The following is a 55,107-nucleotide window of genomic DNA, read 5'->3' as shown; positions in this document are numbered from 1 at the left end:
GGTCGCCGTCACCGGCCAGCGGGTCTCGAACATGAAGGCCAGGCCGTCGTCGATCTTCTGCGGCTTCAGCTCGGCGGCGCTCGCCCTGTCGAAGGTCTCCCGGTCGGGGCCGTGCGCGGACATCATGTTGTGCAGCGAGCCGCCGCCGGGCACGAAGCCCTCGGCCTTGGCGTCGTACGCGCCCTCGATGAGGCCCATGTACTCGCTCATCACGTTCCGGTGGAAGTACGGCGGCCGGAAGGTGTCCTCGCCGACCAGCCAGCGCGGGGCGAAGACCACGAAGTCGACGCCGGCCAGGCCGGGGGTGTCGGACGGCGAGGTGAGGACGGTGAAGATCGACGGGTCGGGGTGGTCGTAGGAGATCGTCCCGATGACGTTGAAGCGCCGCAGGTCGTAGACGTACGGGGTGTGGTTGCCGTGCCAGGCGACGACGTCCAGCGGCGAGTGACCGTACGTCGCCGTCCAGAGGTTGCCGCAGAACTTGTTGACCACCTCGACCGGGCCCTCGACGTCCTCGTAGGCGGCGACGGGGGCGCGGAAGTCCCGGGCGTTGGCCAGGCCGTTGGCGCCGATCGGGCCGAGGTCGGGGAGCTGGAAGGGGGCGCCGTAGTTCTCGCAGACGTATCCGCGCGCGGTCTCGTCGAGCAGCTCGACGCGGAAGCGGACGCCGCGCGGGACGAGCGCGACCTCGCCGGGCCGGGCGGCGAGCAGGCCCAGCTCGGTGCGGAGGAGGAGCCCGCCGCGCTCGGGGACGATCAGCAGCTCGCCGTCGGAGTCGCCGAAGACCCGCTCCATGGAGGCGTTGGCGTGGTAGAGGTGCACGGCCATGCCGGTCCGCTGGCTCGCGTCGCCGTTGCCGCCGAGGGTCCACAGGCCGGCCAGCCAGTCGGTGCCGGGTGCCGGCTCCGGCAGCGGGTTCCAGCGCAGCCGGTTGGGGTCGGCGACCGTCTCGGCGAAGGGCGCGGTGCGCACCGCGCCGTTGTCGGTCCGGGCGAACGGCGGGTGGGCCGCCGAGGGGCGGATCCGGTACAGCCACGAGCGGCGGTTGTGCGCCCGCGGCTCGGTGAACGCGCTGCCGCTGAGCTGCTCGGCGTAGAGCCCGAGCGGGGCGCGCTGCGGCGAGTTGCGGCCCTCCGGCAGGGCGCCGGGGAGCGCCTCCGAACCGTGCTCGTTGCCGAATCCGGTGCTGTAGGTGAGCGCCTCGGCCGTCTTCCTGGCCTGCTCGGTCGTCATCGCCCGCTCCTGTCCTGAAAGAAATCCTATGGATGACCGTAGGATTCCGCGCCGCTCCCGTCAACGGGGCGGGGGGAACGGCGTGCGGCCCCCGGCCGGGGAATCCCCGTGAGCCGGCCGGGGAATCCGCCGGAATCGAGTCGGGGAACCCTCCGGAACCAAGCCGGGGAGCCCTCCGGAACCCGGGCCGTGCACGGTGGGGTCAAAAAGATGAACAATGCTCTACTCTCGCGGCCATGTCGTGGACCAGAAGGCTCGTCTCCGTGCTCTCGGTCGTGCTCGCGGTGGTCGCCGCGGCCCTGTTCACCGCCCCCGTCGCCCAGGCGCACGAGGAGCGGCCCGTCACCTTCCCCGACGGCTCCGGCAGCGTGCCGAAGCTCCGCACCGGCGAGCCCGACCTCCTCGTCTGCAAGACGGACCGGGCCGACTTCGAACGCCGGATCGCCGCCTTCCCCGCCGACCTCAAGGCCCGCAACCTGGAGCTCTTCGCCCGCTGCGGCCGCTCCGGTCACCGCCACCTCCAGCAGGCCGTCGACGCCGTCGACCGGCCCGGCATGAACATCGCGATCCTGCCCGGCCTGTACGAGGAGGAGCCCTCGCTCCCCGCGCCGACCGGCGCCTGCGCCGCCCTGGACGCCCCGAAGTCCTCCTTCGGCTACCAGATCCTGTCCTACGAGCAGCAGGCCCGCTGCCCGCACAACCAGAACCTGGTCGCGATCCTCGGCAAGAAGGACCTCCAGATCGAGGGCACCGGGGCCTCCCGCCTCGACGTCGTCATCGACGCCAAGTACACCAAGCTCAACGCGATCCGCGCCGACGGGTCCGACGGCGTCTACTTCCGCAACTTCACCGCCCAGCGCACCACCTTCAACTCCCTGTACGTGCTGGCCGCCGACGGCTTCGTCATCGACGACGTCCTCACCCGCTGGAACGACGAGTACGGCTTCCTCACCTTCGCGTCCGACCACGGCCTCTACAAGGACTGCGAGTCCTACGGCAACGGCGACTCCGGCATCTACCCCGGTTCGGCCTCGAACATCAACGACGGCCGCGGCTACGACGTCCCCCGCTACTCCATCGAGATCACCGGCTGCCGCAGCCACCACAACATGGTCGGCTACTCCGGCACCGCCGGGGACTCCGTCTGGGTCCACGACAACGAGTTCGACCACAACATGGGCGGCGCCTCCATGGACTCCGCCTTCCCCGGCCACCCCGGACTCCCGCAGAACCACGCGAAGTTCGAGCGGAACCTGATCCACGACAACAACGAGGACTACTACCCGTACGTCGCCGACGGCACCTGCGCCAGGCCGCCCGCCGAGCGCGGCTACGAGAACGGCGTCGTCTGCCCCCAGATCTCCATGCCGCCCGGCTCCGGCATCATCACCGCCGGCGGCAACTGGAACCTCTACGAGGACAACTGGATCTACGGCCACGACCGCACCGCCTTCTACCTCAACGCCGTCCCCGCCTTCATCCGCGGCGAATCCGCCTGGTCCAAGCAGACCGACACCTCCCACCACAACCGCTACGCGAACAACCGCCTCGGCACCGACAAGGCCGGCAACCCCCGCCCCAACCGCACCGACGTCTGGTGGGACGGCCAGGGCCGGGAGAACTGCTGGCAGGACGACACCGGCGCCTCCAGCCCCCGCACCCTGCCCGGCTGCGGCGCCGCCCGCGGCGAGGTCTCCGGCGCCACCGCCCGGCTCGTCGGCGAACCCGTCAAGCTCGCCCAGCTCCTCGTCTGCGCCGACTACAACGTCCAGGCCCGCCGCCTCCCCGCCGGCTGCGACTGGTACGGCGCCCGCGGCCTGGAACGCGTCGAGGTCCAGCTCGCCCTCGCCGCCTCCCTCCTCCTCGCCCTCGTCGGCACCGCCCTGTGGTGGCGCCGTCTGCGCCGCCGCCGCCTCGCCGCCGCCGCCCTCGTCACCGGCCTCGCCGGACTCGCCCTCGACGTCGCCGGCTCCACCCTCACCCTCACCTCCACGTACGTCCCCGCCCTCGCCCTCCTCCTCACCGGCGCCTGGTGGACCGCCACCGGCCTCCTGCTGCGCCCCACCCGCCCCGTCTTCGCCTGGACGACGGTCGCCCTCGGCCTCCTCACCCTCCTGGACGCCTTCGACAAGGCCGTCCTGATGATCCCCGGCATCCCCCTCAGCCCCGCCTGGCTCCGCCTCCTCCTCGGCGCCGTCTGGGTCCTCTGGGCCGTCATCGCCGCCGGCACCCGCCCCGCCCCCACCGCCCCCACGCCCCCGGCCGGGGAACGGGAGGCCGGGGAACGCGAGGCCGGGGAGCCCACCGAGGAGGCCGCCGCATGACCCGCCGCCGTACCGCTCCGCTCGCGGCCGCCGGGCTCGCCGCCGTCCTGCTCCTGGCCGCCGGCTGCGGCGGGCGGCCCACCACGCACCACAAGCCCGGCACCGGCCACGAGCAGGCCACCGGTGCCACCGGCACCCTGCTCGCCGTCCGCGACGCCTCCGGCCACCGCCTGCGCGACCTGCCCGCCGCCGACGCGCCCGCCGTCCGCGCCGAGGCCCACCCGGACACCGAGGGCGGCTGGAACGTCCACCTCACCGTGGAGAGGTTCCGCTTCACCCCCGAGTCCACCGGCGGCGCCGCCCTCACCGGCCGCGGCCACGCCCGCCTCCTCGTCGACGGCCGGGAGACCGCCCGCGCCTACGGCCCCTGGCTCCACGTCCCGCCCGGCGCCCGCACCCTCACCGTCCGTCTGCACGCGGACGACCACACCGTCTGGTCCGTCTCCGGCACCCCCGTCCAGACCACCCTCACCCTCGCCACCCCCGCTCCTGCCTCCCCGTCGCCCTCCACGCGCCCGGCCACCCCTTCCCCTTCCCCCGAAGGCCGCACCCTCGACATCCGCGTCACCGGCTCGACCGTCGCGCCGGCCCCCTCCCGGGTCGAGCTGAGGAAGGGGGAGCGGATCACCCTGCGCGTCACCTCCGACCGCGCCGACACCGTGCACGTCCACGGCTACGACCGCGAGGCCGCCCTCGCGCCCGGCACGCCTGCCACCCTCACCCTGACCGCCGACCGCACCGGCCTCTTCGAGGTGGAGACGCACGAGTCCGGACTCGTGCTCACCCAACTGGTGGTCCGATGACGGGAGTCCCGGCCGCCCCGCCCCTTCCGCTCGCCCACGGCGTCGGCGCCCAGCACGACCTGCCCCTCTCTCCCTTCTACGCCTACGCCGGCGCCTTCACCGCCCTCCTCGTCTCCTTCCTCGGCCTGGCCCTCCTCTGGTCCTCCTCCCGCTTCCGGGGCGACCGCGCCGGTCGCCCCCTGCCCGCCTTCCTCCAGCGCCTCGCCGACGCCCCCGCCACCCGCACCGCCCTCCGCCTCCTCGGCGCCGCGCTCGCCCTGTTCTTCCTCGCCCACCTCCTCCTCGGCCCCGACGACCCCGACCGCAACCCCGCCCCCGGCGCCCTCTACGTCCTCCTCTGGGTCGGACTCGTCCCCGCCTCCCTCCTCCTCGGCCCCGTCTGGCGCCTCCTCAACCCGCTGCGCGCCCTCCTCTCCCTCCGGCCGCCGCGCACCCCCCGGCCCGTCCCCGCCGCCGTCGGCATCCGCCCCGCCGCCGCCGGACTCCTCCTCTTCGCCTGGCTCGAACTCGTCGCCCCCGACAACACCTCCCGTCCCGTCCTCCTCGCCGCCCTCACCGTCCACCTCGCCGTCCAGCTCCTCGGCGCCGCCCGCCACGGCGCCGACTGGTTCTCCCACGCCGACCCCTTCGAGGCCTACTCCTCCCTCCTCGCCCGCCTCTCCCCGCTCGGCCGCCGCGCCGACGGCCGGCTCGTCCTCCGCTCACCCTTCGACGGCCTCGACTCCACCCCCGAGACCCCCGGGCTCGTCGCCACCGTCTGCGTCCTCCTCGGCACCACCGCCTACGACGGGCTCTCCGACAACCCCCGCTGGATCACCACCCTCCAGACCTCCTCACTCGGCCCGACCGCCACCGCCACCCTCGGCCTCCTCTCCGCCGTCGCCCTCGCCGCCGCCTGCTACGGACTCTGCGCCGGCACCCTCCGCCTCCTGAACCGCGCCCTCACCACGCCCCTCACCTCCTTCGCCCACTCGCTGCTCCCCATCGCCCTCGGCTACCTCACCGCCCACTACTTCTCACTGCTCGCAGTCGAAGGACCACGTACCGTCATGATGGCAGCGGGCACTGACAACGCCCCCTCGCCCGCTCCACCGCTGGGCTCCGCGGGCCTCGCGGTCCTCCAGGTCACCGCGATCGTCACCGGCCACGTCCTCGGCGTCGTCGCCGCCCACGACCGGTCCGTCCGCCTCTTCCCGCCCGCCAGGGCCGTCGCCGGCCAACTCCCGCTGTTCGCGCTGATGATCGCGTACACCCTCGGCGGCATCGGGCTGCTCATCGCCTGAACAGGATCGGAGCGGCATCATGGACCCCGTGCCCCAGACCCGCCCGCACGACGCGCCCCCCGCGCTCCGCCGCACCCCCGTCCAGCAGCGCAGCGCCGAGCGGCTCGCCCGCATCCTCGACGCCTGCGCCGGACTCCTCGACGAGACCGGATACGAGCAGCTGAGCACCCGCGCCGTCGCCGTCCGCGCCGGCGTCCCGATCGGCTCCGTCTACCGCTTCTTCGGCAACAAGCGGGCCATGGTCGCCGCCCTCGCCCACCGCAACCTCGACCGGTACGCCGCGCGGATCTCCGCCCGCTTCGAGCGGACGCCCGTCCTCGACGAGCACTCCGCCATCGACGGCGTCCTCGACGAGTTCATCGCGATGAAGCGGAGCGTCCCCGGCTTCGCCCTCGTCGACTTCGGCGTGCCCGCCGCCGAGGAGGCTGGCGAAGGCGCCGCGGAGGACCCCAACGGCATGGTCGCCGAGCGGATCTGCGGCCTCCTCGCCGCCCACCTCGGCCGCACCGCCGACGAGACGCTGCGGCGCAAGGTCCTCGTCGGCGTCGAGACCGCCGACACCCTGGTCCGCCTCGCCTTCCGCGCCGACCCCGCCGGCGACCCGGCGCTCATCGGGGAGACCCGTCAGCTCCTCCACGCCTACCTCGCGCCCTCCCTCGCCGGCTGACCGCGGGCGGTGCGCGCCACGACACCCCTCCCGCGCGTCCCAACCGGTCGGTATGCTCGCCGCGAGCCGCTGCCCCGCCGCCGCCCACGGGAGACGCCATGTCCACCGCCCCACGCATCTGCCCCCTCTGCGAAGCGACCTGCGGACTCGTCCTGACCCTCGACGGCAGCCGGGTCACCGGCGCCCGCGGGGACCGGGACGACGTCTTCAGCCGGGGCTTCGTCTGCCCGAAGGGCGCCGCCTTCCCCCAGATCGACGCCGACCCCGACCGGCTGCGCACCCCGCTCGTCCGCGAGAACGGCCGACTGAGGGAAGCGAGCTGGGACGAGGCCTTCGACACGATCGCGGCGAGAATCCGCCCGCTGATCGAGGATTACGGCCCCGACACTTTGGGCATCGTCCTGGGCAACCCCAACGTCCACACGATGGCCGGAGCGCTCTACCCGCCCCTCCTCCTCCGCGCCACGGGCACGGGCAACCTCTTCACCGCCTCCACGCTCGACCAGATGCCCAAGCACGTCTCCAGCGGCCTCCTCTTCGGCGACCCCTTCGCCGTCCCCGTGCCCGACCTGGACCGCACCGACCACCTCCTGGTCATCGGCGCCAACCCGCTGGACTCCAACGGAAGTCTGTGCACCGCCCCCGACTTCCCCGGGCGGCTCGCCGCGCTCCGCCGGCGCGGTGGCACCCTCACCGTCGTCGACCCCCGGCGCACCCGCACCGCCCGCCTCGCCGACCGCCACCTCGCCCCGCGGCCCGGCACCGACGCCCTCCTCCTCGCCGCCCTCGTCCACACCCTCTTCGCCGAGGACCTCGCCGACCCCGGCCCGCTCGCCGACCGCACCGAGGGCGTCGACCAGGTCCGGGACGCCGTGCGGGAGTTCACCCCCGAGGCCGTCGCCCCCGTCTGCGAGCTCGACCCCGGCACCCTCCGCGCCGTCGCCCGGGAGCTCGCCGCCGCGCCCACCGCCGCCGTCTACGGGCGGATGGGCAGCTCCACCGTGTCCCACGGCACCCTCGCCAACTGGCTCGTCGACGTCCTCAACATCCTCACCGGCAACCTCGACCGGCCCGGCGGCGTCCTCTTCCCCCGCTCCGCCACCGCCCCGGCGCCCCGCCCCGCCGGGCCCGGCCGCGGCTTCGTCCTCGGCCGCCGCCACAGCCGCGTCTCCGGGCACCCCGAGGTCAAGGGGGAGTTCCCGCTCGCCGCGCTCGCCGAGGAGATCGACACCCCGGGGGAGGGCCGCATCCGGGCCCTGATCACCATCGCCGCCAACCCCGTCCTCTCCGCCCCCGACGGCCTCCGGCTCGACGCCGCCCTCGACGGCCTCGACCTGATGGTCTGCGTCGACCCCTACCTCAACGAGACGACCCGCCACGCCGACGTCCTGCTGCCCCCGCCGCCGCCCTCCCAGAGCGCCCACTTCGACTTCGCCTTCAACGGGTTCGCCGTCCGCGACCAGGCCCGCTACACCCCGGCCGCCGTGCCCTTGGAGGCCGGCCGGATGGACGAGTGCGAGATCCACGCCCGGCTGATCCTCGCCGTGTCCGATCGGGGTCTCCCCCGGTCGAGCGAAGCCGAGAGCTCGGGGAGGCACGGGGCGCCGCCGTCCGCCGTCGACGACCTCGCCGTCGACGCCATCCTCGCCAAGGCCGTCACCCAGCCGCACTCGCCCGCGTACGGCGCCGATCCCAAGGAGTTCGCCGCCGGGCTCACCGGGACGGGCGGAGCCGAGCGGCGCCTGGACCTGATGCTGCGCCTCGGCCCGTACGGGCTCACCCTCGACGAGCTGAAGGCCCACCCGCACGGCATCGACCTCGGCCCGCTCAAGCCCCGCCTGGGCGAGGTCCTGAGGACCCGCACCGGCCGGATCGAGCTGCTCCCCGACCCGATCGCAGCCGACCTGCCCCGGCTGCGGGCTGCCCTCACCGCCGTACCGGAGCGGGGGAGCCTCCTGCTGGTGGGCCGCCGCCACCTGCGGTCCAACAACAGCTGGCTCCACAACACCCCCGCCCTCAACGGCGGTTCCAACCGCTGCACCCTCCAGGTGCACCCGGAGGACGCCGAGCGGCTGGGGCTCGCCGACGGAGGCCCCGCCAGGATCACGGGCGCGGGCGGCGAGCTGACGGCGGAGGTCGAGGTCACCGACGCGGTACGGGCCGGGGTCGTCAGCCTGCCGCACGGCTGGGGCCACGACCGCCCGGGCACCCGTATGGCCGTGGCCGCCGCCCGGCCCGGGGTCAACGTCAACCAGCTGCTCGACGGCACCCTCCTCGACCCGCTCTCCGGCACCGCCGTCCTCAACGGCTTCCCCGTCGAGGTGGCCCCACTCGCACCGGCACCCCTGCTTTGACCTGGGGTTTTGCTCGTATTGCTCACGAGCCGACCCCTTGTTGAGGCCGGAAGGGGGCACCTACGGTCATCCGGACCGCCGCTCGGCGGCTGTTCAACGGTGAACGTGAGGTGCCTCCATGCTGACCGTCCTCGGCTTCGCCATGATCGCGACCTTCCTGGTCCTGATCATGACGAAGAAGATGTCGCCGATCGCGGCGCTCGTCCTGATCCCCGCCCTGTTCTGCGTCGCCGTCGGGCAGGGCGCGCAGCTCGGCGACTACGTCATCGACGGCGTGGGCAAGCTGGCCCCCACCGCGGCCATGCTCATGTTCGCGATCGTCTACTTCGGCGTGATGATCGACGTCGGCCTCTTCGACCCGATCGTCCGGGCCATCCTGCGCTTCTGCAAGGCCGACCCGGTCCGCGTGGTCGTCGGCACGGCGGTGCTCGCCGCGATCGTCTCGCTCGACGGCGACGGCTCCACTACCTTCATGATCACCGTTTCGGCGATGTACCCGCTCTACAAGCGGCTCGGCATGAGCCTCGTCGTCCTCACCGGCGTGGCGGCCACGGCCAACGGCGTGATGAACACCCTGCCCTGGGGCGGTCCCACCGCCCGCGCCGCGACCGCGCTCAAGCTCGACGCCGGCGACATCTTCGTGCCGATGATCCCGGCCCTGGCGGTCGGTCTGCTCTTCGTGATCGCCCTCGCGTACGTCCTCGGCCGCCGGGAGCGGAAGCGGATCGGCTACCTCACCCTCGACGAGGCGCTCGCCCCCGGGACCGACACGGAGACCGTCCTCGTGGGCGCCGGTGCCGACGCGGCCGAGGCCAAGGGCGAGGGGCACGCGGCCCGGCGCGCGGGCGGCGGCACCGGCGCGTCCGGCGACGCCCCCGCCGAGGAGGGCGCCGAGCCCGCGGGCTTCCAGGGCCTCGACCCGAACCGCGCCACCCTCCGCCCCCGGCTGTACTGGTTCAACGCGGCGCTCACCGTCGGTCTGCTCACCGCGATGATCCTCGAAGTGCTGCCGATCCCGGTGCTCTTCCTCATCGGCGCCGCCCTCGCGCTCACCGTGAACTTCCCGCGCCCCGCCGACCAGAAGGCGCGGCTCGCCGCCCACGCGGACAACGTCCTCAACGTCTCCGGCATGGTCTTCGCCGCCGCCGTCTTCACCGGCGTCCTGACCGGCACCGGCATGGTCAAGCACATGGCCGACTGGCTGGTCGGCGCCATCCCGGACGCGATGGGCCCGCACATGGCGCTGGTCACCGGGGTGCTGAGCCTGCCGCTCACCTACTTCATGTCGAACGACGGCTTCTACTTCGGGGTCCTGCCCGTCCTCGCCGAGGCCGGCGCCGCCCACGGCGTCTCCCCGCTGGAGATCGCCCGCGCCTCGCTCGTCGGCCAGGCGCTGCACATGTCGAGCCCGCTCGTCCCGGCGGTGTACGTGCTGGTCGGCATGGCGAAGGTGGAGTTCGGCGACCACACCCGCTTCACCGTGAAGTGGGCCGCCCTCACCTCGCTGGTCGTCCTCGGGGCGGCGGTCCTCTTCGGCCTCGTCTGACGGGCCGGGCTCGTCCGACGGGCCGGGCTCGGCTGACCGGCCGGGCTCGTCCGACGGGCCGGGCTCGTCCGGCGAACCACCCTGGGCCGGAAGGGGGAGAAGGGGCAGGGCCCGCGCATGTCGCGACCGTGCGTGTCCATGACGTGACGGATAGTCGGATTATCGGCTGAAATGCCCGACGACATCCTCAGGGAGGAACCCGCATGCTCGCTCGTACCGCCCGCCCCCTCGCCGCCGCCTCCGGCCTCGCCCTCGCCGGACTCGCCGTCTTCGGCGGCGGTCAGGCCGCGTACGCCGCGCCCGGTGACAACGGCGACGTCAAGATCCACAAGTCGACCACCCCGGTCACCGACCAGCGGAACGAACCGAAGGTCTGCCTGTTCTACCTCGCCGCCTTCAACTTCGACGAGGGTCAGGAGATCACGTGGAAGATCGAGCACCAGCCAGGCGGCGGTGCCGTCGACGACGGCGGTCTCACCCTCCCCACGGGCGCCGGCCGTGCCAGCAGTGACCTGAGTTTGCCCGACGGCATGTACAAGCTCACCTGGAACTTCACCGGCGAGCAGGGCGCCGGCAAGCACAAGGTCTTCCAGGTCGACTGCGAGAACGGCAACGGCGGGAACGGGAACGGCGGGAACGGCAACGGCGGCCACGGCCACCACAAGCCGCCGCACGGGCCGGTCGGCGCCGGCGGCGGCGGCAGTGCCGAGATCGCGGCGGAGGAGGACGCCTCGGCCTTCGGAGTCGGCGCGGCCGTCGCCGCCGGTCTCGCGGGCACCGCCGGCCTGGTGCTGATCCGCCGCTCGCGCCGCCGCAACAATGGCGCGGCGTAAGGCCCGCCTCTCGCGCCGGCGGCGACGGCTCCTCCGGCTCACCAGGACCGTGGCGGTGACCACGGTCCTGGTGACCGGGGGCGTGTGGTGGAGCGGGGACGGGGACCCCGCCGACCGGCACGCCGTCGCCGGGGCCGACGCCAAACCCGACGCCGAATCCGACGCGGAATCCGACGCAGAACCCGACACGGCGGCGCCGGACACGAAGGCCCGTCCCGCCGCCGGTCCCGGGGACGCGCCCCGGGGCCGTACCGCCGCCTCCGCGGGGCGGGCCGGCGCGCGCGCCGCCCCGACGAAGCCCCCGGCCCCGCCCGCTCCGCCCGCCCCGCTCGGCCGCTCCCGCCCGACCCTGCTCGCCGTCCCCGCGATCACCATCGAGGCGCCCGCCCTGGACATCGGGCTCGACCGGGAGGGCCGGCTCGGCGTGCCGCCGGTCGACGACCCGCAGAAGGTCGGCTGGTACGCCAACGGCCCCGCGCCCGGCGAGCGGGGCACCGCCGTGGTGGTCGGCCACCGGGACACCCGCACCGGACCCGCCGTCTTCCTCGACCTCGACTCCCTCGGCCCCGGCAACACCGTCCGGGTCGCCCGCGCCGACGGACGCGTCGCCGTCTTCACCGTGGACAAGGTGCGCACCTATCCGAAGTCCGCCTTCCCCGACAAGGAGGTGTACGGCTCCACCGGCCGCCCCGAACTGCGCCTGCTGACCTGCGGGGGCGCCTACGACCGGGGTTCCGGCTACGACGCGAACATCGTCGTCTTCGCCCACCTCACCGGTGTCGACAAGACGATCTGAACGACCGGGACCGCCGCCGGCCCCGGGTCCGGTACCGTCGGCCCCCGTGGGCCCCGGCCCGGCCCGGGGCCGTTCCGCGTGCCCGCCCGGCGCCGTCGGGGGCGGTCCGCGGCGCGATGAGATCCGCCCCACTCCGGCTGCCCCTGGCGCCCTAAAACTAACGTCGCTAGTTTAGGGGTGGTGGAGCCGAGCCGATCGGCCCCGCCGCCGCAGGCGAGCGGTCGAGTGCAGAGGGAATGGGGAAGCTGATGAAGGCCCACGACGCGATGTACATCGGTGGGGAGTGGCGGCCCGCGGCCGGCTCCGGGACGATCCCCGTCGTCGACCCCGCCACCGAGCAGGTCATCGCCCACGTCCCGGCCGGCACGGCCGAGGACGTCGACGCCGCCGTGACCGCCGCCCGCGCGGCGCTGCCCGGCTGGTCCGCCACCCCGCCCGCCGAGCGGGCCGCCCGGATCGCCGCCCTGCGCGACGCGCTCGCCGCCCGCGCCGAGGAGATCGCCGCCACCGTCACCGCCGAACTCGGCGCCCCGGCGAAGATCGCCGCCGCCGTGCACGCCGGCCTGCCGGTCGCGGTGGCGGGCACGTACGCCGAACTCGCCGCCGACCACCCCTTCGTGGAGAAGGTCGGCAACTCCACCGTCTACGCGGAGCCGGTCGGCGTCGTCGCCGCCATCACCCCCTGGAACTACCCGCTCCACCAGATCGTCGCCAAGGTCGCCCCGGCCCTCGCCGCCGGCTGCACCACCGTCCTCAAGCCCGCCGAGGACACCCCGCTCACCGCCCAGCTCTTCGCCGAGGCGGTCCACGAGGCGGGCATCCCGGCCGGGGTCTTCAACCTGGTCACCGGCCTCGGCACGGTCGCGGGCCAGGCCCTCGTCGAGCACCCCGGCGTCGACCTGGTCTCCTTCACCGGCTCCACCGCCGTCGGCGCCCGCATCGGCGCCCTCGCCGGCGCCGCGGTCAAGCGCGTCGCCCTCGAACTCGGCGGCAAGTCGGCCAACGTGATCCTGCCCGGCGCCGACCTCGCCAAGGCCGTAGCCGTCGGCGTCGCCAACGTCATGGCCAACTCCGGCCAGACGTGCAGCGCCTGGACCCGGATGCTGGTCCCCGCCGACCGGTACGAGGAGGCCGTGGCCCTCGCCGCCGAGGCCGCCGCGAAGTACACGCCCGGCGAGCGCCTCGGCCCCCTGGTCTCCGCCCGCCAGCGCGACCGCGTCCGCGGCTACATCGAGAAGGGGATCGAGGAGGGCGCCCGGCTCGTCACCGGCGGCGCCGAGGCCCCGCTGGAGACCGGCTACTACGTCGCCCCGACCGTCTTCGCCGACGTCACCCCCGGGATGACCATCGCCCAGGAGGAGATCTTCGGCCCGGTCCTCTCCCTCCTGCGGTACGAGGACGAGGACGAGGCCCTCGCGATCGCCAACGGCACCGAGTACGGCCTCGGCGGCGCCGTCTGGGGCGAGGAGACCGAGGCCGTCGCCTTCGCCCGCCGCATGGAGACCGGCCAGGTCGACATCAACGGCGGCCGGTTCAACCCGCTCGCCCCCTTCGGCGGCTGGAAGCGCTCCGGCATCGGCCGGGAGCTCGGCGCGCACGGCCTCGCCGAGTACCTCCAGACCCGGTCCCTGCAGTTCTGAGTCCCGGCCCGCGCCCCGTCCCGAACCCGCAGAAAGGGAGCCTCCCGTGATCCGTGCCGCCGTCCTGCCCGCCGTCGGTGCCCCGCTGGAGATCACCGGCATCGAGCTGCCCGAACCCGGCCCCGGCCAGGTCCGGATCCGGCTCGCCGCGGCCGGCGTCTGCCATTCCGACCTGTCGCTCTCCAACGGCACCATGCGCGTGCCGGTCCCGGCCGTCCTCGGCCACGAGGGCGCGGGCACCGTCGTCTCCGTCGGCGAGGGCGTCACGCACGTCGCCCCCGGCGACGGTGTGGTCCTCAACTGGGCGCCGTCCTGCGGCACCTGCCACCCCTGCTCGCTCGGCGAGGTCTGGCTCTGCGTCAACGCCCTGAACGGCGCGGCGAACGTGCACGCCCGCACCGCCGACGGCCGCGAGCTGCACCCGGGCCTCAACGTGGCCGCCTTCGCCGAGGAGACGGTCGTCGCCGCGAACTGCGTCCTGCCCGTCCCGGACGGCGTACCGCTCGCCGACGCCGCCCTGCTCGGCTGCGCCGTCCTCACCGGCTGGGGGGCCGTGCACCACGCGTCCCGCGTCCGGGAGGGCGAGACCGTCGCCGTCTTCGGCGTCGGCGGCGTCGGCCTCGCCACCCTCCAGGCCGCCCGGATCGCCGGGGCCTCCACGATCGTCGCCGTGGACATCTCCCCGGAGAAGGAGGAGCTGGCGCGGGCCGCCGGGGCCACCGAGTACGTCGTGGCCTCGGAGACCACCGCCCGCGAGATCCGGAAGCTGACCGGCGGGCACGGCGTCGACGTGGCCGTGGAGTGCGTGGGCCGCGCCGTCACCATCCGCACCGCCTGGGAGTCCACCCGGCGCGGCGGCCGCGCCACCGTCGTCGGCATCGGCGGCAAGGACCAGCAGGTCTCCTTCAACGCCCTGGAGATCTTCCACTGGGGCCGCACCCTCGCCGGCTGCGTGTACGGCAACTCGGACCCGGCCGCCGACCTGCCCGTGATCGCCGCGCACATCCGGGACGGCCGCTTCGACCTGGGCGCGCTCGTCACCGAGCGGATCACCCTCGACGGCATCCCCGGCGCCTTCGACGCCATGCTCGCGGGCAAGGGCGGCCGCGCCCTCGTCGTCTTCTGAGCCCCGCCCCGACGGTTCCGGCGGCGCGGAAGGCCCGGACGTCACGCGGCGTCCGCGGCCTCCTCCACACGGGAGGCCGCGGACGCGCGCGGGCGGGACCGGGACACCGCCACCCCGGCCAGGCACAGCACGCCGCCCACCAGCGTCAGGGCCCCCGGCAGCTCGCCGAGCAGCGCCCACGCCATCAGGACCACCAGGGCGGGCACGGCGTACGTCGTCGCGCCCATCCGCCCCGCGGTCGTCCGCGCCAGCGCGTACGCCCAGGTCGTGAAGGCGAGCGCGGTCGGGAACACCCCGAGGTAGACCATGTTCGCGGTCGCCGACAGCGGCGCCCGCGCCGCCTCCGTCACCAGCTGCCCGGCGAAGGGGAGGCAGGCCGCCGCGCCGATCGCGCAGCCGAAGGTCGTCACCTGGAGCGGGCTCGCGTGCGCCAGGGCCGGCTTCTGGGCCACGACCCCGCCCGCGTACGCCACCGCCGCCAGCAGGCAGAGCACGACCCCGAGGACCGAGGCGTGGCCGTCCTCGCCGGACATCGACAGGCCCACGGCCACCGCGCCCGCGAAGGACACCGCCATGCCGGCGAGCAGCCGGGGCGGCAGCCGTTCGCCCAGGAAGCGGGCGCCGAGCAGGGCGATCAGGATCGGGCCGACGTTCACGAGCATCGCCGCGGTACCGGCGTCCACCTCCCGCTCGCCCCAGTTCAGGACCACCATGTACGCCCCGAACCAGAGCAGCCCGGAGACGAGGATCCCCGGCCACGCGCCCCGGGCCGGCAGCCCCTCGCGCCGGATCAGGAGGACGGCCCCGAGGACCAGCACCCCGGCGAGGAGCCGCCCGAGCGCGAGCGCGCCGGGGGAGTAGGCGGCCCCGGCGCTGCGGATGGAGACGAAGGCGGACGCCCACAGGACGACGGTCACCCCGGCGGCGGCGAGCGCGAGCCGGGCGGAGGAGGCGGTTTTCGGCATGCCCCGACGGTAGGACGTCCACCCTTCGGCCCACACCGCAATATCCGGGGCACCCGCCCGCCCCGACGCGCCCCGGCCCCGACGCGCCCCGCGCTCCGAGGTGCCCCGGCTCCGGCCCCGGCCCCGTCGCCGTCCCCGCTCACCGCACCGAGGCCGCCTCGATCCCGAGTTCGCGTCGCAGGGCGCGTTCTCCGGCCGGGGTGACCTTCACGGCGCGACCGGAGCCGATGCGTACGCACCAGCCGCTGTCCAGGGCGTGCGCGCAGAGCGCGGCGCCCGCGAGGCCGGCGAGGTGGGGGCGCCGTTCGGTCCAGTCCAGGCAGGCGCGCGCCAGGGGCCGCCGGCCCTTCGGCACGAGGGGGACGCCGAGGCCCGCGAACCACTCCAGGCCCTGGTCCGTGAGCGCGAACCCGGTGTCCTGGCGCAGCAGTCCGCGCGCGGTCAGGGCGTCGGTGACGGCGATCCCGAGCCTCCCGGCGAGATGGTCGTAGCAGGTGCGGCCCCGGGCCATCGCCCGTCCCGCGCTCGCCGCCGCCAGCGAGCGGGGCGCCGGATCCGCGCCGTGCCCGGCGTGCCCGGCGAGCTCCTCCACCAGCTGCGCCATCCCGGGGCCGGCGAGCCGTACGTACCGGTGCCGGCCCTGGCGTTCCTCGGTGAGCACCCCGCCCGCGACGAGCTTCCCGAGGTGTTCGGTGGCGGTGGACGGCGCCACGCGCGCGTGGCGGGCGAGTTCCCCGGCCGTCCAGGCGCGTCCGTCGAGCAGGGCGAGCACCATGGCGGCCCGGCTCTCCTCCGCGAAGAGCGCCGCGAAGGCGGCGAGTTCACTGGCTCCCATGGATCCAGGATCCCCCGCTCACGCTTCGGCCGCGCCCGAAACGTCACCCCCGCGCCCGTCCTCCGGTCCCGGCCCGCCGCTCCCCGGTCCCGGCCCGCCGCTCCCCGTGCCCTTCCCGCCGTCCCCTGCGCCCTTCCCGCCGTCCCCCGCGCCTGGCCCGCCGCTCCCCGCGCCCAGCGCCTCGTACTGGGCGCCCAGGCCGTCGAGCAGGGCGCGCAGGCCCGTCGAGAAGGCGCCCTCGTCGACCTTCTCGCGGTGCTCCGCGAGCAGGTGTGCCCGGCCGAGGTGCGGGTAGTCGGCGGGGTCGTACGCCGTCTCGTCGTCGACGAAGCCGCGGGCGAAGGAGCCGAGGGCCGAGCCGGTGACGAAGTACCGCATCAGGGCGCCGATGTGGGTGGCCTGGGCGGGCGGCCAGCCGGCCCTGACCATGGCGCCGAAGACCGCGTCGGCGACCTTGAGGCCCGCCGGGCGGCGGCCGGGGCCCTGGGCGAGGACCGGCACGATGTGCGGGTGGTCGGCGAGGGCGGCCCGGTAGGAGAGCGCCCAGTCGTGCAGGGCGGTGCGCCAGTCGCGCGGGTCGTCCGGCGCGAACATCGACAGGTCGATCTTGGCGCTCACCGCGTCCGCGACCGCGTCCAGGATCTCGTCCTTGGTGCGGAAGTGGTTGTAGAGCGAGGGCCCGCTCACGCCGAGCTCCGCCGCGAGCCGCCGGGTCGAGAGGGCGGCCAGGCCCTCCGCGTCCACGAGCCCGCCCGCCTTCTCCACGATGCGGTCTCGGCTGAGCAGGGGCTTGCGCGGTCGGGCCATGGCGCACATAGTAGGCCGCACCAATAAAACTAGCAGTGGTAATTAAACGGATGGGTGAGGTGGCACCGTGGATCTGGCGCTGAGCGAGGAGCAGCAGGACGTACGCCGGCTCGCCGAGGACTTCGTCGCCCGCGAGGTCACCCCGCACGCCGTCGCGTGGGACCGTGCGGAGGAGGTGGACCGGGGCATCGTGAAGAAGCTCGGTGCCGTCGGCTTCCTCGGGCTCACCCTCCCCGAGGAGTACGGCGGCTCGGGCGGCGACCACCTCGCGTACTGCCTCGTCACCGAGGAGCTGGGGCGCGGCGACTCCTCCGTGCGCGGGATCGTCTCCGTCTCCCTCGGCCTGGTGGCCAAGACCCTCGCCTCCTGGGGCACCGAGGAGCAGAAGCGCGCCTGGCTGCCCCGGCTCGCCTCCGGCGAGGCCCTCGGCTGCTTCGGCCTCACCGAGCCCGGCACCGGCTCCGACGCGGGGAACCTGACCACCCGGGCCGTGCGCGACGGCGGCGACTACGTCATCGACGGCACCAAGATGTTCATCACCAACGGCACCTGGGCCGACGTCGTCCTGCTCTTCGCGCGGACGAACGACACTCCCGGCCACCGGGGCGTCTCCGCCTTCCTCGTCCCCGCCGACGCGCCCGGCCTCACCCGCCGCGCCGTCCACGGCAAGCTCGGGCTGCGCGGCCAGGCCACCGCCGAACTCGTCCTGGAGGGCGTGCGCGTCCCGGCCTCCGCCATGCTCGGCCCGGAGGGGAAGGGCTTCGCCGTCGCCATGTCCGCCCTCGCCAAGGGCCGGATGTCCGTCGCCGCCGGCTGCGTCGGCATCGCCCAGGCCGCCCTCGACGCCGCCGTCCGCTACGCGGGGGAGCGCGCGCAGTTCGGCCGGCCCATCGCCTCGTACCAGCTCGTCCAGGAACTCCTCAGCGACATCTCCGTCGACGTGGACGCGGCCCGGCTGCTGACCTGGCGGGTCGCCGACCTCGTCGACCGCGGCGAGGACTTCGCCACCGCCGCCTCGAAGGCCAAGCTGTACGCCTCCGAGGCCGCCGTGCGCTGCGCCAACAACGCCCTCCAGGTCTTCGGCGGCTACGGCTACATCGACGAGTACCCCGTCGGCAAGCTGCTCCGCGACGCCCGGGTGATGACCCTCTACGAGGGCACCAGCCAGATCCAGAAGCTCATCATCGGGCGGTCCCTCACCGGCGTCTCCGCCTTCTGAGCCCCGGACCCCAGCCGGCCCTGAGTATCAGCGCGGATGTGGCGCCCGCCACATCCGCCGGAAGCTCTCCCCATGAGCGAGTCACAGGTCAAGCAGCAGAACACCAACGCCTACCACGCCCAGGCCGTCATCTCCTTCGCGATCGCCCTCGCGGCCGTCGCCATCGGGATCTACCAGCTGGAGGCCAGCGCCTGGGTGCGCGCCTTCCTGGCGGTCTCCGTCCTCTACCTCACCACCTCGGCCTTCACCCTCGCCAAGGTGGTCCGCGACCGGCAGGAGTCGGACCGGATCGTCAGCCGGGTCGACCAGGCCCGCCTGGAGAAGCTCCTCGCCGAACACGACCCCTTCCAGCAGAAGCTCTGAGCGGCCGCCGGAGCGCGGACGGATCTAAGCGCTTGCTCAGCTTCGTTGTATGGTGTTCGTCCTGACCGGTCCGAGGAGGAGTGTGGGATGAGCGCGGCGGAGCAGACGCCCGAGGGCGAGGACGTGCCCTGGGGCGAGGTCACGCCCGAGGCCGCCCGGAGGCTGCTGGTCGCGGCCGTCGAGGCCTTCGCCGAACGCGGCTACCACGCCACCACCACCCGGGACATCGCCGGGCGGGCCGGCATGAGCCCGGCCGCGCTCTACATCCACTACAAGACCAAGGAAGAGCTGCTCCACCGGATCAGCCGCATCGGCCACGACAAGGCGCTGGAGATCCTCCGGGCCGCCGAGTCGGGCGGCGGCGCCGCGTCCGAGCGGCTCGCCGACGCCGTGCGCTCCTTCGTCCGCTGGCACGCCGAGCACCACACCACCGCCCGGGTCGTCCAGTACGAGCTCGACGCGCTCGGTCCCGAGCACCGCGCCGAGATCGTGGAGCTGCGCCGCGAGACCGACGCGAGCGTGCGCCGCATCATCGAGCAGGGCGTGGCGGCCGGCGAGTTCGAGCAGGCCGACGTGGCCGGCACCACCGTCGCCGTCCTCTCGCTCTGCATCGACGTCGCCCGGTGGTTCAACCCCGAGGGCCGCCGGACGCCCGACGAGGTCGGCGCGCTCTACGCCGACCTCGTGCTCCGCATGGTGGGCCACCGCTGACGGGATGAGCCGCCCCGGCCCCGGGGCGGCTCAGAAGTAGTAGCGCGAGACCGACTCGGCGACGCACACCGGCTTGTCGCCGCCCTCGCGTTCCACGGTCACCTTCGCGGTGACCTGCACGCCGCCGCCCGCCTCCTCCACCTTCGTCAGGACCGCCGTGGCGCGCAGCCGCGAGCCGACCGGCACCGGCGCGGGGAAGCGCACCTTCTCCGTGCCGTAGTTCAAGCCCATCTTCATGCCCTCGACCCGCAGCACCTGCGGCACGAACAGCGGCAGCAGCGAGAGGGTGAGGTAGCCGTGCGCGATCGTCGAACCGAAGGGGCCCTCGGCGGCGCGCTCGGGGTCCACGTGGATCCACTGGTGGTCGCCGGTGGCGTCGGCGAAGAGGTCGATCCGCTTCTGGTCGATCTCCAGCCAGTCGCTGTGCCCCAGCTGCTCGCCGACCCCCGCGCGCAGTTCCCCGGCGGAAGTGAAGATCCTCGGCTCGGCCATGTGCCCGGTCCCTCCTCGTACGACATACCAAACGGTCTGTGTCTAAGCGCTTGCTCAGCATGTGGGGTGAGGGGCGCCATGTCAACGGACCGGTGGCGACGGACCAGTAGGGTTCGCGGGGTGCCGCAGATTCCCGAGAAGATCCACGAGCTCACCGTCGGTCAGCTCTCCGCCCGCAGCGGTGCCGCCGTCTCCGCCCTCCACTTCTACGAGGCCAAGGGACTCATCGGCAGCCGCCGCACCACCGGAAACCAGCGCCGCTACGGTCGCGACGCCCTGCGCCGGGTCGCCTTCATCCGCGCCGCCCAACGCGTCGGCATCCCCCTCGCCACCATCCGCGAGGCCCTCGCCGAACTGCCCGAGGAGCGCACCCCGACCCGCGAGGACTGGTCCCGGCTCTCCGCCGCCTGGCGCACCGAACTCGACGACCGCATCAAGCAGCTCGGCCGGCTCCGCGACCATCTGTCGGACTGCATCGGCTGCGGCTGCCTCTCCCTGGAGACCTGTGTGCTCTCCAACCCCGACGACGTCGTCGGCGAACGCATCGCCGGCTCCCGCCTGCTGCCCGTACGGCGCGAGGAACGGGACTCCTAGGCCGTTTCTTTCGGATCAGGCCGGATCAGGGAGCGGCGTCTGGTGCGTGCGGTCGCAAGGCGGAGGAGGGAGTCCATGCGGTGGGGGCACCTCCCAGCGGTAGCTGGGGGACATCGGCGACCGACGACAACGCGGCGAGCGTGCGTGCGTATGGGGGCACCTCCCAGCGGTAGCTGGGGGAGTCGCGAGCCCGGCATGATCCGGAAGAGACGGCCTAGACGTCCGCGGCGGCCCGTACCTGCTCCGCCGTGGAGCGGGCGCGGGTGCCGTCCGGCAGGAACAGCGTGTCCTCCAGGCCGATCCGCCCGGCCAGACCGAGCCGCCGGGCCAGCCGCAGCACCGGCCAGGCCGCCGCCCCCGTCCCGTGGAGCAGGACGGGCATCCCGGCGGAACCCTCCGCGAGCGCCCGCGCCCAGCCCTCCACGGTCCCGTCCGGCGCCGGCGCCTCCGCCGCGATCCGCCGCACCCGGTCCGCCGACGGCGAGCGGGCGAAGAAGGACGGGCCCGCCGTGCCGGACCGCAGCCCCGCCTCCACGGCCACCCCGCGGGCCAGCAGCGCCGCCGCCGTCTCCTCGGCGCCCGGCTCGTGCCAGGCCACCCATGCCAGGTCCGGAAGCACCTCCCAGGACCGGATCCGCGCCACCCGCCGCTCCGGATCGGGCTCGGCCCACGCGTCCGCCGCCACGGTCACCGGTACGCGGACGGCTCCCCGTACGGCCGTCAGCGCGGGTCCCACCACCCGGGGCGAGAGCGAACCGCCGCCGCAGGGCGTCCGGGGCCGGATCCGCACCTCGTCCGCGCCCGCCGCCACCGCGTCCGCCGCGGCCCGGGCGAGCCCGGCCGGATCACGGGGCACCACCGCCGACTCCCCGGCCCCCCACGTGCCGTTCAGCGCCGCCTGGAGCACCGGAACCCCTGGGCCCTCCGCCCTCGTCGACGGCCGTGTCACGCCGCCGGGACCAGGGGGCGGCTGCGTATCTCCCGGGCGCGGGCCAGGGCGCCGGGGGTCAGGACCGCGCGCGGCACCTCGACGCCGCAGTCCGCGCACACCGGGCCGTACCACTCCGGGTCCCCCGGGCCGTCGGCCCAGGCGAGCCGGGTGCCCGCGCACACCGGGCACGCCTCGCCCGGTCCGTGCTCCAGGGCGGCCACGAGGCGCCGCACCACCTGCGGCAGCGGCTCCGTCGGATGGACGGCCGGATCGCCGCACCGCACCACGCCGTTGCCGCCCCACACGTCCCGGTGCCAGTCGTCCAGCGCCCCCAGGGCGCGCAGCCCGCCGTGCTTCTCGCGCCGGCGCCGGGCGGCGAACTCCGCCTCGTACGCCAGCCAGACCGCCCGCGCCTCCTCCAGCTCCTCCAGCGCGGCCACCAGCCGCACCGGATCGAGCTCCCGGTCGTCGGGTCCGAACCCGTGCCTGCGGCACAGGTGGTCCCAGGTCGCCCGGTGCCCGTAGGGAGCGAACCGCTCCAGGCACTTGCGCAGCGAGTACCTGCGCAGTGCCGTGTCGCAGCCCTGATCACGCACCTGTCTCGCGAGACTCCGGAAACCGGCCATCGCTCGCCACCTCCGTCGCTGGTCGCCGCGCATCCGCGGTACCAGAGGGACGAACGGCGGCGCCGCCGTGTTCCGCCCGAACCCCGATCGCGCGCGACGTGGCGAGAAGACGCCACTCGCGCGCACCCGCCCCGAAGGTGTGCTCGGCGCCATCCGCGCAGGTCAGCGGGGGCGGTTCAACGACGGCCGATGCGGGCCGCCGAGACGACCACCCGGGCCAGCTCCGGCCGTCGGACGTCGCTGTGCGAGCGGACCGCCTCCGCCGTGTCCACGCTCACGCAGCCCGAGGCCGGCACCCCGTCCCGCAGCACCGTCGCGAGCGTCCGCCGCGGCGCCCCCGGCACGCCCTGCACGCCGTCCCAGCCGATCGCCCCCCACCGGGCGTCGCGCCCCACGATCCGCCCGAGCGGACCCGTCAGGGACGCCGAGTCGCGGGCCGCGCGGGAGGCCAGCGGATAGAAGATGCCGAGCGCGGTGTCGTGGTGCGAGTGACAGGCCACCACCGGCCCCCGCACCCGCAGCTGCATGTCCCTCAGCGCGCCCGACCGGTCGGGTTCGTGCGGCAGCCGGGCCGCGAACGCGTAGTGCGAGAACGCCCCCTGGAGCAGCGTCATCGACCTGACCGGGCGCAGCGCCCCCGGCAGCCCGCGCAGCGAGTACGCCACGAGCCGGGCGCCCATGCTGTGCCCCACGAGGTGCACCCGCAACCCCGGCGCCGCCCGCGCCACCTCCGCCAGCAGCGGCCCGAGCCCCCGCTCGCCCACGTGCCCCGCCCGCCGCTTCATCACGTAGTAGGTGGCCTGCCGCAGCGCCTCCCGGCCGCCCTTCCAGAGCCGCCCCGGCCCGTCGCCGAACAGGGCCTCCTCCGAGGACGCGGCCGAAGCCGCGGTGACCTCCGCCGCGTCCGCGAACAGGGCGCACGTCTCCAGCGGATCCGCCGTCAGGAACGCCGGTATGTCCGGGCCCGGTCCCACGGCCTCCCCGCCGACGCCGAGCGGAGCCGTCCCGCCGACGTCCGCCAGCTCTCGCAGCAGCGCCCCGAACTCGGCGAACGCGGCCTCCTCGGGCGGCGCCAGCTCCAGCAGCTCGGTCAGCCGCACGATCGCCCGCTCCTTCTCCGGGAGCGTCGTCACCAGCGCCCGGAAGTCCGGCACCGGCTCGTCCGTGAACATCATCGAGGGCCAGACCACGCCCGCGTACCCCGCCTCCACGCCCGGCGCCAGCAGCTCCGGGAACGGCGCGAAGAAGTCGGAGTACAACCGTGTCGCACCGGACGGGGAGTTGTTCCACCCGTGGGCGAACACCACCAGGTCCGTCACCCCGCGCCGCGCGAGCCCGACCAGGTCGGCGGCCTGCCCGGCGGGCCCGTCCCCGTCCTTGTCGAACCCTATCTCCCGGTACGGATCCACACTCATCCCGCTCACGGCCCGCCCGTCCCTCCCCGTCGAGGAAGCGCCCAGGGGACGCGTCCCGCGGCCCCTGGGCAGCATGCCCGAATCCGGCCGTTCCCAGACCTCTTCGGGCAGTTCGTGCCTCAGCGCAGCCGGGCCGCCGTGACGACCGGGAAGCGGATCAGCCCGTCGTACGCGCCGGGCAGCCGCACGGCCGGCGTCGTGCCCGGCCGCGGGTGGGCGGTCACCGGTACAGCAGGTGCTCCCGCCGGACCGCGCGGAAGGCGGTCAGGTCATCGGACCAGGCGGCCACGATCTCGTCGGTACCGGCGCCGGCGTCGACGAGCGTGCGGACGCGGGTGGAGCCGGTGAGCTTGTCGATCCAGTGGTCGGGCCGCCAGGCGAAGCCGGACCAGGAGGCGCGGGCGGTGACCAGGAGCGCGATCCCGGCGCGTACCGGGTCGAAGGCCTCCCGGTCGTGGACGTGGAGCTGCACGCCGCCGACCGTGCGGCCCTGGAACTTGGAGAAGGTCGGCGCGAAGTAGGCCTCGCGGAAGCGGACCCCGGGCAGTTCCAGGGCGTTCGCCGCCTGCGCCCAGCGGCGGTCGACGCCCTCCGCGCCGAGGAGTTCGAAGGGGCGGGTGGTGCCCCGGCCCTCGGAGAGGTTGGTGCCCTCGAAGAGGCAGGTGCCGGAGTAGACGAGCGCGGTCTCCGGTGTCGGCATGTTGGGGCTCGGCGGGACCCACGGCAGCCCCGTGGCGTCGAAGAAGTCCGAGCGCCGCCACCCCGTCATGGGGACCGTCTCCAGCTCCACCGGCCGGGTCAGGAACTCGGCGTTGAACAGGAGCGCCAGCTCCGCCACGGTCATCCCGTGCGCCTGGGCGATCGGCTCGCGGCCCACGAAGGTCGCGAAGGCCCGGTCCAGGACGGGGCCGAGGGCCGCCCGGCCGCTCACCGGGTTCGGCCGGTCCAGGACCACCAACCGCTTCCCGGCCAGTTCCGCCGCCACCATGCAGTCGTACAGCGTCCAGATGTACGTGTAGAAGCGGGCGCCCGCGTCCTGGATGTCGAAGACGACGGTGTCGACGCCGGAGGCCGTGAAGACGTCCGCGAGCGGCCGGCCGCTCTTCAGGTACGTGTCGTAGACGGGCAGTCCGGTCGCCGGGTCGTCGTACCGGCCCTCGGAGCCGCCCGCCTGCGCGGTGCCCCGGAAGCCGTGCTCGGGCCCGAACACGGCGATCAGGTCGACCCGTTCGTCGGCGTGCATGACGTCCACCAGGTGGCGGGCGTCGGGGGTGATCCCGGTCGGGTTGGTGACGACGCCGACCCGCTCGCCGGCCAGGAGGGCGTACCCGTCCGCCGCGAGCCGCTCGAATCCGGTCCGTACGCGCGCGTGCCCCCGCCCGGGTGCGGCGGCGGCCGGCGTGGCCGTCACGGTGGCCAGCGCCCCGCCGGCGGCCAGCAGGCCCCGGCGCGACAGTCCCGTCCGCTTCATGCGTGCTCCCGCCTCATCGCGTGCTCCCGCCTCATGCGTGACATGGGCACGCAGGCTAGCGCTCCTGACGGCGCGGGGGAACGAGGCGTGCGGAAGGCGTCCGCCGAAGGCACCAGGTCTTCCACCCCTCCATACCGACCGGTTAGTCTGCCCGCAGTCAGGGGAATCGCACGAACCGCACCGAACCACCTGGAGGGGTCCATGAACCTGGAGGGGTCCATGAACGCGGGCACGCACGAGCTCCGGGGCGCCGGCGTCGTCGTCACCGGAGCGGGCGGCGGCATCGGTGCCGCCCTCGCCCGGCGCTTCGCCGCCGAAGGCGCCCGCGTCGTCGTCAACGACCTCGACCCGGCCCGCGCCAAGGCCGTCGCCGACGGGATCGGCGGGCTCGCCGTCCCCGGCGACGCCTCCGCGATCGTCGACGAGGCCCGCGAGGCACTCGGCGGCACCGTCGACGTCTGGTGCGCCAACGCCGGACTCGCCTCCGGCGGCGACGCCTTCGCCGACGAGGCCGTCTGGGCGGCCGCCTGGGACGTCAACGTCATGGCCCACGTCCGCGCGGCCCGCGCCCTGCTCCCCGACTGGCTGGAGCGCGGCACCGGCCGCTTCGTCTCCACCGTCTCCGCCGCCGGCCTGCTCACCATGATCGGCGCGGCCCCGTACAGCGTCTCCAAGCACGGCGCCCTCGCCTTCGCCGAGTGGCTCTCCCTCACCTACCGCCACCGCGGCCTCACGGTGCACGCCATCTGCCCCCAGGGCGTCCGCACCGACATGCTCGCCGCCACCGGCTCGGCCGGCGACCTCGTCCTCGTCCCCACCGCCATCGAGCCCGAGACCGTCGCCGACGCCCTCCTCGACGCCATCGCCGAGGACCGCTTCCTCGTCCTGCCGCACCCGGAGGTCGCCGACTTCTACCGGAACCGCGCCGAGGACCCCGAGCGCTGGCTCGGCGGCATGAACAAGCTCCAGCGGCACTGGGAGGCGGGCGCGCGGTAGCGCACCCGGCGACGGATGGGAAGATCTACCGACGACAGACCCCGTACACCAGGAACGGGGCAGCGGACCGGAAGGCGGCGGAGCATGGCCAGGACGACGGACGGGGACGGCTCTCCCGTCCCCCAGAGGCTCCTCGCCGCCGCCACCCGGCTCTTCGCCGAGCAGGGTTACGACCGCACCTCCGTACAGGAGATCGTCGAGGCGGCGGGCGTCACCAAGGGCGCCCTCTACCACTACTTCGGATCCAAGGAGGACCTCCTCCAGGAGGTCTACGCGCGCGTGCTCCGGCTCCAGCAGGAGCGGCTCGACGACTTCGCGGGCTCCGACGCGCCCGTCGAGGAGCGGCTGCGCTCCGCCGCCGCCGACGTCGTCGTCACCACCATCGAGAACCTCGACGACGCCTCGATCTTCTTCCGCTCCATGCACCACCTGAGCCCGGAGAAGAACAAGCAGGTCCGCGCCGAGCGCCGCCGCTACCACGAGCGCTTCCGCGCCCTCGTGGAGGAAGGCCAGCGGGCGGGCGTCTTCTCCTCCGCCACGCCCGCCGACCTCGTCGTGGACTACCACTTCGGCTCCGTGCACCACCTGTCCACGTGGTACCGCCCGGACGGGCCGCTGACCCCGCAGCAGGTCGCCGACCACCTGGCCGACCTCCTGCTGCGGGCCCTGCGCCCGTGAGCCGTCAGAGGTAGCGCTTCAGCTCGCGGCGGGCCAGCGACCGCTGGTGCACCTCGTCGGGCCCGTCCGCGAGCCGCAGGGTCCGCGCCGCGGCCCACAGCTCGGCGAGCGGGAAGTCCTGCGAGACGCCGCCCGCGCCGTGCGCCTGCACCGCCTTGTCGATGATGTCCACCACCGCGCGCGGGGTGGCGATCTTGATGGCCTGGATCTCGGTGTGGGCGCCCTTGTTGCCGACGGTGTCCATCAGCCAGGCCGTCTTGAGGACGAGCAGCCGCAGCTGCTCGATCGTCACCCGGGCGTCCGCGATCCAGTTCTGCACCACGCCCTGCTGGGCGAGCGTCTTGCCGAAGGCGGTACGGGAGACGGCGCGCCGGCAGGTCAGCTCCACCGCCCGCTCGGCCATGCCGATCAGCCGCATGCAGTGGTGGATGCGGCCCGGGCCGAGCCGGGCCTGGGCGATGGCGAAGCCGCCGCCCTCCTCGCCGATCAGGTTCGCGGCGGGGACCCGCACGTCCTCGAAGACGACCTCGGCGTGGCCGCCGTGGTAGTGGTCCTCGTAGCCGTACACCCGCATCGCCCGGCGCACCCGGACGCCCGGGGTGTCGCGCGGCACGAGGATCATCGACTGCTGGCGGCGGAGGTCCGACCCGTCCGGATCGGTCTTGCCCATCACGATGAAGACCTTGCAGTCGGGGTTCATCGCCCCGGAGATGTACCACTTGCGCCCGTCGATCACGTACGAGTCCCCGTCCCGCCGGATCCGGGTCTCGATGTTGGTCGCGTCGGAGGAGGCCACCTCGGGCTCGGTCATCGCGAAGGCGGACCGGATCTCGCCCGCGAGCAGCGGCTCCAGCCACTGCTTCCTCTGCGCCTCGTCGGCGAACTGGGCGAGCAGCTCCATGTTCCCGGTGTCCGGGGCCGCGCAGTTGAGGGCGGTGGGGGCCAGCTGCGGGCTGCGGCCGGTGATCTCGGCGAGCGGGGCGTACTGGAGGTTCGTCAGCCCGGCCCCGTACTCCTCGTCGGGCAGGAAAAGGTTCCACAGGCCCTGGCGCTTGGCCTCGGCCTTCAGCTCCGCCACCACCGGCGGTTCGTCCCACGGGGAGGCGAGCGCGGCCCGCTGCTCCTCGGCGACGGCCTCGGCGGGGTACACGTGCTCGTCCATGAAGGCGAGGAGCCGGGCGCGCAGCTCCTCGGTGCGGGCGTCGTAGGAGAAGTCCATGGCGGGTCAGCCCTCCTGAAGGGTGGTCAGGCCGTGCTCGATGAAGACGGGGACGAGGTCGCCGATGCGGTCGAAGCCGGCGCCGACGGTCTGCCCGAGGGTGTAGCGGTAGTGGATGCCCTCAAGGATCACGGCGAGCTTGAACCAGGCGAAGGCCGTGTACCAGGAGAGGGCGGAGACGTCCCGGCCGGAGCGGGCGGCGTACCGCTCGACCAGCTCGGCGGCGGCGGGGTGGCCGGCGGCGGTCGCGGTGGTCGAGATCGGTGAACCCGGCAGGTCCAGCGGGGTGCTGTACATCACCAGGAGGCCCAGGTCGGTCAGCGGGTCGCCGAGCGTGGACATCTCCCAGTCGAGGACGGCGGTGATCCGGTCGTCCGCCCCGACGAGGGCGTTGTCGAGCCGGTAGTCGCCGTGCACCACGGTGGGCGCGGGGGATTCGGGAAGCGCGCGGCCGAGGGCGGCGTGCAGCTCCTCGATGCCGGGCAGCTCACGGCCCCGGGAGGCGGCGAGCTGCTTGCCCCAGCGGCGCAGCTGCCGGTCGAGGAAGCCCTCCGGCCGGCCGAAGTCGCCGAGCCCGACGGCCTCCGGCTCCACCGCGTGCAGGTCGACCAGGGTGTCGACCAGGCCGAGGACGGCGGCCCGGGTGCGCTCCGGGCCCAGCGGCGCCAGTTGGGAGGCGGAGCGGTACGGGGTCCCCTCGACGAACTCCATCACGTAGAAGGGCGCGCCGAGCACCTCCTCGTCCTCGCACAGCAGCACGGTCCCCGGCACCGGCACCGAGGTCCCGCCGAGGGCGCTGATCACCCGGTGCTCGCGCTTCATGTCGTGCGCGGTGGCCAGCACGTGCCCGAGCGGGGGGCGGCGCACCACCCAGCGGCCGGTGCCGTCGGTGACGACGTACGTGAGGTTGGAGCGGCCGCCCTCGATCAGCCGGGCTTCGAGGGGTCCGGCGACCAGCCCCGGCCGCTCGCGGTCCAGATGGTGGCGCAGGCGCTCCGGGTCGAGGCCGGGTGGCGGGGCGGCGTGGCTCATGGGGCGTACCTCCGGTGGGTCGGTCGGTCGGCGTTCATGATGACCGACCAGTCGGTATGTCGTCCAGAGGGGCCCCCGAAACGGCCGTGGGGAGGGCCGGAAGACGTCCGACCCTCCCCACGCGCGCGTGCCCGCCCGCAGCCGTTTCCTGCTGCTGCCGCCGCTGTCGCTGCCGCGCTCAGGCGTGGCAGGCCACCGGCACCCCGCCGTTCATCGCCGCCATGTCGCCGAAGACGGCCGCCGGGTCGAGCGGGTGCCCCTCGGGGAGCCCGTCCAGCTCCGCGTACGCCCGGTGCAGGTTGGCCACCAGCCGCTCGCTCTCCCGCCACCCGGCGAACTCGCCCAGGTCCGCCTGCCGCGCGGTCTCCAGCGGCGGATCGCCCTTGGCCCGCCCCTCGCCGGCCAGTTCCCGGACCCAGCGCAGATAGCGCTCGGTGGCGTCGTACGCGCTCGGGTCCGTCACCGGCCCGTGCCCCGGCACCACCCGCTCCGCGTCCAGCGAACGCAGCACGTCGATCGCGCGCAGCGAACCGGCCACCGTGCCCATCGGCACGAACGGTGTGCCGCCCTGGAAGACCAGGTCCCCGGTGAAGACCACGCCCTGCTCCGGCAGGTGCACGATCGAGTCGCCGGTCGTGTGCGCGGGCCCCGGGTGCAGCACCCGCACCTCGATGCCGCCCGCGTACAGGGTCAGCCGGTCGCGGTACGTCAGGTCGGGCGGCGTGATCTCGACCCGGCCGAAGTCGTTCTGCGGCCACAGCAGGTGCAGCTGGTGTCCCGCGGCCAGCTGCTCGCTCCGGCAGTTCTCGTGCCCGACGATCCGGGCCTCCGGCCGGAACACGCCGTTGCCGTAGGTGTGGTCGCCGTGGTGGTGGGTGTTCACGATCGTGCGCGGCAGCGGCAGCCCCTCGGCGAGCACCGCCTCGCGCAGCAGCAGGGCGCGCCGCTCGGTGGCGGTGGTGTCGACGAGCAGGGACTCGTCCGCGTCACCGAGGAAGCCGGCGTTGTTCAGGCACCAGCCGCCGTCGGGCTGGACATAGGCGTGGACGTGCGGCGCGAGCGTGACCACGTACGGGTCGGTGGCAGGCACAGGGCTCCCCCGGGAGACGTATTCGACGGGATCGACGGGATCGACGGGATCGACGGGATCGGGACGGCGGTACGAGATCGACCGATCAGCGGAAGCCTGCCACCGACGCGCCGTCCCCAGGGCGCTTTCCCGGCGACCGCTCTCCCTCCTCCCGTTCCCCCGCGGCCCCGCCCGGCTTGCGGAGCACCCCGCCCGCACCGAGGGTCGGTGCCATGAAGGCCATCAGCTACCGCCGCTACGGCGGCCCCGAGGTCCTGGAGTACGGCGAGCTGCCCGACCCGAAGGTGGGCCCCGACGAGGTCCTGGTCCGGGTCAAGGCCGCGGCGGTCAACCCCGTCGACTGGAAGGCGCAGGCCGGCTACCTCGACGGGATGATCGACGCCGTCTTCCCCGTCGTCCCCGGCTGGGACGTCTCCGGCGTCGTCGTCCGGCCCGGCGTCTCCGTCACCGAGTGGGCGGAGGGCGACGAGGTCATGGGGTACGTCCGGGAGGACTTCCTCGCCCACGGCACCTTCGCCGAGTACGTCGCCGCCCCCGTCCGCACCCTCGCCCGCAAGCCCCGCTCCTGCTCCTTCGAGGAGGCCGCGGGTCTGCCCCTGGTCGGGCTCACCGCCTACCAGGCCCTGCACACGGCGCTGTCGGTACGGTCGGGGGAGACGGTCCTGGTACTCGCCGCGGGCGGCGGGGTCGGCTCGATGGCCGTCCAGATCGCCCGGCACCTCGGCTGCCGCGTCCTGGGCGCGGTCCGCGAGTCCGGCGTGGAGCGGGTGAGGGAACTCGGCGCCGAGCCCGTCCTCTTCGACGAGCGGACCTTCGCCCACCAGGTCCGAGAACTCGCCCCCCAGGGCGTCGACGCCCTCCTGGACACCCTCGGCGGACCCTTCCTCCAGCACGCGGCCAAGCTCCTCGCCCCCGGTGGCCGGCTCGCCTCCATCGCCGACGGCGAGGCCCTCGCGCTCGGCGGCCGCTACTTCTGGGTCCGCCCGGACGCCACCGACCTCGCCGCACTGGCCGACCTCGCCGACGAAGGAGTCCTGGACGTCCGCGTGGCGAAGACCTTCCCTCTGGAACGCGCCGCCGACGCCCAGCGCGCCAACGCAGAGGGGGGCCTTCAGGGCAAGGTCGTGGTCACGGTGCCGTAGCCGGGTCGAGGCCTGACCGGGTGGTGGATCCAACATCCGGGCTCTTGGATCCAGCCTGTTGGATCCAAGAGCCCGGATCCAATCTCCTGGATCCAACCTCCTGGATCAGCCTGGATCCAATCTCCTGGATCCAATCTCCTGGATCCAATCTCTTGGATCCAAACTCCTGGATCCAAACTCCTGGATCCGATCGCCTGGATCCAGGAGGTCGGATCACCAGATCAGCACCGCCCCGCACACCGCCAGCGCCACGGTGCACCCCGCGGCCAGCAGCGCGCCCCGGGTCGACAGGACCTGTGGCCGGGCGGTGTCCAGGGAGCGGATCCGCCGGTGGGCGACGGCCAGGAAGCCGATCCACAGCAGCGCGGCGAGGGCCAGGCCGGTCACGCCCGCGGCGGTGGCGTCGTCCATCAGGGCGAGCTTGATGCCGAGCACCGCCACGACCGTCCAGGACAGGGTCGTCCGCCGCCAGGCGAGCCGGGTCCGCTCCGGCTGGAGCCCGGGATCGCGGGCCTCGACGCCGGAGGCCCCGCCCCCGGACCCGGCCCCGGAGGCCCCGGACCCGGTCGCGGCGCCGCCCACTAGCCGGCCCGGCCGACGACCACGAGGACCACCATGGCGACCGCGACCACGGCCACGGCGAGGCTCAGGACCGCGGGGAAGCGGGAGACCGGCAGGTCCTCGCCCCGGCGCATGGCCCGCTCGCAGCGGATCCAGTGGTTCACCGCGCGCAGTGCGCACAGCACACCGGCGGCCAGGAGGGCGAGCGAGAGCCCGACCCTGACCGCCCAGCGCAGGTCCGGCAGGAACTGGTCGACGGCGAAGCCGCCGCCGATGAGCGCGAGCGCCGTCCGGATCCAGGCGAGGAAGGTCCGCTCGTTGGCGAGGGAGAAGCGGTAGTCGGGGGTTTCGCCCTCGTCCCGGATCCGCCGCGGCGCGAACCACAGCCGCAGGCTCTGTACGAATCGACTCACCCCGGCACCCTAACGGCCCGCCGTCACCGGCTCTCGTCCGCCACCAGCCGCCGGTACGCCGCGAGCCCGTCCGGTACCCACTCCCAGGCCCCGGGCGCGCCGGGCAGCCGCTCGCGCAGCTCCTCCTCGGTCAGGAAGGCGTGCCAGGCGACCTCCTCCGCCTGGGGCCGCACCGGCAGGTCGCAGCGGACCTCGTACACGGACGACCACCACTTCCCGGCGACGCCCCCGGAGTCGTACAGGAACGTGAAGAGGAAGTCGGGCCGGGGGAGTCCGGAGACCCCCAGCTCCTCCTCGGCCTCGCGCAGGGCGGCGTCCTCGTAGGACTCGCCGGCGCCGACGACGCCGCCGACGAACAGGTCGTACATCGACGGGTACACCAGCTTCGTCGGCGTCCTGCGGTGCACGAAGAGCCGGCCCTCGGCGTCCCGCACCCGGATGAAGGTGCAGCGATGGATCAGGCCCCGCGCGTACACCTCACCGCGCGGAGCCTGTCCGATCACCCGGTCGTCCTCGTCGACGACGTCGATCATTTCCTCAGCGGCGCTCATGCGCCCATGAAATCACCACGGGTGCCACCGTCCCGCGACGGGCGGGGATCACTGCCCCATGACGTACTTGACCGTCGGGCCCGTCGTCCAGCCGCCGTCCACGGCGAGCTCGGCGCCCGTCACGTACGAGGCGGCGTCCGAGAGCAGGAAGACGACCGCGCCGGCGATCTCGTCGGCCTCGCCGACCCGGCCCATCGGCGTGTTCGGGTACATGCCCTCCCCGCGCTGGATGCCGACCGAGGCCGTCATCGGGGTGTAGGTCATGCCCGGGTGCACCGAATTGACCCGGATCCTCGCGGTGCCCAGCTCGACCGCGCCGATCTTCGTCAGCCCCCGCACGCCCCACTTGGAGGCGCCGTAGCCGGCGGTGAGCGCGAGGCCCATCAGGCCGGCCGCGGAGGAGATGTTGACGATGGAGCCGCCGCCGGCCTCCTTCATCGCCGGGATCGCCGCCTTCATGCCGATGAAGACGCCGGTGAGGTTGATGTCGAGGACCTTGCGGAAGTGCTCGACGCTCTCGGTCTCCAGGAGGGCGCCGGTGGAGATGCCCGCGTTGTTCACCAGACCGTGCAGCCCGCCGAACTCGGCGACCGCGTAGGCGACGGCCGCCGCCCACTCCTCCTCGGAGGTGACGTCGTGGTGGAAGAAGCGGGCGCGCTCGCCGAGCGCCGCGGCGGTGGCCGCGCCGTCCTCGTCGAGGACGTCGGTCACGACCACGTTCGCCCCGGCGGCGACGGCCTGACGGGCCGCCTCCGCGCCCAGGCCGCGGGCGCCGCCGGTGATGAGGACGGTCTTGCCGGTGAGGTCGTTCATGGGGAGGTCCTTTCGGGGTGGTGCTCGGTGGTTCGGTCGCGCCGGGGCCGTGCGGCCCGGAGGAGCGCGGTGGTGGTCTCGACGAGGTCGGCGAGGAAGAGCGGCTCGTCGGTGAGCGGCTCCGCCCCGGCGAGGTACTGCCGCGCCCGGTCGGCGAGCGCCGCGCCGACCACGGTGAGCGCCAGGTCCACGCGTTCCAGGAGCAGCGGCTCGGGCAGCCCGTCGGCGGCCAGCCGGTCGGCGAGGCGCTCGATCAGCCCCCAGTAGGCGGTGCCGGCCAGCGTGGGGTGCGGGGTGCGGGACCGGATGCCGCTTTCGTGGCTGAGCTGCGCGGAGATCCGCAGACACCGTCGGCCGCGTTCGGTCCGCAGCTCGCTGGCCTCGGCCGTGACGAGCGCCGCGACCAGCTCCCGTACCCCTGCCTCCGTGTCGTACGCGAGGGAGACGAGCACCTGCTCGGTGCGGGCCAGCCGGCCGGCCATGACCGCGTCGAGGAGCCCGGCGCGGGAGCCGAAGTGGTACTGGACGGCCGACGGGTTGGCCTGTCCGGCGATGCGGGTGATGTCCCGCAGCTGGGCGCCGTCGACGCCCTGGGCGGCGAAGAGCTCCTCGGCCGCGCGGATCAGTTTGTCCCGGGTCCCGGGTCCTGACGTCCTTGCCATACATCCATATTAATGCTCGACATTAGAAAACGGGAGAGGGGAGTGGGTACAGCCGTCCGGTACGGACGGTCGGCTCGATCCGCGCCGGACGGTTGGATCCATCCGCGCCGGACGGCTGGATCCATCCGCGCAGGACGCTCGGCTCGATCCGTGCGAATGGTTGACTGGATACATTCGTGTATCCAAGATGCGATCCATGTCCTACGACGCCGATGTGATCGTGATCGGGGCCGGCCTCGCCGGTCTCGTCGCCACCGCCGAACTGGTCGACGCCGGCCGGTCCGTGATCCTCCTGGACCAGGAGCCCGAACAGTCCCTCGGTGGCCAGGCCCACTGGTCCTTCGGCGGGCTCTTCCTCGTCGACTCGCCCGAACAGCGCCGGCTGCGCGTCCGGGACAGCCACGACCTCGCCCTCCAGGACTGGATGGGCACCGCCGGCTTCGACCGGCCCGAGGACGCGTGGGCCCGCCGCTGGGCGGAGGCGTACGTCGACTTCGCCGCCGGCGAGAAGCGTTCCTGGCTGCACGCGCGCGGGATCCGCTTCTTCCCCGTCGTCGGCTGGGCCGAGCGCGGCGGCTACGACGCCAACGGCCACGGCAACTCCGTCCCCCGCTTCCACATCACCTGGGGTACGGGCCCCGGCCTCCTCGCACCCTTCGAGGCGAAGGTCCGCGAGGGCGCCGCCCGCGGCCTCGTCACCTTCCGATTCCGCCACCGCGTCACCTCCCTCGGCCGTACCGCGGGCGCCCTCGACACGGTCACCGGCGAGGTCCTGGAGCCCTCGGACGCCGAGCGGGGCACCGCCAGCAGCCGCACCGTCAGCGGCTCCTTCGAGCTGCGGGCCCAGGCGGTGATCGTCACCACCGGCGGCATCGGCGGCAACCACGACCTGGTCCGCGCGCAGTGGCCCGCCCGCCTCGGCACCCCGCCCGAGAAGCTGCTCTCCGGCGTCCCCGCCCACGTCGACGGCCTGATGCTCGGCATCGCGGAGAAGGCCGGCGCCCGGCACGTCAACCGCGACCGGATGTGGCACTACACCGAGGGCATCGAGAACTGGAACCCCATCTGGGCCCGGCACGGCATCCGCATCCTGCCCGGCCCCTCCTCCCTCTGGCTCGACGCCACCGGCAAGCGGCTCCCGGTCCCGCTCTTCCCCGGCTTCGACACCCTCGGCACCCTCGAACACATCATGCGGACCGGCCACGACCACACCTGGTTCGTCCTCGACCAGCGGATCATCGGCAAGGAGTTCGCCCTCTCCGGCTCCGAGCAGAACCCCGACCTCACCGGCAAGTCCGTCCGCGACGTCATCGGCCGCGCCCGCGCCGACGTCCCCGGCCCCGTCCGGGCCTTCATGGACAAGGGCGCCGACTTCGTCGTCGAGGACGACCTGTCGGCCCTCGTCCGCGGCATGAACCGGATCACCGGCCAGGACCTCGTCGACGAGGCCGCCCTCCGCCGCGAGGTGACCGCCCGCGACCGCGAGATCGCCAACCCCTTCACCAAGGACCTCCAGATCACCGCGATCCGCGGCGCCCGCAGCTACCTCGGCGACCGCCTCATCCGTACCGCCGCCCCGCATCGCATCCTCGACCCCAAGGCCGGCCCCCTCATCGCCGTCCGCCTCAACATCCTCACCCGCAAGTCCCTCGGAGGCCTCCAGACCGACCTCTCCTCCCGCGTCCTCACCGAGACGGGCGAACCCCTCCCGGGCCTGTACGCGGCCGGCGAGGCCGCCGGCTTCGGCGGCGGCGGCGTCCACGGCTACCGCTCCCTCGAAGGCACCTTCCTCGGCGGCTGCGTCTTCTCCGGCCGCGCGGCGGGCCGCGCGGCGGCCGCGGCCGTGGCGTAGACGCACGCCCTCGCCCCCACCGCGCGGTGGGGGCGGCGTCGACGTACGGCCCCGTCACGCGCGCGTGGCCCGGACGTCCGACCGACCCGCGGTGCAGCGGTGCCGGCGTACGACCCCCGCCACGCGGGGCCCCGTCTACCTGGGCGGCTTCAGCCCGGCCGCACTGCGCCGGGTCGGCCGACGGGCCGCCGGCTGGGTCGGCACCGTGCTGCCGCCCGGCGCGGCCGAGGGACGGTGGGAGGTGGCGCGGCGCGCGGCCGGCGCGGCGGGCCGCGACCCGGAGGCGCTGCGCCGGCGGATCCGCTGCACCCCCCCGGCCCCGGCACCTCGGCGGACGCGATCGCCGCCCTCCTCGACGGGGTGCGCGCCACCGGCGCCGACGGCTGCGTCGTCGCCCTCCAGCAGTCGGTCGACTCGCCGGACGAGGCCCTGGAGCTCGGGGTCGAGGTCCTGGACCTGCTCCGGGGCTGAACACGACCAGCGGCCGCGCACGCCGAAGGCCCCGGACCTCCACAGGGAGGTCCGGGGCCTTCGCGGTACCGGCGTCACGGCTCCGGTGTCACGGCTCCGGCGTAGCGGGACCGGCGTCGCCACGCCCGTCCCGCGACGCCCGCCCCGCTACGCTCACTCCGCCCGTGCCGCTACACCAGCAGCGACAGCAGCAGCACGAACACCAGGCCCACCACCGAGATGATGGTCTCCATCACCGACCAGGTCTTGATCGTCTGGCCGACGTTCATGCCGAAGTACTCCTTCACCAGCCAGAAACCGGCGTCGTTGACGTGGCTGAAGAAGAGCGAACCGGCACCGATGGCCAGCACGAGCAGCGCCGTCTCACCGGTCGACATGCCCGCGGCCAGCGGGGCCACCAGGCCCGCCGCCGAGATCGTCGCGACCGTGGCGGAGCCCGTCGCGAGCCGGATGGCGACCGCGATCAGCCAGGCGAGCAGCAGCGCCGGGATCGACCAGTCCTTGGAGAAGTCCAGGATCATCTGGCCGACGCCGATGTCGATCAGGGTCTGCTTGAAGCCGCCGCCGGCGCCGACGATCAGCAGCACGCCCGCGATCGGGGCGAGGGACTTCTCGACGGTCGAGGACAGCCGCTCCTTGGTGAAGCCGGCCGCGCGGCCCAGGGTGAACAGGGCCACTATGACGGCGGCGAGCAGCGCGATCAGCGGCGAGCCGATGACGTCGGTGACCTTCTGCACCGCGTTCTCCGGGTCGTCGACCACGATGTCGACGAGCGCCTTCACCAGCATCAGGACGACCGGCAGCAGCACGGTGGCGACGGTGACGCCGAAGCCGGGGCGCTTCTCCAGGTCCTCGGAGGGACGCGACGGGATCATGTGCTCGGGCGCCTGGATGTCCACCCAGCGGGCGGCGTACCGGGAGAAGAGCGGACCGGCGATGATCACGGTCGGGACGGCGACGACCAGGCCGAGGGCGAGGGTGACGCCCAGGTTGGCGCCGACCGCGTCGATCGCGACGAGCGGGCCGGGGTGCGGCGGGATGAGCCCGTGCATCACGGAGAGACCGGCGAGCGCCGGGATGCCGATCCGCATCAGGGAGTAGTTGCCGCGCTTGGCGACCATCAGGACCACCGGGATCAGCAGCACGATGCCGACCTCGAAGAAGAGCGGCAGACCGATCACCGAGGCGATCAGGACCATCGCCCAGGGCATGGACCGCTTGCTCGCCTTCGCGAGGATCGTGTCGACGATCTGGTCGGCACCGCCGGAGTCGGCGAGCAGCTTGCCGAGGATCGCGCCGAGCGCGATCAGCACGCCGACGCCGGCGACGGTGTTGCCGAGTCCGGTGCTGAACGACTTGATGGTGTCCGCGAGCGGCGCCCCGGCGAACGCGCCGAGCGCGAGCGAGCCGATGGTCAGCGCCAGGAAGGCGTGCAGCTTGAACTTGGTGATGAGCAGGACGATGACGGCGATGCCGGCGAGAACGGCGATGCCCAGCTGGGCGTTGCCGGCCGAGGTGATCGGTTCGACGGCGTCCGCTGCCAGGGTCTCGACGCTGAGACTGGTCACGGTGGTGTCCTTCGTACGGGCAGGTGGGGAGGGCGGGAGGATCAGCCGGCGAGGCGCCGCAGAGCGGCGACGGCCCGGTCGGTGATCTCCTCGGGGGTGCCGGAGACGTCGACGGCGACGCCGGCCTCGTCGTCCTGCAGCGGCTGCAGGGTGGCGAACTGCGAATCGAGCAGCGCGGTGGGCATGAAGTGGCCCTTGCGGGAGGCCATCCGGCCCTCGATCAGCTTCCGGTCGCCGGTCAGATGGAGGAAGACGACCCCGGGAGCGGCCGCGCGCAGCCGGTCCCGGTAGATCCGCTTCAGCGCGGAGCTGCTCACCACCCCGCCGAGCCCGGCCCGGTCGTGCGCCCAGGCGCCGATGGCGTCGAGCCACGGTTCCCGGTCGGCGTCGTCGAGCGGGACGCCGGCCGACATCTTGGCCACGTTGGCCGCCGGGTGGAAGTCGTCGCCCTCGGCGTACGGCAGGCCGAGGGCGCCGGCCACCAGCGGGCCGATCGTGGTCTTCCCGGTCCCGGCGACGCCCATGACGACGACGACCGGGGGAGCGGCGGGGTGGGGGGTGGTGCTCATGGGGGGTGCCTCGCTGTCTTCTTCGACATCGGTGCTGCTCGACATCGGGTGCTGTCTTCGCGACATCGATCCGTCGCGCTCATGAAACCCATTGAGTACGACGTATTCAAGAGTCTGTGACGTAAAAGTAGTACTTTTAATTCCCGATGTGATCACCGGTCGGCCCCCGCATAGGCTGAGTCCCATGACGACATCGGCCCAGGGGCTCCACTCGCACGTGCTCGCCACCCTGGGCCTGGCCATCACCGCCGGGGAGTACCCGCCCGGTACGGTGCTCCGCACCGACGAGCTCGCCCAGACCTTCGACGTCTCCCGGACCGTCGTCCGCGAGGTCGTCCGCGTCCTGGAGTCGATGCACCTGGTGGAGTCCCGCCGCCGGGTCGGCGTCACGGTCCTGCCCACCGCGAGCTGGAACGTCTACGACCCCCAGGTCATCCGCTGGCGCCTGGCCGGCGCCGACCGTCCCCGCCAGCTCCGCTCGCTCACCGTGCTGCGCTCCGCCGTCGAGCCCGTCGCCGCCGGCCTCGCCGCCCTCCACGCGACCCCGGACCAGTGCCGCGAGCTGACCGAGCAGGCCCTCGGCATGGTCGCCACCTCGCGCGGCCGGCAGCTGGAGGCGTACCTCGTCCACGACATCGCCTTCCACCGGGTCGTCCTGAACGCCTCGGGGAACGAGATGTTCGCCCGCCTCGGCGACGTCGTCGCCGAGGTCCTCACCGGCCGCACCCACCACCACGTCATGTTCGAGGACCCCGACCCGGCCGCCGTCACCCTCCACGTCCAGGTCGCCGAGGCGGTGCGGGAGCGGGACGCCGCCCGCGCCGAGGCGCTGACCCGCGAGATCGCCGTCGGCGCGCTCAAGGAGCTGGACGTCCTGGCCCCGTGACGGTGCGGGGCCGTCGCAACGGCACCCGGCCGTCGCGCGTCGCTCGTACGCCGTACAGCGCTGCGTAACCTCTGAACTAGCTCAAATACGGGCGTTCAGTGAGTTCGCTCACAGTCAGTGAGTACGTCTTGCCGTGAGGATGTCCGCTGGCCGACCGAGGCGACCCCCACGAAGGGGCCCGGCCCGGCCGCACCGCACAGCCCCCACCCCCTCACGAAGGCGAACAACTCCATGACTGACCGCGTCACCGCGGCCGAGCCGCTGTCCGCCGCCCCGGCGCACACGGCCGGCTCCCCCCACGTGGACGCCGGCGACGCCGGATACCGCAAGGACCTCAAGTCCCGGCACATCAACATGATCGCCATCGGCGGCGCGATCGGCACCGGCCTCTTCCTCGGCGCCGGCGGCCGGATGGCCAGCGCCGGCCCCTCGCTCTTCATCGCGTACGCGGTCTGCGGCGTCTTCGCCTTCTTCGTGGTCCGGGCCCTCGGCGAGCTGGTGCTCTACCGCCCGTCCTCCGGCGCCTTCGTCTCCTACGCCCGTGAGTTCATGGGGGAGAAGGGCGCCTACACGGCCGGCTGGCTCTACTTCCTGAACTGGTCGACCACCGCCGTCGCCGACATCACCGCCGCGGCCACCTACGCCCACTTCTGGTCGATGTTCAGCGACGTCCCGCAGTGGATCCTCGCCCTGATCGCCCTCGCGGTCGTCCTCGCCGCCAACCTCATCTCGGTGAAGTACTTCGGCGAGATGGAGTTCTGGTTCGCGATCATCAAGGTCGCCGCGCTCGTCGCCTTCATGCTCGTCGGCATCTTCCTCGTCGTGACCTCGCACGACGTCGGCGGCTCCACCCCGGGCCTCGCCAACATCACCGAGAACGGCGGCATCTTCCCCAACGGCATGATGCCGATGCTCCTGCTCATCCAGGGCGTCGTCTTCGCCTACGCCTCCGTCGAGCTCTGCGGCGTCGCCGCCGGCGAGACCGAGAACCCCGAGAAGATCATGCCGAAGGCGATCAACTCGATCATGTGGCGCGTCGGCCTCTTCTACGTCGGCTCCGTCGTCCTGCTCGCGCTGATCCTCCCGTACACCGCCTACTCCGGCGACCAGAGCCCCTTCGTCACCGTCTTCGACAAGCTGGGCATCCCCGGCGCCGCCGGCGTGATGAACCTCGTCGTCCTCACCGCCGCCCTCTCCAGCCTCAACTCCGGCCTGTACTCCACCGGCCGCATCCTGCGCTCCATGTCGCTGGCCGGCTCCGCGCCGAAGTTCACCGGCGTCATGAACAAGGGCGGCGTCCCCTACGGCGGCATCCTGCTCACCGCGGGCTTCGGCGTCGTCGGCGTGATCCTCAACGCCAGGATGCCCGAGGACGCCTTCGAGCTGGTCCTCAACTTCGCCTCGATCGGCATCATCGGCACCTGGGCCATGATCATGGTGTGCTCGCTGCTCTTCGTCCGCCGCGCCAAGCAGGGCGTGCTCGCCCGCCCCGCCTACCGGCTGCCCTGGGCCCCGTACACCCAGATCGTCACCCTGGTCTTCCTCGGCTCCGTCCTCGTCCTCATGTGGATGGACGGCGGCATCGGCCGCACCACCGTCAACTGCCTGCCGCTGATCGGCGCGGCCCTCGTCGGCGGCTGGTTCCTGGTCCGCCGCCGGGTCCGCGAGACCTCCGGCCGACAGGACTGACCCCGTCCCCCCCGACTCCCCCCACGGGAGCGGCGGACCCCCGCAGGCACGGCCTGCGGGGGTCTCGCCTTTTATCGGGAGATAGTGGTACGCAGGAGGCTTACAAGATCCTCTGAAGGGAAGTCAGCGATGCCACAGCACGTGCGGGGCGTCATCGCCCCCGGCCGCAACGAGCCGGTGCGGATCGAGACCGTCGTCGTCCCCGACCCGGGCCCCGGAGAGGCCGTCGTCCGCGTCGAGGCCTGCGGTGTCTGCCACACCGACCTGCACTACAAGCAGGGCGGGATCAACGACGACTTCCCCTTCCTCCTCGGCCACGAGGCCGCGGGCACCGTGGAGTCGGTCGGCGAGGGCGTCACCGACGTCGCCCCCGGCGACTACGTGATCCTCAACTGGCGCGCCGTCTGCGGCCAGTGCCGCGCCTGCCGCCGCGGCCGCCCCTGGTACTGCTTCGACACCCACAACGCGCGGCAGAAGATGACACTCCTCGACGGCACGGAGCTCTCCCCGGCCCTCGGCATCGGCGCCTTCGCCGAGAAGACCCTCGTCGCCGCCGGCCAGTGCACCAAGGTCGACCGCTCCGTCGCCCCCGAGATCGCCGGCCTCCTCGGCTGCGGCGTGATGGCCGGCATCGGCGCCGCCATCAACACCGGCAACGTCTCCCGCGGCGACACCGTCGCCGTCATCGGCTGCGGAGGCGTCGGCGACGCCGCCATCGTCGGATCCCGCCTCGCCGGCGCCGCGAAGATCATCGCCGTCGACGTCGACGAGCGAAAACTGGCCAAGGCCAAGGAGATGGGCGCCACCGACACCGTCGACTCCCGCACCACCGACCCCGTCGAGGCGATCCGCGCCCTCACCGGCGGCTTCGGCGCCGACGTCGTCATCGAGGCCGTCGGCCGCCCCGAGACGTACCGGCAGGCCTTCTACGCCCGCGACCTCGCCGGCACCGTCGTCCTCGTCGGCGTCCCCACCCCCGAGATGCAGCTCGAACTGCCCCTCCTCGACGTCTTCGGCCGCGGCGGCTCCCTCAAGTCCTCCTGGTACGGCGACTGCCTGCCCTCCCGCGACTTCCCCATGCTCATCGACCTGCACCGGCAGGGCCGCATCGACCTCGGCGCCTTCGTCACCGAGACCATCGCCCTCGACGACGTCGAGAAGGCCTTCGCCCGCATGCACGAGGGCGACGTGCTGCGCTCGGTGGTGGTGCTGTGATGACCGCCCGCATCGACCACCTGGTCACCTCCGGCACCTTCAGCCTCGACGGCGGCACCTGGGACGTCGACAACAACGTCTGGATCGTCGGCGACGACGAGGAGGCGATCGTCATCGACGCCGCCCACGACCCCGACGCCATCCTCGAAGCCCTCGACGGCCGCGCCCTGCGCGCCATCGTCTGCACCCACGCCCACGACGACCACGTCGGCGCGGCCCCCGCGCTCGCCGCCGCCACCGGCGCCCGCATCCTGCTGCACCCCGCCGACCAGCCGCTGTGGAAGCTCACCCACCCCGACCACACCCCCGACGGCGAGCTCGCCGACGGTCAGGTCCTCACCATCGCCGGCACCGACCTGAGGGTCCTCCACACCCCGGGCCACGCCCCCGGAGCGGTCTGCCTGTACGTCCCCGACCTGGGCACCGTCTTCACCGGCGACACCCTCTTCCAGGGCGGCCCCGGCGCCACCGGCAGGTCCTTCTCCGACTTCCCCACGATCGTCGACTCGATCCGGGAGAAGCTCCTCGCCCTCCCGCCGGAGACGGTCGTCCGCACCGGCCACGGCGACGCCACCACCATCGGCGCGGAAGCCCCGCACCTCCAGGAGTGGATCAGTCGGGGACACTGAGCGAGAGGCGGCTCGTGAACCGCCTCTCCTCGCCCGTGAACGGGTCGGGGAACTCCAGCGCCGCCGCCAGCAGCCGCAGCGGCCGCCGGTAGTCCTCCGGCCCGTCCTCACGCACCACCGGATACAGCGGATCGTCGACGATCGGCAGCCCCAGCGCGTTCATGTGCACCCGCAGCTGATGCGTCTTCCCCGTCTCCGGCAGCAGCCGGTACCGCCCGTGGGCGCCGAGCCGCTCCACCAGCTCGATCCGGCTCACCGCGTTCGGCTCGCCCGGCACCTCCCGGGCGGCCGGCACCCCCCGCTCCTTCTCGATCCGGCTGCGCACCGTCACCGGCAGCGCCACCCCGGGGTCGTACGGCGCCACCGCCTCGTACTCCTTGCGCACCCGCCGCTCCTTGAACAGCACCTGGTACGCCCCCCGGTCCGCCGGCCGCACCACGAAGAGCAAGAGCCCCGCCGTCAGCCGGTCGAGCCGGTGCGCCGGCTGGAGCTCCGGCATCCCGAGCTCCGCCCGCAGCCGCGCCACCGCCGTCTCGGTCACGTGCCGCCCGCGCGGCGTCGTCGCCAGGAAGTGCGGCTTGTCCGCCACCAGGATCCGCTCGTCCCGGTACACCACCCCGACCTCGAACGGCACCCGCTCCTCGGGCGCGAGGTCCCGGTGGAACCACAGCCACCGCCCCGGCTCGTACGGCTCAGCGGCCGCCGCCGCCCGCCCGTCGGCCCCGACGAACCGCCCCGCGTCCAGCATCGCGCCGAGCCGCTCCGCGCCGACCGCGGCCCCGTACCGCCCCAGCAGGTACGCCCCCACGGTCGGCCAGGCCCCCGCCGGGTCCTCCGGCAGCCGGAGCCGCACGGGGTCGATCCCGTCCCGCTGCGGCAGCGGCGCCGCCGGCACCCTCTTCCTGCGCACCGCTCCGCCTCGCCCTCGTCCGCACAACGCCGAAGTCCCGGTCGAGTGAACTCGACCGGGACTTCTTCATGTGTCCGAGGGGGGACTTGAACCCCCACGCCCGATAAAGGGCACTAGCACCTCAAGCTAGCGCGTCTGCCATTCCGCCACCCGGACAAGGTGTCTGTCTCGCGGCCCTGGGCCGTTCCGACGAGGGAAACCATAGCAAACAATCGGACCGGCCGATCACCACGCCCTTGCGCCGCCGGGGCGGGCGCGGGGGAGGATGGGGCGAGCACAAGGAAGCACGTGGGGCACGTCGTGGGAGGAAGCAGCGTGAGCGAGTCGAACACCGGCCGGACCGTCGCGGGCGAGGACGAGGTCGTCGACCTCTGCCGGGACCTCATCCGCATCGACACCAGCAACTACGGCGACCACTCCGGCCCGGGGGAGCGCGCCGCGGCCGAGTACGTCGCCGAGAAGCTCGCCGAGGTCGGCCTCGAACCGAAGATCATCGAGTCCCACAAGGGACGGGCCTCCACCGTGGCCCGCATCGAGGGCGAGGACCCCTCGCGTCCGGCGCTGCTCATCCACGGGCACACCGACGTCGTCCCGGCCGACGCCGCCGACTGGACCCACCACCCCTTCTCCGGCGAGGTCGCCGACGGCTGCGTCTGGGGCCGCGGCGCCGTCGACATGAAGGACATGGACGCGATGACCCTCGCGGTCGTCCGCGACCGGCTGCGCAGCGGGCGCAAGCCCCCGCGCGACATCGTCCTGGCCTTCCTCGCCGACGAGGAGGCCGGCGGCACCTACGGCGCCCGCCACCTGGTCGACAAGCACCGGGACGTCTTCGACGGGGTGACCGAGGCCATCGGCGAGGTCGGCGGCTTCTCCTTCACCGTGAACGAGAACCTCCGCCTGTACCTGGTCGAGACCGCCCAGAAGGGCATGCACTGGATGCGGCTCACCGTCGAGGGCACGGCCGGCCACGGCTCGATGACCAACGACGACAACGCCATCACCGAGCTGTGCGAGGCCGTCGGCCGGCTCGGCCGCCACCAGTGGCCGGTCCGCGTCACCAAGACCGTCCGCAGCTTCCTCGACGAGCTGTCCGACGCCCTCGGCACCCCGCTCGACCCCGAGGACATGGACGGCACCCTCGCCAAGCTCGGCGGCATCGCCAAGATGGTCGGCGCCACCCTGCGCAACTCCGCCGCCCCCACCATGCTCGGCGCCGGCTACAAGGTGAACGTCATCCCCGGCCAGGCCACCGCCCACGTCGACGGCCGCTTCCTGCCCGGCTACGAGCAGGAGTTCCTCGCCGACCTCGACCGGATCCTCGGCCCCAAGGTCAGGCGCGAGGACGTGCACGGCGACAAGGCCCTGGAGACCAGCTTCGACGGCGCCCTCGTCGACGCCATGCAGCTCGCGCTGCGCGCGGAGGACCCGATCGCCCGCGCCGTCCCGTACATGCTCTCCGGCGGCACCGACGCCAAGTCCTTCGACGACCTCGGCATCCGCTGCTTCGGCTTCGCCCCGCTCCAGCTGCCGCCGGAGCTCGACTTCGCCGGCATGTTCCACGGCGTCGACGAGCGCGTCCCCGTCGACGGCCTGAAGTTCGGCGTGCGCGTCCTGGACCGCTTCCTCGACGCCTGCTGACCGCGGGCCGGGCCCGGATTCGGCAGCGCGTTTGGGTTTGCCCGGAAAGAGTGAATGCACCCGGGGGCTCGTAGCCCCCAACCTTCCCCCTCGTTACAGGTGATGCGGTCCGCGGCTGGGGCCGCATTGTCAACTAGGAGGAATAATGATCAAGAAGGTCGTCGCTGCTGCGGCTGCCACCGGCGGTCTCGTTCTCGCGGGCGCGGGCATGGCCGTCGCCGACGCGGGTGCCCAGGGTGCGGCCATCGGTTCCCCCGGTGTCCTCTCGGGCAACGTCGTGCAGGTCCCGGTTCACGTGCCGATCAACGCCTGCGGCAACACGGTCTCCGTGATCGGCCTGCTGAACCCCGCCTTCGGCAACACCTGCATCAACGCCTGACGTTGTGCCCCGCCCCTTGAGGGCGTGAGCCGTCCGGCCCCGGAGTGCGTGCCATGCACTCCGGGGCCGGTGGCCATTCCGCCCCGGGCACGGGCCCGGTGGCCCTCACTTCCCGCCGGTCGGGCGTTCGAGGCCGATCCGGCGCATTGCCGAGAAGGCAGGTAAGCAAGCTATGCGACAGGTCACGCGCAAGAGCATCATCACCGTCGCGGCGGCCGGAGGCGTCTTCGCGCTCGGCGGCGGCATCGCGCAGGCGGACTCCGCCGCGAGCGGCACGGCCAGGAACTCACCCGGCGTCGCGTCCGGGAACACCGTGCAGGTCCCGATCCATGCCCCGGTCAACGCCTGCGGCAACACCGTCGACGTCGTCGGGGTGCTCAACCCGGCGATGGGCAACTCCTGCGCGAACATCCCCGCGCAGTCCGGCCCCGGCACGTCCGGCGGCGCCTATGCGAGCGACTCCCCGGGCGTTGCCTCCGGCAACACGGTGGTGGTCCCGGTCGAGGTGCCCGTGAACGCGTGCGGCAACAGCGTCACGGGCATCGGCCTCGGCAACGCCGCCGCGGGCAACGACTGCGCCAACGGTCAGACCCCGGACTCCGGCTACGGGGAGGAGGAGCCCGGCGGCTACGGCGAGGAGCCGGGCGGCTACGGCGAGGAGACCCCGCCGGGGACCCCCGGGACCCCGGGCACGCCCGGCACCCCCGGTACGCCGGGGACTCCTGGTACGCCCGGCACCCCCGGTACGCCGGGTACCCCCGGCACCCCCGGTACCCCTGGGACTCCCGGTACGCCGGGTACTCCTGGGACTCCCGGTACGCCCGGTACTCCCGGCACTCCCGGTGTGCCGCCCGGTCCCGGCGGTGGCTCGAACCATCCCGGGCCGCAGCTCACGCCGCCGCCGGCCGCCCCGGACGAGCTCGCCGAGACGGGCGCGTCCGCGCCGCTCGGCGTGATCGTGCCGGCCGCCGCGGGGATGCTCCTCGCGGGCTCGCTGGTCTACCGCCGCTCCCGCCGCGGCGCCTGACCCGCACCGGCCGGAACGCGAAGGGGCCCCGCGCCGTGCGGGGCCCCTTCCGCGTCCGTCACCAGGTCGCGCGCATCTGACGGATGATCCGCCGCTTCAGCCGCACTCTGCGGCTCCCGTCCCGGCGGAGGGTGAGTCGGTCCAACTCCCAGTGTCCGTACTCGGCATGGTCGGTCAGAAGCCGCGTCGCCTCCCTGCGGGAGACCCCTCGCGGCACGTACACGTCGACAAATTCGTATTCCGGCATCGCATCTATTGTGCGGGCACCGGCCCGGTACGGATAGCGTCTGTCCCATGTCTGATGCTGCGCAGCCCACCGCTGCCGAGGTACGTGCCGCCGCAGAGGCGGTCAAGACCGCACTGGACCGCCACCTCGCGGCGGTCGAAGGCCGCACGGGGGACGACGACACGGCGGTGTACGAGGCGTTCAACGCGCTCGCCGCGGCCGCCGAGTCCTACGACGAACTCCTCTACGACCGCTACGACGAGGTGACCCCCTTCGAGATCCCCGGGGCCGACGACGGGCTGCCTCCCTACGCCGGACCTGACGAACCCCACGCCGTCAGCGTGCTGATCCGCCGGGACTACGCGGTGGCCGAGCCGCGCCGCCTGGTGGCCCAGGCCCGGCGCGTCGCCGATCTGGAGCACGACGAGGAGGGGCCCCGCACCACGGCCGCCGCCCTCGGCGTCCTCTTCGGGGAGTACGAGCCCGACGAGATCGCCTCCCGGCACAAGGAGTTCGGCCTGGAGGAGGGCGACTCCACGCTGTGGGTGACCGCCGCGGGCGAGCTCCCGGAGCCGGGGGAGTGGCTGGCCGCCCCCTTCGAGCAGGCCGATCCGGAGCGGATCGTCTGCCGCTTCGACATCAGCTCCGTCTTCGACGACGAGGACGACGACGAGGAGGCCGGTGAGGTGGCCGCCGGCCGCTGACACGTGACGGGGAGGACGCCGGAGGGCCGGGACACCGCTGCTGGACGTCCCGGCCCTCCGGCGTTCCGCCGTCCGTCCCTACTCCTCGCCGGACGCGGCGAGAAGGGAGACCAGCAGGGGGCGCAGCCGGGTCGTGCGCGCCGGGGCGAGGACCTCGGCCACCGAGCGGGGCAGCGCCTGGTCCACGCCGTGCACGACCGACAGGTGCCGCTCGGCCCGGCCGAAGGCCGTGTAGACCCACGGCCGGCTCAGGCCCGGCGCCGCGTCGCCCGGCAGGACCACGACCACCGCGGGCCAGCGGCCGCCCGCCGCCTGGTGCGCGGTGAGGGCCCAGCCGTGCCGCAGCGCCGACTCCACCCGCTCCTTCGGTACGAGGACCTCGCCGTCTCCGGTGCGCAGGCGCAGGCCCTCGGCGTCGGCCCCGAGGACCGTACCGGTCACCGTCCGGCCGGGCGCCGGCGCGTACGCCACCCGGTCGCCCGGGTCGTAGCCGCCGAAGCGGCCGGGGCCGGGGTTCAGCCGCTGCTTCAGGGCCGTGTTCAGCGCGCGCGTCCCGGCCGAGCCGCCGTGGCCGACCGTGATCACCCGGGTCTGGTCGGGGGTGAGCCCGAAGGCGCGCGGCACCGAGTCGGCGACCAGCTGGACCGTGCGGTGCACGGCCTCGCCGGCGTCCCGCACGGGGACGATGACGACCTCCTTGCCGGGTGCCTCGACCTGGTTCAGCTCTCCGATGCCGATGCCCGAGACCAGCTCGCCCAGCGGGCCGGGGTCGGGGCGGCGGGAGGCCACCCGGGGGCAGACGCGGGCCGCCAGGGCGTCGGCGAAGACCGCGCCGGGACCGGCGGACCCGAGGACCTCCGGGTCGCCGCTGAGCACCAGCCGGCAGCCGTCCGGGAGGGCCTCGACGAGCATCGCGCCGGTCTCCACGTCCAGCTGCGGTGCGTCGAGGACCACCAGCAGGTCCAGGGCGAGGGAGCCCTCCTCGTCCCGGCCGGGGCCGGCCGTACCGGAGAGGAGCGCGGCGAGCGTCACGGCCGTGCCGGAGGCGCGGTCCTCCGCGCTCAGGCGCTCGGCGTCGTGCACGGCGACCAGGACCCGCAGGCCGTGCTCGCGGGCCGTGGCGGCGAGCTCCAGCGGCTCGGCGCGGGCGGCCTCGCCGCCGGTGTGCAGCACCAGACCGTGGCCGCCGACGGCCCGCTCCAGCTCGCCGCCGTCCCACTCCCGCGGGGTGACCGTGCGCACCAGCCGGGCGAGGCCGTCCGCGAGGCTCTCCTCGGCCAGGGCGTACCGGTCGAGCCCGAGCAGCGCCGGCTCCGCCGGCCCCTCGTCCGGCCCGGCGCCCTCGGCGGCCGTCTCGACCTCCTCGCCCTCTTCGTCCTCCTCGGGCTCTTCCGGAGCCTCGTCCTCCTCCTGGAAGACGAGGACGGCGCCTTCGGAGACGGCCGTGCCGACGGCCTTCTCGGGATCGGGGACCTGGTGCCGGGCGAGTCCGGCCGCCACCTCGTCGACGGTGAGCGCGGTGTGGCCCTGGAGGGCGGCGCGGTCGAGCAGCCACACGGTCAGGGCGACGGCCCGGCGCGGATCGTCGGGGCCGCAGGCGCCGCCGAGCAGGGCCCGCGCGAAGCCGTCGGCCTGCTCCGGCCGCACCCCGGGGACGGCGAGGAGCCGCCACGGGTCCTCCGCCAGGGCCTCGGCGGCCTGTTCGCCGAGCGCGCCGACGACCTGCCCGGCCAGCGCCTCGGGCGCGCCGCCCCGGGCCAGCACCTCGCGGACCCCGGACAGCGCGCCGGCCGTGGGCGCGGCCGGCGCCGCCGGGGCGGGCGGGCGGACGGTGGTCTCGGGCGCCCGCGTGGGGCGCGGCGGCTCGGGCGCCGGAGCGAAGAAGGCACCGCCGGACGCGGAGCCGCCCTCGACGGCCCGTACGGCGGCGAGCAGATCGGCGGCGGTGCCGCTGAGCTTGGCCCCGCTCGCCACGGGCCCGGACTTCTCGGCCTTCCGCGCCTCGATCCTGGCCCGCAGCTCCCGCTGGGCCGCCAGCTCCGCCTGCGCCTCGCTCACCTCCGGCGCGTCCTCCGCCGAGGCCTTCGGCGCGTCCTCGGCGGACTCGGCGGAGGCTTCGGCGGTGTCGGTCGCCTCGGCGGTCGTCGGCGCGTCCTCGTGGGCCACGTCCTCGGGTGCCTCGGGCGCGGTCTCCCCGGCAGGCTCGGTCACAAGGTGCTCCAGTCGTGATCCGGATAGCGGTGCACGGGCGCGGACACATCGTCCAAAGCCCGGCAGATCTCGTCAGGAAGACTAAGGCCCTCCACCGACAGCGCGGCCGTGAGCTGACGTGCCGTGCGTGCGCCGACGATCGGGGCGGTCACGCCCGGCCGGTCCCTGACCCAGGCGAGCGCCACGTGCAGCGGGCTCGTGTTGAGCCCGTCGGCGGCGGTGCCGACGGCGTGCACGATCCGGCTCGCGGCCTCGTCGAGGTACGGCTCCACGAACGGCGCGAGCGCCTCCGACGCGCCCCGGGAGTCGGCCGGGGTGCCGCCGCGGTACTTGCCGGTGAGCACGCCGCGGCCGAGCGGGGAGGAGGGCAGCAGGCCTATGCCGAGGTCGATGGCGGCCGGCAGGACCTCCCGCTCGACGCCCCGCTGGAGCAGCGAGTACTCCAGCTGCGCCCCGGCGAGCCGGGTGCGGTCGCCGGCCAGCTGCCAGGTGCCCGCCTTGGCGAGCTGCCAGCCGCAGAAGTTGGCCACGCCCGCGTACCGCGCCCGGCCGCTGCGTACCGCGATGTCGAGGGCCTGGAGGGACTCCTCCAGCGGGGTGTACGGGTCGTAGGCGTGCAGCTGCCACAGGTCGACGTGGTCCGTGCCGAGCCGGGCCAGGGAGGCGTCGAGGGCGGCGAGCAGGTGGCCGCGCGAGCCGTCCGTGCGGCGGTCGGGGTCCGGGACGCTGCCGGCCTTGGTGGACAGGACCAGGTCGCGGCGCGGCACCAGCCGCTCCATGAGCCGGCCCAGGAGGTACTCCGCCTCTCCGCCGCCGTACACGTCGGCGGTGTCCACGAGCGTGCCGCCCGCGTCCCAGAACGCCTTCAACTGCGCGGCGGCGTCGTGCTCGTCGGTGTCCCGCCCCCAGGTGAGCGTGCCGAGCCCGATGCGTGAGACGCGCAGGCCGGTACGTCCGAGATGCCTCTGCTCCATGGGCGGGACATTACTGGCCAGGGCACCACGCGCAGAGACCCTGTGGACGGAAGCTGTGGACGGAGACGGTGGACGACGGCGTGGCGCCCGGCCCCTGACGGATGCGGGAAGGGCGCGCTAGAGTCCCGACGAGAGACGTTACCGATGGGTAAGGGGTGCGTGGAAATGCGGCTCGGCATCAACCTCGGCTACTGGGGCGCCGGCATGGACGGCGACAACCTCGCCGTCGCCCAGGAGGCCGACCGGCTCGGCTACGACGTCTGCTGGGCGGCGGAGGCGTACGGCTCGGACGCGCCGACCGTGCTCTCCTGGGTCGCCGCGAAGACGGAGCGGATCGACGTCGGCTCGGCGATCATGCAGATCCCGGCCCGCCAGCCCGCGATGACGGCGATGACCGCCGCCACCCTGGACTCGCTCTCCGGAGGCCGTTTCCGCCTCGGCCTGGGCGTCTCGGGACCGCAGGTCTCCGAGGGCTGGTACGGCGTGAAGTTCGACAAGCCGCTGGCCCGCACCCGCGAGTACGTGGAGATCGTCCGCAAGGCGATGTCCCGCGAGCGCCTCACCCACGAGGGCGAGCACTGGACGCTGCCGCTGCCCGGCGGTCCCGGCAAGCCGATCAAGCTGACGGTCCACCCGCAGCGCGAGCACATCCCGCTGTACATCGCGGCGATCGGCCCGAAGAACCTGGAGCAGACCGGCGAGATCGCCGACGGCGCCCTGCTGATCTTCCCCTCGGCCGAGCACCTGGAGGAGACCGCCCTGCGGCCGCTGCGCGCGGGCCGCGAGAAGGCCGGGCTCACCATGGACGGCTTCGACGTCTGCCCGACGCTGCCGCTCGCCCTCGGCGAGGACGTCGACGCGCTCGCCGACGTCTTCCGGCCGTACACCGCCCTCTACGTGGGCGGCATGGGCAGCCGCAAGCAGAACTTCTACAACCAGCTCGCCCGGCGCATGGGGTACGAGAAGGAGGCCGCCGAGATCCAGGACAAGTACCTGGCCGGCGACAAGACCGGCGCCGCGGCGGCCGTGCCCCGCTCGCTGATCGACCAGACCGCCCTGCTCGGCACCGTCGACCGGATCGCGGACCGCATGACCGCCTACGCGGAGGCGGGTGTCACCACGCTGACCCTGGCCCCGGCCGGCTTCACCCTCGACGAGCGCCTCACCGCGCTGCGCGCGGGCGTCGACGCCATGGAGCGGGCGGGTCTGGCGTAAGGAAGCCCGCGGCCGTGGTGGGGGCTCGGGGGTCTTCCCCGCCACGGCCGTCATGCCGTTCAACGCGCCACCGCGTCCTCGGTTACGGCCCCGGCTCTCACTCTTTCGGCCGATACTGCGGAGCCCTCCTGTTGCCCCCCGTCCCGGACCGCACTTGACTCGGTCTCCCGGACGCGCGGAGTGCGGTCGTCCGCAGGGAGGTGCAGCGATGCTCACGGCCAAGAGCCTGTTCCAGGAAATCATCGACGACGACGAGGCCTTCCGGCTCTTCTGTTCGATCGCCGCCAGCGGCGAGTCGCAGGGCGGCTGGGAGAACGCCCGGATCGCCGCCCTCGTCGCCCCCGGCATGCGGGAGCTCGCGCCCAAGATCACCCGGCACGGCGCCGACGAGGACAAGCACGGGCGCATCTTCAACGCCCTGCTGCGCAAGCGGGGCCTCGAACCCGTCCCCGTGCCGCCCGAGACCGACTACACGATGCTCCTCGAACGGCGCGGCATCGGGCTGGCCCACGACAAGCTCCGCGGCGACCGGCCGCTGACCGAGCGCGACGTCATCGTCTACCTCGCCCACAGCAGGGTCACCGAGCAGCGCGCGGCCGACCAGATGGACATGCTCGTCACCTACTTCGGCGACCACCCGGAGCTGGGCAAGGCCATCCACATGATCGACAACGACGAGGCCAACCACCTCGCCTACTGCCACGAGGAGCTGCTCCGGCTCGCCCGGGCCGGCCACGGCCGCCTCATCCAGACCACTCTGCGCGAGTCGGCCCTCGCCGAGATCCAGGTCTACCGGGACGTCAGCCTCGCCGTCATGGGCCACATGGGCCGGATCCTGAAGTGGCCGAAGCCCAAGGGCGCGGCGCTCGCCGCCGGCATCCACGGCATGTACGCCTACGAGCGCCTCGCCGGCTGGCACAAGATGATCAGCCTGAGCATGCCGGAACGGCGTGACGCGCTGGGCGGCCCCGCCACCCCCGCACCCGCGTTCTGACATATTTCCGGCGGCGCGGCCGACTTTCTTCCCGGAACCAGGCGTCCGCTCAGAGCCAGCCGCGCCGCTTGAACAGGCGGTACAGACCCGTCACGATCCCCGCCATCAGCAGGATCAGCGCCGGATACGACCACGCCCAGTGAAGTTCCGGCATGTGGTCGAAGTTCATGCCGTAGATCCCGGCGACCATCGTCGGCACCGCGGCCATCGCCGCCCAGGCCGAGATCTTCCGCATGTCGTCGTTCTGCCGCACCCCCATCTGCGCCAGGTGCGCCGACAGCACGTCCGACAGCAGCCGGTCCAACCCCTCCACCTGCTCGTTCGCCCGCAGCAGATGGTCGTTGACGTCCCGGAAGAAGGGCTGCGACTCCTCGTTCACGAACGGCACCGCGCCCGCCGTCAGCCGGGCCATCGGCCCTGCCAGCGGCCCCGTCGCCCGACGGAACTCCAGGACCTGCCGCTTCGCCGTGTAGATCCGCTCCGCCGTGTTCGCCGTGCCCGTCCCGCCCGGCGCGAAGACGTCGGCCTCCAGCTCCTCCAGGTCCACCTGGAGCTCGCCCGCCACGTCCAGGTAGTGGTCCACCACCGCGTCGCTCACCGCGTAGAGCACCGCCGTCGGCCCGTGCCGCAGCACCTCCGGGTGGGTCTCCAGGCGCTTGCGCACCGCCGCCAGGGGCGCTCCCTCGCCGTGCCGGACCGTCACCACGAAGGAGTCGCCCAGGAAGAGCATCAGCTCGCCGGACGAGACCCGGTCGCTCTCGGGCTCGTAGTCCACGGGCTTCAGGACCGCGAAGAGGGAGTCGTCGTACACCTCCAGCTTGGGCCGCTGATGGGCCTTCAGCGCGTCCTCGACGGCCAACGGGTGCAGCGCGAACTCCGAGGCCACGTGGTCGAACTCGGCCTCCGTCGGCTCGTAGAGACCCAGCCACAGGAAGGCGTGGCCGCTCTCCCGGGCCTCGGCGAGGGCGTGCGCGAGGTCGCTGCCGCATTCCGTCCGGCGCCCGTCGCGGTAGAGGGCAGAGTCGACGATCACGCGCCGTATTCTCCCCCGTCCCCCGCCGCCCCGCACGCGCGCGTGGCGTCCGGCCCGCACCGGACCGTCCCCGTTGCGCGCGCGGCGCCCCGCCGGGGCGGGACCACGCCCGCACGCGCGCGTGCGCCGTAGGCTGGCCGGCATGGCCACGCTCATCCTCGTCCGGCACGGACGCTCGACCGCCAACACCTCCGGACTGCTCGCCGGCCGCACGCCGGGCGTGGCGCTCGACGAGCGCGGCGCCGCCCAGGCCGCCGCCCTGCCCGCCAGGCTCGCCGGGATCCCGCTCGCCGCCGCCGTCTCCAGCCCCCTCCAGCGCTGCCGGGAGACCCTCCAGCCGCTCCTGGACGCCCGCCCCGAGCTGCCGCTCCACATCGAGGAGCGGGTCAACGAGTGCGACTACGGCGACTGGTCGGGACGCAAGCTCGCCGAGCTGAACGACGAACCGCTGATGGAGGTCGTCCAGGCGCACGCCTCCGCCGCCGCCTTCCCCGGCGGCGAGTCCATGCGCGCCATGCAGACCAGGGCCGTCGACGCCGTCCGCGACTGGAACGCCCGGATCGAGGCCGAGCACGGCGAGGACGCCGTCTACGCCCTCTGCTCCCACGGCGACGTCATCAAGTCCCTCGTCGCCGACGCCCTCGGCCTCCACCTCGACCTCTTCCAGCGCATCCACGTCGACCCCTGCTCACTCACCGTGATCCGCTACACCCGGCTGCGCCC

The 55,107-nt window shown here is 73.8% G+C and carries 53 protein-coding genes, 1 tRNA gene and 1 pseudogene (2 of these 55 cut by a window edge); 30 read left to right on the top strand and 25 right to left on the bottom strand.

The genetic code is table 11. The features are described from left to right. Nucleotides 1-1,233 carry the 5' portion of a homogentisate 1,2-dioxygenase gene (gene hmgA / locus AB0E19_RS13495; protein WP_362177974.1) on the bottom strand. The gene continues 81 nt to the left of window position 1, outside the view, so 1,233 of the gene's 1,314 nt are visible here — the first part of the coding sequence; its start codon is at nt 1,231-1,233; its stop codon lies off the left edge, out of view. A gap of 236 nt (nt 1,234-1,469) precedes the next feature. Here hmgA and AB0E19_RS13490 point away from each other — a divergent pair, with 236 nt between their 5' ends. The 10 genes from AB0E19_RS13490 (at nt 1,470) to AB0E19_RS13445 (ending at nt 14,605) form a co-directional block, all read left to right on the top strand. Then, a complete protein-coding gene (locus tag AB0E19_RS13490) occupies nt 1,470-3,557 on the top strand; it encodes a right-handed parallel beta-helix repeat-containing protein (RefSeq protein WP_362177971.1) in 2,088 nt (695 codons plus the stop codon). Continuing rightward, nucleotides 3,554-4,360, top strand: coding sequence for a hypothetical protein (locus tag AB0E19_RS13485; protein ID WP_362177968.1), 807 nt, complete (start codon nt 3,554-3,556; stop codon nt 4,358-4,360). The genes AB0E19_RS13490 and AB0E19_RS13485 overlap by 4 nt, the downstream gene beginning before the upstream one ends. Further along, the gene (locus AB0E19_RS13480; RefSeq protein WP_362177965.1) at nt 4,357-5,643 is read left to right on the top strand and encodes a hypothetical protein; all 1,287 of its coding nucleotides are present in this window, start codon (nt 4,357-4,359) and stop codon (nt 5,641-5,643) included. The genes AB0E19_RS13485 and AB0E19_RS13480 overlap by 4 nt, the downstream gene beginning before the upstream one ends. Nucleotides 5,644-5,662: 19 nt before the next feature. Next, nucleotides 5,663-6,310, top strand: coding sequence for a TetR/AcrR family transcriptional regulator (locus AB0E19_RS13475; protein WP_362177962.1), 648 nt, complete (start codon nt 5,663-5,665; stop codon nt 6,308-6,310). Between the two features lie 98 nt (nt 6,311-6,408). Beyond that, a complete protein-coding gene (locus AB0E19_RS13470) occupies nt 6,409-8,664 on the top strand; it encodes a molybdopterin oxidoreductase family protein (protein WP_362177959.1) in 2,256 nt (751 codons plus the stop codon). Between the two features lie 118 nt (nt 8,665-8,782). Next, on the top strand, nt 8,783-10,210 hold the full coding sequence (locus AB0E19_RS13465; protein ID WP_362177956.1) for a CitMHS family transporter: 1,428 nt from the start codon (nt 8,783-8,785) through the stop codon (nt 10,208-10,210). A 203-nt stretch (nt 10,211-10,413) separates the two neighbouring features. Continuing rightward, complete coding sequence (locus AB0E19_RS13460; RefSeq protein ID WP_362177953.1) at nt 10,414-11,043, top strand: hypothetical protein; 630 nt, start codon at nt 10,414-10,416, stop codon at nt 11,041-11,043. Between the two features lie 55 nt (nt 11,044-11,098). Continuing rightward, entirely contained in the window at nt 11,099-11,839 is a 741-nt protein-coding gene (locus AB0E19_RS13455) for a class F sortase (protein ID WP_362177950.1), read from the top strand. Nucleotides 11,840-12,087: 248 nt separating this feature from the next. Beyond that, nucleotides 12,088-13,479, top strand: coding sequence for an aldehyde dehydrogenase family protein (locus AB0E19_RS13450; protein ID WP_362177947.1), 1,392 nt, complete (start codon nt 12,088-12,090; stop codon nt 13,477-13,479). Between the two features lie 46 nt (nt 13,480-13,525). After that, entirely contained in the window at nt 13,526-14,605 is a 1,080-nt protein-coding gene (locus tag AB0E19_RS13445; RefSeq protein ID WP_362177944.1) for a Zn-dependent alcohol dehydrogenase, read from the top strand. A 41-nt stretch (nt 14,606-14,646) separates the two neighbouring features. Here AB0E19_RS13445 and AB0E19_RS13440 read toward each other — a convergent pair whose 3' ends face one another. From AB0E19_RS13440 to AB0E19_RS13430, 3 genes and pseudogenes are all read right to left on the bottom strand, one after another. Next, nucleotides 14,647-15,570 (bottom strand): DMT family transporter, encoded by a 924-nt coding sequence (locus tag AB0E19_RS13440; RefSeq protein ID WP_362177941.1) that lies wholly within the window; start codon nt 15,568-15,570, stop codon nt 14,647-14,649. Nucleotides 15,571-15,709: 139 nt separating this feature from the next. Next, nucleotides 15,710-16,405, bottom strand: a complete 696-nt coding sequence (locus AB0E19_RS13435) for a helix-turn-helix domain-containing protein (protein WP_362177938.1) — start codon at nt 16,403-16,405, stop codon at nt 15,710-15,712. 180 nt (nt 16,406-16,585) lie between these two features. Beyond that, nucleotides 16,586-17,212, bottom strand: a pseudogene (locus tag AB0E19_RS13430) (TetR/AcrR family transcriptional regulator); the annotation flags it as partial. Between the two features lie 67 nt (nt 17,213-17,279). Between AB0E19_RS13430 and AB0E19_RS13425 the strand changes: the two are divergent. From AB0E19_RS13425 to AB0E19_RS13415, 3 genes are all read left to right on the top strand, one after another. After that, nucleotides 17,280-18,431: an acyl-CoA dehydrogenase family protein gene (locus tag AB0E19_RS13425; RefSeq protein ID WP_362177935.1), complete on the top strand. Its 1,152-nt coding sequence runs from the start codon at nt 17,280-17,282 to the stop codon at nt 18,429-18,431. Nucleotides 18,432-18,503: 72 nt separating this feature from the next. Beyond that, a complete protein-coding gene (locus tag AB0E19_RS13420) occupies nt 18,504-18,794 on the top strand; it encodes a YiaA/YiaB family inner membrane protein (RefSeq protein ID WP_169092536.1) in 291 nt (96 codons plus the stop codon). A gap of 87 nt (nt 18,795-18,881) precedes the next feature. Further along, nucleotides 18,882-19,505 carry a TetR/AcrR family transcriptional regulator gene (locus tag AB0E19_RS13415; protein WP_362177931.1) on the top strand — a complete coding sequence of 208 codons (624 nt, stop codon included), beginning with the start codon at nt 18,882-18,884 and terminating at the stop codon, nt 19,503-19,505. 30 nt (nt 19,506-19,535) lie between these two features. Here AB0E19_RS13415 and AB0E19_RS13410 read toward each other — a convergent pair whose 3' ends face one another. Further along, nucleotides 19,536-19,997 carry a MaoC family dehydratase gene (locus tag AB0E19_RS13410; protein WP_362177928.1) on the bottom strand — a complete coding sequence of 154 codons (462 nt, stop codon included), beginning with the start codon at nt 19,995-19,997 and terminating at the stop codon, nt 19,536-19,538. 120 nt (nt 19,998-20,117) lie between these two features. Here AB0E19_RS13410 and soxR point away from each other — a divergent pair, with 120 nt between their 5' ends. Beyond that, the gene (gene soxR, locus AB0E19_RS13405) at nt 20,118-20,591 is read left to right on the top strand and encodes a redox-sensitive transcriptional activator SoxR (protein ID WP_362177925.1); all 474 of its coding nucleotides are present in this window, start codon (nt 20,118-20,120) and stop codon (nt 20,589-20,591) included. 214 nt (nt 20,592-20,805) lie between these two features. Here soxR and AB0E19_RS13400 read toward each other — a convergent pair whose 3' ends face one another. From AB0E19_RS13400 to AB0E19_RS13385, 4 genes are all read right to left on the bottom strand, one after another. Further along, nucleotides 20,806-21,498: a 3-keto-5-aminohexanoate cleavage protein gene (locus AB0E19_RS13400; RefSeq protein ID WP_362177922.1), complete on the bottom strand. Its 693-nt coding sequence runs from the start codon at nt 21,496-21,498 to the stop codon at nt 20,806-20,808. Between the two features lie 38 nt (nt 21,499-21,536). Beyond that, nucleotides 21,537-22,148: a hypothetical protein gene (locus AB0E19_RS13395; RefSeq protein ID WP_362177919.1), complete on the bottom strand. Its 612-nt coding sequence runs from the start codon at nt 22,146-22,148 to the stop codon at nt 21,537-21,539. Nucleotides 22,149-22,324: 176 nt separating this feature from the next. Beyond that, entirely contained in the window at nt 22,325-23,563 is a 1,239-nt protein-coding gene (locus AB0E19_RS13390; RefSeq protein WP_362178085.1) for a serine-threonine protein kinase, read from the bottom strand. A 220-nt stretch (nt 23,564-23,783) separates the two neighbouring features. Then, nucleotides 23,784-25,034, bottom strand: coding sequence for a DUF1343 domain-containing protein (locus tag AB0E19_RS13385; protein WP_362177916.1), 1,251 nt, complete (start codon nt 25,032-25,034; stop codon nt 23,784-23,786). 201 nt (nt 25,035-25,235) lie between these two features. Between AB0E19_RS13385 and AB0E19_RS13380 the strand changes: the two genes are divergently transcribed. Then, entirely contained in the window at nt 25,236-26,030 is a 795-nt protein-coding gene (locus AB0E19_RS13380; RefSeq protein ID WP_362177913.1) for an SDR family oxidoreductase, read from the top strand. Between the two features lie 84 nt (nt 26,031-26,114). Then, nucleotides 26,115-26,708: a TetR/AcrR family transcriptional regulator gene (locus AB0E19_RS13375; RefSeq protein WP_360603676.1), complete on the top strand. Its 594-nt coding sequence runs from the start codon at nt 26,115-26,117 to the stop codon at nt 26,706-26,708. A gap of 4 nt (nt 26,709-26,712) precedes the next feature. Here AB0E19_RS13375 and AB0E19_RS13370 read toward each other — a convergent pair whose 3' ends face one another. From AB0E19_RS13370 to AB0E19_RS13360, 3 genes are all read right to left on the bottom strand, one after another. Next, nucleotides 26,713-27,927: an acyl-CoA dehydrogenase family protein gene (locus tag AB0E19_RS13370; RefSeq protein WP_362177909.1), complete on the bottom strand. Its 1,215-nt coding sequence runs from the start codon at nt 27,925-27,927 to the stop codon at nt 26,713-26,715. Between the two features lie 6 nt (nt 27,928-27,933). Further along, nucleotides 27,934-28,959 (bottom strand): phosphotransferase family protein, encoded by a 1,026-nt coding sequence (locus AB0E19_RS13365; protein WP_362177906.1) that lies wholly within the window; start codon nt 28,957-28,959, stop codon nt 27,934-27,936. Between the two features lie 178 nt (nt 28,960-29,137). Continuing rightward, entirely contained in the window at nt 29,138-30,049 is a 912-nt protein-coding gene (locus AB0E19_RS13360; protein ID WP_362177903.1) for an MBL fold metallo-hydrolase, read from the bottom strand. A 212-nt stretch (nt 30,050-30,261) separates the two neighbouring features. Here AB0E19_RS13360 and AB0E19_RS13355 point away from each other — a divergent pair, with 212 nt between their 5' ends. After that, entirely contained in the window at nt 30,262-31,191 is a 930-nt protein-coding gene (locus AB0E19_RS13355) for an NADP-dependent oxidoreductase (protein WP_362177900.1), read from the top strand. A 213-nt stretch (nt 31,192-31,404) separates the two neighbouring features. Here AB0E19_RS13355 and AB0E19_RS13350 read toward each other — a convergent pair whose 3' ends face one another. The 5 genes from AB0E19_RS13350 to AB0E19_RS13330 are packed head-to-tail and all read right to left on the bottom strand — an operon-like array spanning nt 31,405 to nt 34,191. Continuing rightward, complete coding sequence (locus AB0E19_RS13350) at nt 31,405-31,773, bottom strand: DUF202 domain-containing protein (RefSeq protein ID WP_362177897.1); 369 nt, start codon at nt 31,771-31,773, stop codon at nt 31,405-31,407. Beyond that, the gene (locus tag AB0E19_RS13345; RefSeq protein ID WP_362177894.1) at nt 31,773-32,165 is read right to left on the bottom strand and encodes a DUF202 domain-containing protein; all 393 of its coding nucleotides are present in this window, start codon (nt 32,163-32,165) and stop codon (nt 31,773-31,775) included. Before AB0E19_RS13345 ends, AB0E19_RS13350 begins: the two co-directional genes overlap by 1 nt. Nucleotides 32,166-32,188: 23 nt before the next feature. Continuing rightward, nucleotides 32,189-32,716: an NUDIX domain-containing protein gene (locus tag AB0E19_RS13340; RefSeq protein WP_362177891.1), complete on the bottom strand. Its 528-nt coding sequence runs from the start codon at nt 32,714-32,716 to the stop codon at nt 32,189-32,191. Between the two features lie 48 nt (nt 32,717-32,764). Next, complete coding sequence (locus tag AB0E19_RS13335) at nt 32,765-33,529, bottom strand: glucose 1-dehydrogenase (protein WP_362177888.1); 765 nt, start codon at nt 33,527-33,529, stop codon at nt 32,765-32,767. Further along, on the bottom strand, nt 33,526-34,191 hold the full coding sequence (locus AB0E19_RS13330) for a TetR family transcriptional regulator (protein WP_362177885.1): 666 nt from the start codon (nt 34,189-34,191) through the stop codon (nt 33,526-33,528). The genes AB0E19_RS13335 and AB0E19_RS13330 overlap by 4 nt, the downstream gene beginning before the upstream one ends. 196 nt (nt 34,192-34,387) lie before the next feature. Here AB0E19_RS13330 and AB0E19_RS13325 point away from each other — a divergent pair, with 196 nt between their 5' ends. Both AB0E19_RS13325 and AB0E19_RS13320 read left to right on the top strand, forming a co-directional pair. Continuing rightward, on the top strand, nt 34,388-36,043 hold the full coding sequence (locus AB0E19_RS13325) for an FAD-binding dehydrogenase (RefSeq protein WP_362177882.1): 1,656 nt from the start codon (nt 34,388-34,390) through the stop codon (nt 36,041-36,043). Between the two features lie 234 nt (nt 36,044-36,277). Continuing rightward, the gene (locus AB0E19_RS13320) at nt 36,278-36,514 is read left to right on the top strand and encodes a hypothetical protein (RefSeq protein ID WP_362177879.1); all 237 of its coding nucleotides are present in this window, start codon (nt 36,278-36,280) and stop codon (nt 36,512-36,514) included. A 170-nt stretch (nt 36,515-36,684) separates the two neighbouring features. Here the strand turns inward: AB0E19_RS13320 and AB0E19_RS13315 are convergent, their stop codons facing one another. Beyond that, nucleotides 36,685-38,082: a gluconate:H+ symporter gene (locus tag AB0E19_RS13315; protein ID WP_362177876.1), complete on the bottom strand. Its 1,398-nt coding sequence runs from the start codon at nt 38,080-38,082 to the stop codon at nt 36,685-36,687. 41 nt (nt 38,083-38,123) lie between these two features. Next, complete coding sequence (locus AB0E19_RS13310) at nt 38,124-38,651, bottom strand: gluconokinase (RefSeq protein WP_362177873.1); 528 nt, start codon at nt 38,649-38,651, stop codon at nt 38,124-38,126. A gap of 184 nt (nt 38,652-38,835) precedes the next feature. Here AB0E19_RS13310 and AB0E19_RS13305 point away from each other — a divergent pair, with 184 nt between their 5' ends. The 4 genes from AB0E19_RS13305 (at nt 38,836) to AB0E19_RS13290 (ending at nt 43,070) form a co-directional block, all read left to right on the top strand. Next, entirely contained in the window at nt 38,836-39,537 is a 702-nt protein-coding gene (locus tag AB0E19_RS13305) for an FCD domain-containing protein (RefSeq protein WP_362177870.1), read from the top strand. A gap of 231 nt (nt 39,538-39,768) precedes the next feature. Next, complete coding sequence (locus AB0E19_RS13300) at nt 39,769-41,226, top strand: amino acid permease (RefSeq protein WP_362177867.1); 1,458 nt, start codon at nt 39,769-39,771, stop codon at nt 41,224-41,226. A gap of 129 nt (nt 41,227-41,355) precedes the next feature. Continuing rightward, nucleotides 41,356-42,441 carry an S-(hydroxymethyl)mycothiol dehydrogenase gene (locus AB0E19_RS13295; protein WP_362177864.1) on the top strand — a complete coding sequence of 362 codons (1,086 nt, stop codon included), beginning with the start codon at nt 41,356-41,358 and terminating at the stop codon, nt 42,439-42,441. Then, the gene (locus AB0E19_RS13290; RefSeq protein ID WP_362177861.1) at nt 42,441-43,070 is read left to right on the top strand and encodes an MBL fold metallo-hydrolase; all 630 of its coding nucleotides are present in this window, start codon (nt 42,441-42,443) and stop codon (nt 43,068-43,070) included. The genes AB0E19_RS13295 and AB0E19_RS13290 overlap by 1 nt, the downstream gene beginning before the upstream one ends. Here the strand turns inward: AB0E19_RS13290 and AB0E19_RS13285 are convergent. Further along, nucleotides 43,054-43,980 carry a pseudouridine synthase gene (locus AB0E19_RS13285; RefSeq protein ID WP_362177858.1) on the bottom strand — a complete coding sequence of 309 codons (927 nt, stop codon included), beginning with the start codon at nt 43,978-43,980 and terminating at the stop codon, nt 43,054-43,056. The genes AB0E19_RS13290 and AB0E19_RS13285 overlap by 17 nt on opposite strands. Nucleotides 43,981-44,051: 71 nt before the next feature. Next, nucleotides 44,052-44,136 (bottom strand) — tRNA-Leu (locus tag AB0E19_RS13280). 159 nt (nt 44,137-44,295) lie between these two features. Between AB0E19_RS13280 and AB0E19_RS13275 the strand changes: the two genes are divergently transcribed. From AB0E19_RS13275 to AB0E19_RS13265, 3 genes are all read left to right on the top strand, one after another. Beyond that, nucleotides 44,296-45,621 carry a M20/M25/M40 family metallo-hydrolase gene (locus AB0E19_RS13275; RefSeq protein WP_360603714.1) on the top strand — a complete coding sequence of 442 codons (1,326 nt, stop codon included), beginning with the start codon at nt 44,296-44,298 and terminating at the stop codon, nt 45,619-45,621. 145 nt (nt 45,622-45,766) lie between these two features. After that, nucleotides 45,767-46,000 (top strand): chaplin ChpH, encoded by a 234-nt coding sequence (chpH, locus tag AB0E19_RS13270; protein WP_360603716.1) that lies wholly within the window; start codon nt 45,767-45,769, stop codon nt 45,998-46,000. Nucleotides 46,001-46,172: 172 nt separating this feature from the next. Beyond that, a complete protein-coding gene (locus tag AB0E19_RS13265; RefSeq protein ID WP_362177853.1) occupies nt 46,173-47,027 on the top strand; it encodes a chaplin in 855 nt (284 codons plus the stop codon). A gap of 58 nt (nt 47,028-47,085) precedes the next feature. Here AB0E19_RS13265 and AB0E19_RS13260 read toward each other — a convergent pair whose 3' ends face one another. After that, on the bottom strand, nt 47,086-47,274 hold the full coding sequence (locus AB0E19_RS13260; protein ID WP_360603720.1) for a DUF5703 family protein: 189 nt from the start codon (nt 47,272-47,274) through the stop codon (nt 47,086-47,088). A 47-nt stretch (nt 47,275-47,321) separates the two neighbouring features. Here AB0E19_RS13260 and AB0E19_RS13255 point away from each other — a divergent pair, with 47 nt between their 5' ends. Next, nucleotides 47,322-47,957: a hypothetical protein gene (locus AB0E19_RS13255; protein ID WP_362177848.1), complete on the top strand. Its 636-nt coding sequence runs from the start codon at nt 47,322-47,324 to the stop codon at nt 47,955-47,957. Between the two features lie 78 nt (nt 47,958-48,035). Here the strand turns inward: AB0E19_RS13255 and AB0E19_RS13250 are convergent, their stop codons facing one another. Continuing rightward, nucleotides 48,036-50,168, bottom strand: a complete 2,133-nt coding sequence (locus AB0E19_RS13250) for a helix-hairpin-helix domain-containing protein (protein WP_362177845.1) — start codon at nt 50,166-50,168, stop codon at nt 48,036-48,038. Then, complete coding sequence (locus AB0E19_RS13245) at nt 50,165-51,142, bottom strand: aldo/keto reductase (RefSeq protein WP_362177841.1); 978 nt, start codon at nt 51,140-51,142, stop codon at nt 50,165-50,167. The genes AB0E19_RS13250 and AB0E19_RS13245 overlap by 4 nt, the downstream gene beginning before the upstream one ends. A 165-nt stretch (nt 51,143-51,307) precedes the next feature. Here AB0E19_RS13245 and AB0E19_RS13240 point away from each other — a divergent pair, with 165 nt between their 5' ends. Beyond that, nucleotides 51,308-52,357 (top strand): LLM class F420-dependent oxidoreductase, encoded by a 1,050-nt coding sequence (locus tag AB0E19_RS13240; protein WP_362177838.1) that lies wholly within the window; start codon nt 51,308-51,310, stop codon nt 52,355-52,357. Between the two features lie 208 nt (nt 52,358-52,565). After that, a complete protein-coding gene (locus AB0E19_RS13235) occupies nt 52,566-53,351 on the top strand; it encodes a ferritin-like domain-containing protein (protein ID WP_362177835.1) in 786 nt (261 codons plus the stop codon). 49 nt (nt 53,352-53,400) lie between these two features. On the opposite strand, the gene corA is transcribed toward AB0E19_RS13235, so the two are convergent. Next, on the bottom strand, nt 53,401-54,393 hold the full coding sequence (corA, locus tag AB0E19_RS13230) for a magnesium/cobalt transporter CorA (protein ID WP_362178082.1): 993 nt from the start codon (nt 54,391-54,393) through the stop codon (nt 53,401-53,403). 133 nt (nt 54,394-54,526) lie between these two features. Here corA and AB0E19_RS13225 point away from each other — a divergent pair, with 133 nt between their 5' ends. Next, nucleotides 54,527-55,107, top strand: the 5' portion of a protein-coding gene (locus AB0E19_RS13225) for a histidine phosphatase family protein (RefSeq protein WP_362177832.1). Its footprint extends 109 nt past the window's final position; the window shows 581 of its 690 coding nt (coding positions 1-581); the start codon lies at nt 54,527-54,529; the stop codon falls past the right edge of the window.

It is taken from the genome of Streptomyces sp. NPDC047974 (assembly GCF_040653375.1).
In the GTDB taxonomy this organism is placed as follows: domain Bacteria; phylum Actinomycetota; class Actinomycetes; order Streptomycetales; family Streptomycetaceae; genus Streptomyces.
The sequence above is the reverse complement of the archived record's forward strand: the minus strand, read 5'-3'. Positions and strand labels throughout refer to the sequence as shown.

What these genes read in the sequence shown, in the direction of transcription:
- AB0E19_RS13235 (WP_362177835.1), top strand. Translation starts at nt 52,566, where the DNA reads ATGCTCACGGCCAAGAGCCTGTTCCAGGAAATCATCGACGACGACGAG.
- AB0E19_RS13340 (WP_362177891.1), bottom strand. Translation starts at nt 32,716, where the DNA reads ATGAGCGCCGCTGAGGAAATGATCGACGTCGTCGACGAGGACGACCGG.
- AB0E19_RS13325 (WP_362177882.1), top strand. Translation starts at nt 34,388, where the DNA reads ATGTCCTACGACGCCGATGTGATCGTGATCGGGGCCGGCCTCGCCGGT.
- AB0E19_RS13370 (WP_362177909.1), bottom strand. Translation starts at nt 27,927, where the DNA reads ATGGACTTCTCCTACGACGCCCGCACCGAGGAGCTGCGCGCCCGGCTC.
- AB0E19_RS13330 (WP_362177885.1), bottom strand. Translation starts at nt 34,191, where the DNA reads ATGGCAAGGACGTCAGGACCCGGGACCCGGGACAAACTGATCCGCGCG.
- AB0E19_RS13420 (WP_169092536.1), top strand. Translation starts at nt 18,504, where the DNA reads ATGAGCGAGTCACAGGTCAAGCAGCAGAACACCAACGCCTACCACGCC.
- AB0E19_RS13395 (WP_362177919.1), bottom strand. Translation starts at nt 22,148, where the DNA reads ATGGCCGGTTTCCGGAGTCTCGCGAGACAGGTGCGTGATCAGGGCTGC.
- AB0E19_RS13375 (WP_360603676.1), top strand. Translation starts at nt 26,115, where the DNA reads ATGGCCAGGACGACGGACGGGGACGGCTCTCCCGTCCCCCAGAGGCTC.
- AB0E19_RS13460 (WP_362177953.1), top strand. Translation starts at nt 10,414, where the DNA reads ATGCTCGCTCGTACCGCCCGCCCCCTCGCCGCCGCCTCCGGCCTCGCC.
- AB0E19_RS13365 (WP_362177906.1), bottom strand. Translation starts at nt 28,959, where the DNA reads ATGAGCCACGCCGCCCCGCCACCCGGCCTCGACCCGGAGCGCCTGCGC.
- AB0E19_RS13335 (WP_362177888.1), bottom strand. Translation starts at nt 33,529, where the DNA reads ATGAACGACCTCACCGGCAAGACCGTCCTCATCACCGGCGGCGCCCGC.
- AB0E19_RS13410 (WP_362177928.1), bottom strand. Translation starts at nt 19,997, where the DNA reads ATGGCCGAGCCGAGGATCTTCACTTCCGCCGGGGAACTGCGCGCGGGG.
- AB0E19_RS13380 (WP_362177913.1), top strand. Translation starts at nt 25,236, where the DNA reads ATGAACCTGGAGGGGTCCATGAACGCGGGCACGCACGAGCTCCGGGGC.
- AB0E19_RS13355 (WP_362177900.1), top strand. Translation starts at nt 30,262, where the DNA reads ATGAAGGCCATCAGCTACCGCCGCTACGGCGGCCCCGAGGTCCTGGAG.
- AB0E19_RS13390 (WP_362178085.1), bottom strand. Translation starts at nt 23,563, where the DNA reads ATGAGTGTGGATCCGTACCGGGAGATAGGGTTCGACAAGGACGGGGAC.
- AB0E19_RS13260 (WP_360603720.1), bottom strand. Translation starts at nt 47,274, where the DNA reads ATGCCGGAATACGAATTTGTCGACGTGTACGTGCCGCGAGGGGTCTCC.
- AB0E19_RS13245 (WP_362177841.1), bottom strand. Translation starts at nt 51,142, where the DNA reads ATGGAGCAGAGGCATCTCGGACGTACCGGCCTGCGCGTCTCACGCATC.
- AB0E19_RS13305 (WP_362177870.1), top strand. Translation starts at nt 38,836, where the DNA reads ATGACGACATCGGCCCAGGGGCTCCACTCGCACGTGCTCGCCACCCTG.
- AB0E19_RS13290 (WP_362177861.1), top strand. Translation starts at nt 42,441, where the DNA reads ATGACCGCCCGCATCGACCACCTGGTCACCTCCGGCACCTTCAGCCTC.
- AB0E19_RS13310 (WP_362177873.1), bottom strand. Translation starts at nt 38,651, where the DNA reads ATGAGCACCACCCCCCACCCCGCCGCTCCCCCGGTCGTCGTCGTCATG.
- AB0E19_RS13295 (WP_362177864.1), top strand. Translation starts at nt 41,356, where the DNA reads ATGCCACAGCACGTGCGGGGCGTCATCGCCCCCGGCCGCAACGAGCCG.
- AB0E19_RS13435 (WP_362177938.1), bottom strand. Translation starts at nt 16,405, where the DNA reads ATGGGAGCCAGTGAACTCGCCGCCTTCGCGGCGCTCTTCGCGGAGGAG.
- AB0E19_RS13385 (WP_362177916.1), bottom strand. Translation starts at nt 25,034, where the DNA reads ATGAAGCGGACGGGACTGTCGCGCCGGGGCCTGCTGGCCGCCGGCGGG.
- AB0E19_RS13255 (WP_362177848.1), top strand. Translation starts at nt 47,322, where the DNA reads ATGTCTGATGCTGCGCAGCCCACCGCTGCCGAGGTACGTGCCGCCGCA.
- AB0E19_RS13265 (WP_362177853.1), top strand. Translation starts at nt 46,173, where the DNA reads ATGCGACAGGTCACGCGCAAGAGCATCATCACCGTCGCGGCGGCCGGA.
- AB0E19_RS13415 (WP_362177931.1), top strand. Translation starts at nt 18,882, where the DNA reads ATGAGCGCGGCGGAGCAGACGCCCGAGGGCGAGGACGTGCCCTGGGGC.
- AB0E19_RS13440 (WP_362177941.1), bottom strand. Translation starts at nt 15,570, where the DNA reads ATGCCGAAAACCGCCTCCTCCGCCCGGCTCGCGCTCGCCGCCGCCGGG.
- AB0E19_RS13490 (WP_362177971.1), top strand. Translation starts at nt 1,470, where the DNA reads ATGTCGTGGACCAGAAGGCTCGTCTCCGTGCTCTCGGTCGTGCTCGCG.
- AB0E19_RS13465 (WP_362177956.1), top strand. Translation starts at nt 8,783, where the DNA reads ATGCTGACCGTCCTCGGCTTCGCCATGATCGCGACCTTCCTGGTCCTG.
- AB0E19_RS13485 (WP_362177968.1), top strand. Translation starts at nt 3,554, where the DNA reads ATGACCCGCCGCCGTACCGCTCCGCTCGCGGCCGCCGGGCTCGCCGCC.
- AB0E19_RS13470 (WP_362177959.1), top strand. Translation starts at nt 6,409, where the DNA reads ATGTCCACCGCCCCACGCATCTGCCCCCTCTGCGAAGCGACCTGCGGA.
- AB0E19_RS13480 (WP_362177965.1), top strand. Translation starts at nt 4,357, where the DNA reads ATGACGGGAGTCCCGGCCGCCCCGCCCCTTCCGCTCGCCCACGGCGTC.
- AB0E19_RS13240 (WP_362177838.1), top strand. Translation starts at nt 51,308, where the DNA reads ATGCGGCTCGGCATCAACCTCGGCTACTGGGGCGCCGGCATGGACGGC.
- AB0E19_RS13450 (WP_362177947.1), top strand. Translation starts at nt 12,088, where the DNA reads ATGAAGGCCCACGACGCGATGTACATCGGTGGGGAGTGGCGGCCCGCG.
- AB0E19_RS13300 (WP_362177867.1), top strand. Translation starts at nt 39,769, where the DNA reads ATGACTGACCGCGTCACCGCGGCCGAGCCGCTGTCCGCCGCCCCGGCG.
- AB0E19_RS13475 (WP_362177962.1), top strand. Translation starts at nt 5,663, where the DNA reads ATGGACCCCGTGCCCCAGACCCGCCCGCACGACGCGCCCCCCGCGCTC.
- chpH (WP_360603716.1), top strand. Translation starts at nt 45,767, where the DNA reads ATGATCAAGAAGGTCGTCGCTGCTGCGGCTGCCACCGGCGGTCTCGTT.